Source organism: Collinsella intestinalis, assembly GCF_902364775.2.
Taxonomy (GTDB): domain Bacteria; phylum Actinomycetota; class Coriobacteriia; order Coriobacteriales; family Coriobacteriaceae; genus Collinsella.
This window is the reverse complement of the sequence record NZ_CABJEU020000001.1, coordinates 1-57,671: the sequence shown is the minus strand read 5'-3', so window position 1 is coordinate 57,671 and position 57,671 is coordinate 1. Positions and strand designations below refer to the sequence as shown.

The following is a 57,671-nucleotide window of genomic DNA, read 5'->3' as shown; positions in this document are numbered from 1 at the left end:
ACGGAGAGGGCAACGTTATCGAAAGTTGGACGAGCACAACGGAGGCCCATCGTATCGAACGGCTCGAACCGGGATCCTACACGCTGACAGAACTCAGGTCTCCTCACACGCACGATCCGGCCGCAGCGCTCACGTTCAACGTGAAACCAACGGCGGACGTCCAGATGGTCTCACTCCACGACAGGCCGATTAGCGTATCGGGCAAAATCGATAAACGTCAGGAGATTGCGAAGCCCGTTGCCCCTGACACGGCAGCGGATGGAGATGGTCTCAATCGCGCAAAGACACGGGAGAGCGAAGACGGTTCGTTCTCATACGCTCTCGACTATAGAAATGACAGTTCGAGCTGGGTGGATGAGTTCACCGTTGAAGACAATCTCGATGCGGCCAAGAACGGCATGGCCGAGCTGACGGGCATCACGACCGGGCGGGCGCACGGCGATTACGACGGCAAGCTGAACGTCTGGTATCGCACGAATCTCGACCGAGAAGCCGACACGGAGGAAAAGAACGCCAATGCAACGCTTGCAGATGGGCACGTGAATCCCTGGCTTGGCGACGCGGCAGTTGCGGACATCGTCGGCGCGGATGGTCGAGTGATGGACTATAAGGGCTGGAGACTGTGGAAGGAGGGGGTCTCAGCCACCGAGAGCACCTTCTTGCCCGTCTCCGACCTGTCCCTTGAATCGGACGAGGCCATCACCGACATCCGTCTCGAGTACGGGTGCGTGAACAAGGACTTTACGTCGAGACCGAGCCAATGGGATGACGCGGACATCAAACATCCGCATGACGATTGGAACCCCGTTCCCCCAGCCCATGGGAAAACGCAAGATGCAGACGGGGAGTCGGCGGACACACACGCGCCAACGCTGATCCATATGCGCGCGCTACCCGCGTACACCGGCGGCAGCTCGATAGACAACCGCGCGCATATTTCGCTCTATCGCAATGGAGGTGGTGAAGGACTTGAAGCCCACGACAGCGACGTCGTCCATCAAGAGGCGGCAAAGGCGCAGACACGTCCAATCATCAGCCTCGATCAGACAGGAGCCGCCCCTTCGCTCAGGACTGCAATCGGCCTCTCCATCGCAAGCATCGTCGCCGCAGGATACGCATGGCAACGAAAGCGCTGGCAAAGCAATCGAACGGCGAGTTCTGCTGGCTTGCGTCCTAAGCGCGATAGCGGGCGCGGGACTCTCAGCAGCCGAGTCACTCGCATCCGTTGAACGGAAGACGAAAGACCTGCGTGAAATGATTCGATTTCAGCCAAAGGCTGAGGAGAGAGGATGCACCGAGTTGGATTGGAGGGCCCTTGCTCAGGTCAACCCCGAAATCGTGGGTTGGATCACGGTTTCCGGCACAAGCATCGACTTGCCCGTTGCCCTGCCGTCGAGGAATAGGCCGCGCGATTGGTACCTCGATCACGACGCATGGGGGAAGCGCAGCGAACTCGGCTGCCCCTACCTCGACGTGAGATGCGAGGAACGAGGGGCGCACCTGCTCGTGTTCGGACACAGACTTGGACGATCGCATCACATGTTCACCGAGCTCGCAAGAGCTCACGAGCAATCCGCCTTCGATGCAATCGGAAACGCAACCTGGAATAGCCGCGCGGGAAGCGAGGTATTCGAACCGGTTCTCTCACTTGTTGTCGACAAAGACGACGCCCTCATACAACGGTTCGAATTCGATTCGCCTTCGGAGCTGCGAAACTGGTTGACCGATTTGCTGGCCCGCTCTGCCGCACATACAGGAAACGTGTCCGACATCGCTCTGGAAGCTCGGCGCGTCCTCACACTTGTGACATGTGCGGAAGCACGGCGCGGCGGGCGGCAACGGACCCTCGTTGTGTTTGCCACTCGATAAGGAATTGCGAACGGCCCCCGATGCAACGAACCCCGGGGTTTCCCCGGGGTTCGTCCTTCGATGATTCGATGTCAGTCCCTTGACGCGGCTCGCGTCTCGAAATCGATTTCGCCCAGCTCTTCGCCCTTCTGCTGTTCAGCCTCGACGCGCTCGGCACGGATGCTCTCGGGCGTCGACCATATGCTGCCCAAGAAGAACGAGAGACCCAGACCGAGTAGAACGGCAACGGTGGCCCCTATGAGATATTGGACCCAATGCTCCTTGATGAACTGAATCACACGTCCCCCTCAGGCATAAACCGTTACGAACGACGGATGACTTCGGTCACCACGTCAGACACGACGGCGACGTTCTCAAGGTCGACGTTATAGGGCTGGTCCTCCTCGGTGCGAGCAAGGGCGAAGCCGGTACCCTCCACACCGCCGATGGTCAGCGAGCGGAGACTCATGTTCATTGCAACCTGAGCATCGGTGGTGACATACGGCATGTCGACCGTGGGGTACTCGTGATGGAAATCGGAGCTCACGCGCTGGACGAGCTTGGTGATGCGCTTATCCCCCTTGAGAACTCGCTCCTCGCCCTCGGTGGAGAGCATCGCAACCTGACCGGCACCGACGCTCTCGAGGTTGATGAGGAACACGCCGCGAAGCTTATCGCGATGGGCATCAAGGAAGGCCTGCATGCCGGCGTTCCCGTTTTCGGAAGCGCCGGTCGCGACGAACCAGATGTCGTGACCGAGCAGCTCGTCGTCACCCATGTCCGCAATGGCCTCGCGCAGCTCATCCTCAGACGCATCGCCGAACGGGGCGGCGCCGCCCTTCCAGTCATCGTCGTCGAAGTTGTCCCAAGAGCCGATATCATGACCGCTACGCTTGGCGTCGAAGGAATCGTCAACACCGAGCCAGTCACTCATGCTGTCCTCGTCCTTCTTTTTGCGACCGAAAAGACGGGACAGGCCTCGGCGCGGCTTCTCGGGCTCGGGAGCCGGAGCACTGATGGTCTCGAATGCGCCCTCGGGAGCGTAGCCCTGCTCGAGCGGAGCGGGGGAGCTGATAACCGTGAACGCGCTGCGGGCCTCAGCGGCCTGCTCGTCGAGAACGGGGGCCGTCACAGAAGGAGCGGCGGGAGCGGGAGCGGCCATGGGAGCGGCGAAAGGATCCACCGGGGTCGCCGACGGATCGGGAAGGTCGAACAGGGATGCGCGGTTGGCGGTCTCGGGCGTGCGGGGCTTGGGCGCCGATGCAGTGCTGGGGACGTTGATCACACGCTGGGGACGGGCGGGGACGGCACGGTTGACCTCGGCCATAAGCGAGTCGACCGTCTCGACCGGCTGCGCGGGCATGGCGACGGTACCGGAAAGGTCGACCGAGCCCTCCTCCGCGGGCATGGCGAACATCTGCGTCGCGCCGTCGGCAGGAGCCTTCTCGGCCGAGCCGTTCGGGGAGGGGGCGACAAAGGTATCTTCGATTGCAGAAGCGTCGCCATCGGAAGCGGAAGCGGCATCGGGGTCAGCAGCATCCTCCATGTCGACACCGGGATCGACGGAGTCACTCTGGGAGCCATCGTCCTCAGCCTCAGGCTGCTCGACCTCGGACTGGTCAACCTCAACCTCGGGCTCGGACTCAGCCTCAGCATTCTCCGCGGCGGGCTCCTCCTCGATGACCTCATACTCGGCCTCGAGGATATAGTCATCTTCCTCGACGGGCGCGAACGCCTCGGCGAAAGCGGCATCGTCCTCAACCTCATCGGCGGACTCGAAAACGTCCTCCTCGACAAACGCCTCCTCGACGTCGTCGATGAGCTCTTCCGCGACTTCCTCGATTACGACGGGCGCCGCCTCTTCAGCCTCGATGGGCTCATGCTCGGTGAATTCAGGAGCCGGGACCACGACGGAGGCAGCCGGGGCATCGCTCTCATACACGAAGGAGCAGGACTCGGGCATCATCCCCAGGGCGCGAATGACATCGGCACCGAAACGGATGTTGCCCTCGGAGTTCACACGGAACGGCGGCTCATCCTCAGCAGCGACGTCCAAATCGAGCTCGACCTGGCCCATCTCGTCTTCGGGGAGCTCATTTGCCACGACCTGCTCGGCGGCGGGCTCGTCGACAGGAGCCTCCTCGGCGCTTTCGACATTCACGACGGCAGTGTGGTCGGGCTCGACGATCTCGAAGACCGCCGTCCCCTGCTCGACGGGCTCCTCCTCGACGACAATCCCCTCGACATCCACGTCTTCGTCGGCGGGATCGGCCTCGGCCAGGTTGACAGCCGTCATCCCGGCCTCGAGCTCGGCGGCGTCCATTGTGGACGTAGAGCCAAAATCGACCGCCTCGGCGGCGTCCTCACCCTCGGGCTGCTCGGTCTGCTCGACCTCCGCGCCTTCGACGATCAGCTCATCCTCGGCGCCCTCCTCCATCTCATGCGGATAGGAAGCCTGGGCAGCGGCAGCGGCCTCTGCAGCGGCGATGGCCTCTTCGAGGATGCGCTGCTGCTCGGCAAAGTACTCGTCGGCCGGCTGATCGGAAGGGAACTCCTCGCCCATCTCGTACGGGGCGACGGCGTCCATGACGCCGAACATGGCCGCGACGGAGGACTTGTTGCACACGGCGCCCGTGGTGTAGGGCAGGAAGAAGCGATTGGCGATGATGGCGATGCCGTTCGCAAGCGGAATCAGGGCGGCCACGATGGCGAGCACCCACAGGACGACCTTTGCCGGATCGGGCAGCGGAAGCATGCGCACGATGGCAAAGATAGCGGGAGCGATCATGCAAGCGGGAAGGAGCTTCACGATGAGCGGACGGTACGCGGCGAAGGGCTCGGAGCTCAGCAGGTCGGCGCGCGGAGAGTCGTAGTGCGCCACGACGACCACCGGACGGTTGCGGGGAGATGCGAGCGGGCCCGTGGCCTTGTGGTAGGCGATGACGTTCTGGCTCAGACCGCCGGAACCGAGGTTGGAAAGAACAGGGCGACCGGAGCGCTCGAGGACGAAGAGAACCGCAGCGGCGACAGCGAGCAGCAGGCCCACAATGCCGGCAGGCCCGCCGATGCCGGCGAGCACGGCGCCGACGAACACCGCGATGCCGAGGCCGGCCTGGACGACCTTCGCCGAACCGCTCGCGCTGAACTCCTGTACCTCGGGCGCGAAACCATGGTCGGAAAAGATCTTCGCGATCACATCCGCGGCGGCGCGCTCCTCCTCGCTGCAAGCAGGGGTGATACCGGTGTTCTGAAGCAGGTGGCTCAGGTATTTCTTCGTATTCGCCATGTGGACTCCACATCGAACTCGTATGCGTGCAAACGCGCTGTAAGGACAACGCGCATGTATAGTCGCAAGTATACCCTTACTTGCGCCCTACCTGCCGAATTTTGGCTTGGCAAGGCCTCTCGAACGGGCGCGTCGCGGACCCTCCACACCAGCTGCCGGCCATTTGTCTTGCACTAAAATGGGTGGGTGGATACATAATTGTGCCCAAAGCAGTATCAAGCTGAAAGGGAAGTACCGCCGTGCACAGCACAACCGCGCACACAAGCGAAACACATCCTGACATGCCGAAGCCGTCCAGGCGGGTCGAGGGCGCGCGCAGGATGCTCAACCTCCTATTCTCATTGCACGTCTCCCCGCGCCCGCTCACGACGAGCGAGATCGTCGATGACCCCGAAATCGGATACCTTGGAAAAAAATCGGCGACGCGCGACAGCCGTTGTAAGGCGTTTAGACGCGACCGAGAGACCCTCGCCGAGCACGGGGTTCACATCCGCGAGGTCCTGCCACGGTCTGCGGGCGGCATCGCGGTAAACGAGGAAAGCGCTTGGGCGATCGACCGCGAGCGAACACATGCCACCCAAGGAGTTCTCTCACCCTATAACGCCGAGGAGATCGTCTGCGCCATCGACCAGATCTTCGAACTCCATGCGGACGACCCGACCCTATGGCCGCTGCAGACGGCGCGCACCAAGCTGTGCGAACTCGCTGGTAGAGACCCGTCGTCACCCGAGCGGGCGGCTGAAGGCAGGACCGACCTGAAATCCATCTGGAACGCGTTCGACCGACTCAAGCCCGTCGAGTTCACCTATCGCGACGCTCGCGGCATCGAGAAGAAGCGCATGGTGGAGACCTACGGCATGTTCACGCATGGAACGCACTCCTACCTTGTCGGATTCGACCACGATGCCGAGGACCTGCGCACCTTCCGCACTGACCGCATCCTCTCCGCGAAGCACGCCCCCGACACGCGCGCTTCCTATGCAATCCCCGCCGAATTCGATGTCACGGGTCACCAATTCCTACCGTTCGACTTCTCTCGAGCGACCCCGAGGCCCTGCACCTTCACGTTCCCTGCGGGGATCGCGGGGGAGGAACTCGCGCTCATCACCCAGGGCAGGGGCGAACTGGCACAAAGCGACGACGCATGGACCTGGGGGATCGCGGTGCGAGACCTCGACGCCGCGGCATCCTTCACCCTCGAGCACGCCAACCTGGGCATGCGGGCGCAGGGCCCCAGCGAGCTCGTCGGGCTGGTTCGCGACCACATTGAAAAGGCGGTGAGCGCACATGAGTAGCGTCAACAAGCGCGCCCTCTCATCCGAAGACCTGATGCAGACCGCGCTCAATCTCATGGAGCGCCTGACGACTGCCTCAAACGCCAGCGTCGACGCCGCGTCATTCGCGCGCGACGCATCCATTTCCCTCGAGCAGACAAATGAGGTTGTCGAACTGCTGCAAGGCGTTGCCGATGAACGTAGCGGATCGCATATAGCCCTCGACTACCAGGATGGGGCGATAACCCTCTCGGGCGACGCAGGCCGTCTGGACCCCGTGCGGCTCACCCCGGCGGAGTCGCTGGCCCTGCGCCGCGTGCTCACGACCTGCAGCATCGGCGACGACGTGCGCGGGCGCGTCGAGACGGCACTGTGTGCCGATCCCGAGACGGACGACGAGACCACGGTCGACAAAACCATGGGTGGCGACCGGCTGCTCGGCGGTTTCTACCCCGTTATATCTGAGGCCATCGCCATCGGCGCGCGTCTCGCCATCTCCTACCGCGCCGGCGACGAATGCGGTCCGAACACGCGCCTGGTCGACCCCAAGCTCATCGAGGTTTCCGGCGACGCCGCGTATCTCGTGGCCTGGAACGTCGAGAAGGACGCCCAGCGCAGTTACCGCCTCGATCGCATCGCGCATGCCGAGCTCACCGACGATTCCGTTGAGCGCCACGATTTCTCCCCGTATTCTGCCGCAGAGAGCCTGCGCGCCCATGGTGCAGACGCGACCTTGCACTTCGTGAACAGCGGCGAGCTCGCATCTCGTGATTGGGAGGGCATCCACCGAGACACCGCGGACGAGCAAGAGGACGGCAGCGTACTGGTCCACATCAGCTACACGTCCGTGCCCTGGCTTTTCTCACAAATCGCGGCCGCGGCGGGAGCCATCGTCATCGAAGGGCCCGAGAGCCTGAAAAACGACTTCAGAACGTGGGCGAAATCACTGCTATAAGCAAATGGGGCGCTCATGTGAACTGCGCCCCAAAACTTGGACGCGTTTAATAGTAACTGCTAGGCGGCGCCCCGGAGGGCCCGCTCCCGGAACTCCACCGGGGTCAGGCCCTTCAACCTGACCTGGCGCCTCACGTGGTTCCAGTGGTGGATGTAGGCCTCGAGGTCGCGCTTGAACTCCTCGAAGTCGTCCCAGTCGCGCCCGCGGAAGAACTCGTCCTTCATGTGGCCGAACAGGCCCTCCGTGCAGGCGTTGTCGAGGCAGTTGCCCTTGCGGGACATGCTCTGGGCGACGCCGAGCCCCCGGAGCCTCCCGGTGAAGGCCCGGTGCTGGTACTGCCAGCCCATGTCCATCTGCATGACGGGCTCCGCGCCCTCCGGCATGGCCTTCGCGAGCCCGTCGAGCATCTCCCTCTGCTGCTCCATGTCCGGCCTCTTCGAGATCGACCACGCCACGATCTCTCGGCTCCCGAAGTCGTAGGCCGGCGCGAGGTACGCCTTCCCGAACGAGCACCTGAACTCCGTGACGTCGGTGCCCATCTTCCGCCAGGGGCCGTCCGCCGCGAAGTCGCGGCCGAGCACGTTCTCGAAGGTCTCGCCGACGACGCCCCTGTAGGAGCTGTACCTGTGGCAGTCGGTCTCGCGGCGGATCCCGCACCTGAGCCCCATCTCGCGCATCATCTTGAGGACCGTCTTGTCGGCTATCCGCTCGCCGTCGACGGCCCTCAGCTCCATCGCTATCTGCCTGTGGCCGACCCCGTTGGGGAGCCTGCCGAAGATCTCGGCGGCCCTGGGGCGCAGTTCGGGCCTGGTGGGCCCCTTGGGGTGCGACAGCGCGTAGTAGTAGGTCGACCCGGGCAGCGACGCCGCCGCCAGCAGGTCGGCCAGGGTGAAGCGCCCCGAAAGCGCGGCTACGGCCGCCGCCCGGTCCCGAGCGGCAAGCCGAGCTCCGCCTTCAGGGCTATCGATTTTTTTTAGGTACGCCACCTGCGCCTCGAGCCTGCGGACCTCGCGCTCGAGCTCCTGCTCGCGGGTCGCCGGCGCGGCCTTCGCGACCGAGCCCCTCGGCCTGCCCTTCGGCTTGGGCCGGAGCGCCTCCGCGCCGCCCTCGCGGTAGAGGCGGCACCAGGCGTCGAGCGGGCTCGAGCTGACGACGCCGAAGCGCGCCATCGCCTCCGCCCTCGCCATCCCGCCGTCGACCACCGCGCGCGCCGCGGCGACCTTGGTCTCGTGGTCGTACGACCTCTTCGTCTTGCCCATGGCCAGCAGACCGTCCCTTCCAACGGCTCGGTACGTCTGCTGCCATTTTCTCACGGCTTTGGGCGGGACGCCCAGTCGACGCGCCGCCGACTTGTAGCCGGCCCCGCGGTCGAAGAGCCCGCAGGCCGCCTCCCTCACGGACCTGTCGTAGACCGTCATGGAAAAGCCTCCCATCTCCAGGACTTTCATTTTCCAGTCCAAGAAATGGGAGGCAGTTCACATGGGCGCCCCATTTATTACGCAATTCCCAATGCGCCGCGCTCTTTAGCGACGCTCATGGCTCTCGCGCCACATCTCCAGATACCTGCCGACCTGACGCACCTCGATCCGCTGATGCGGGGCGGGCAGGGAATTCAGGAACTTCTTTCCGTACCCCTTGCTCACCAGACGCGAATCGGCCAGCACCAGCACGCCGGCGTCTGTCGACGTGCGAATAAGACGGCCGGCAGCCTGCTTCACCTCGAGCACCGCCTCCGGCAATGAGTAACGCGCCCATGCGCGATCCTCGCGGGCACCGCGCTCGCATGAGAGCGGGTCACTCGGGCTGGCGAATGGAAGCTTGGGAATAACAACGCAGCGCAGCGTGTCGCCGGCCGCATCAAACCCCTCCCAAAACGCCTTCAACGCAAACAGCGAGCTCTTCTCATTCGAGAGGAAGCGGTCGCGCAGAATCTTTGCGGAGGTCGTGCGGCGCTGGCAGTCGAGCGCTAGACCACGCTGCGCGAGCCGGGGCTCTACGCGGTCGTACAGTTCCTCCATGTCGCGTCGGTTGGTGAACAGCGTGAGCGTGCTACCGCCCATGGCGATGTGAACATCGACGAGCAAGGTTTCGAGCGCCGAGAGGTACGCGTCGCGGCTGCGCGGGTCGGGCATATCCGATGCCACCACAACCGCCATGTTGCGCTCGAAGTCGTAACTCGAATCGAGATGGACGGAACGAGAGCTCGACGACAAAATACGGTCCAGACCCACGGCGTGTTGGAAATGATCGAAGCTGTCCGAAACCGTCATGGTCGCGGAGGCAAAAATCGCGGTGTGAACCTCCGGCAACCACTCCTCCGCAAGAGCCTCGCCCACATCAAGTCGCTCGGCGGTCAGACATTCGCCGCCCGCCTTGAGACGACGATTGACCTGGCAAGAATATACGTAGTGGTCGTCCGCCCCATCGAGGATGAGCCTAAGGCCATCGCGAAGCTCGCGCATGCGACGCTGCCCGTCCGCGACATCGGTCACCAGGTCGGGCTTCTCCTCGGCCACGGTCTCCACGAGCGACGCCAGGTTCTTGGTCGCCTCATCCAGGGCGTCGAGCGCGGTGCGACCCACCTCCTCAAACCCGGCCCACACCATGGAATCGCGCAAGTCATTGCCAATCCACATGTTCGCGTTGTCGTAGCCGCCCTCGGACCGAGCGGCGCGGGCGAGCTCGCGCACCGCGTCGAACAGCTCGGCCATGGCAAGAGAGGCGCGCTGCGTACTAGAGGACGCCTTCACAGTGAGGCCCATGAACAGTGTTGCCGCGTCGCTCAGCGCCAGGTCACGGGCGATCTTGCCAAGTGCCCCGGCGCGATCGCCTCCCAGACGCTCAAACACCGCACGGCTCTCGTCGGCAGACACTTTGATGGCCCATTGACGACGCGCTTCCGACTCGATGGAATGTGCCTCATCAACCACCCAGTGACGAATGGGAGGCAATATCTTGCCCTCAGCGGCAACGTTGCGGAAGAGCAGGGAGTGATTCGTCACAACCACATCGACACGAGCTGCACGACGGCGCGAGCCGTGGACCATGCATTTATCCGGGTAGAACGGGCACAGGCGGCGCGCGCACTCACGGGAAGACGTGGTGAGGTCGGCCTTGTTCACGCTGCGCCAGCGAATACCCAGCCCATCAAGGTCCCCCGTGGGAGACTGGCAGGCAAACGCATACAGAACGGCGATGGCGGTCAGGGTGTCCGCCGGGTCGCGGTTGGTCTTGATTTCCTGGGCGCGGGCAAGGCGGTCGAGCTTGCGCAGGCAAGGATAGTGATCGTAGCCCTTAAGGGCGCAATAGGTGAGGCCGCCGTCCATCTCACGAGCCAAACGCGGGAGCTCGTGGTAAATCAGCTGGTCGGCGAGGTTGTTCGACTTCGTCGCAATACCGACGGTCACCTTATTCCTTCGGGCGAGCTCCGCCATAGGCACGAGGTAGGCGATCGACTTGCCAACACCGGTACCGGCCTCGATCACGCGGTGCGTTGAGGTGGCGAGCGCATCGCGCACTTCGACGGCCATCTGCACCTGCTCTGAGCGCGGCTCGTATTCGGGATACATTCTGTTGACCAGGCCGCCAGGCGCAAAGCGCTCCTCAATCTCCTCGCGCGAGGGGACCGAAACGCCAACGAGCTCGTCTGCATCCACGCGGGCCGCGGAGCCGATCTCCGCTTCCTCGTAATCCTTGAGAAGCTCGTATCGAGAATCGACAAGGGAGAACACCGCATCGGGTTCCTCAGCGGCCAAGAAGCTGAAAATCGGACGGTACGACCACGGAACGTCCGGATGCATATCCGCCAAGCGGCGCATAAGGCCGGCGGGAAGGTCGGCCAGCCCGCACAGCAGAATGCGCCACACGCCGCACAGTGCCTCAACATCGGCATTTGCGCGATGTGACACGCTCTCGCAGCCAAAGAGCTCAGCCATGACGGCGAGCTTATGCGATGCCAGACGCGGCAGCGCGATGCGGGAGAGTGCGAGCGAGTCGATCCAGATATCGGAAACATCGGCTCCACCTGGAACCTGCTCGATGAACCCGCGGTCGAATGCCGCGTTGTGCGCAACCACGGGACACCCGCCAACGAACTCCGCCAGGGACGCCACAGCGTCAATTGCCGAGGGCGCATGTGCCACATCGGCATTCGTGATGCTCGTCAGCTTGGTGATCTCCTCGGGTATCAACCCACTCGGCTTCACGAAGGTGTCGAAGCGATCCACAATCTCGCGGCCGCGCAAACGGGCGGCCGCGATTTCGATCAACTCGCTATCGCGGTGCGACAATCCCGTGGTCTCCGTGTCAAGCACGATGACGTCGTCCTCAATCAGGCCAAACGAACGCGTTTCAGCGCGCTGGGCGAGTGTCGCATAACGCTCCACAATCGCCGCCGGCGTGCCGGGCAATACCGCGGCAGCCATCTCGAGCGGCGTAGCCGCCGCGGCGACGCTCATCGAGCGGCTCGCTCGAGGGCCAGCTCGACCAGCTCGGCGCACAGGTCGCTGAAGGCGATGCCGGCGTGACGAGCCTCATCGGGAACGAGGGACTCGGATGTCATGCCGGGAATGTTGTTCGTCTCGAGAATAATCGGGCCGTCCTCGGTCACGATAACGTCGGTGCGAGAGATGCCGAACAGGCCAAGCGCCTCGTGCGCACGGCAGGCAATGTCCTGGACCTGGGCGTACACATCTTCGGGCAATTGAGCCGGAATACGATGGATGTCGGTGGGGTCGGCGTACTTAACCTCGAGGTCGTAGAACTCCGACTGCTGCGGCATCATGATCTCCACCACGGGAAGCGCGCGCAGGGTCTCACCATCGCCCAACGCGGCGACGGAACACTCAACACCAAAGACGCGATGCTCGACCATGACCTTGTCGCCGTGCTCAAAAGCAAGCTCGATGGCGGCAGCGAGCTCCGAGGGGTCCTTCACCAGGGAGATGCCATAGCTCGAGCCGTTCACAACCGGCTTGACGAAGCTCTGGGGGCCCACGATCTCGACGATCTCGTCAATTGACGGCATATCGGCGCGGGTTAAGGTGACGCTCGGCGCAACGGGCAGACCTGCGCGACGATACAGCAGCTTGGACAGGTCTTTGTCCATTGCGATACCGCTTGCCAGGGAGTTTGACCCGGTGTAGGGGATGCCGAGGAACTCCAGGATGTGCTGGGGCATGCCGTCCTCGCCGCCAAAGCCGTGCAAGGCGATAAAAGCGACGTCGTAATTGCCGTTTTCCAAACGAGAGAGGAAGCCCTGCTCGCCAGGGTCGACCATTTCAACCGTACCGTAGCCAGCCTCAGTGAGGGCGGCAGCGGCGTTCTTGCCCGACGCAAGCGAGATCTCCCGCTCATCCGAGATGCCGCCTGCCAGAACCGCCACCTTCATCTCATGACGCTCTTTGCCAGCCATGTCGCCGCCTTTCACCGTTTTCCCCACGCGACCTGCGACGCGAGGTGTCTATTTCACGCAATAACCGTGCGCTTCGCTATGAAGAGCACGACAATACCCTATTGTATAGGGTAACTATGCACCTGGGGGCCGATCACCCCATCACCCGAAAGGCGACAAATGGAACGTACCAACCGTTCGCGCGATATTCGTCAATTCGATCTCGATGACCTCAAGGAGCTCATGAAGGAGCTGAGGCAGCCCGCGTTTCGCGCCAAGCAGCTTTACGAGTGGGTTCACGAGAAGAACGTCTGTTCGTTTGACGAGATGACCAACCTGCCCGCCGGCCTGCGGCAATCTCTCACCGAAACCTTCGCTTTTAAGGTCCCTACCGAGCTTGTTAAGCAGGTCTCCAAGGACGGCTCCCGTAAGTACCTGCTTGAATTCTCCGACGGCGTCTCTGTTGAGACGGTTGGCATGCCCAATCGCAACAAGCTTGCCGTCTGCATCTCCTCGCAGGCTGGATGCGCCATGGGCTGCGCCTTCTGCGCCACTGGGCTCGCAGGTCTCTCCCGCTCGCTCACCGCTCAAGAGATGGTCGACCAGGTCCTCCACGTCTCTCGTGACTTCGGCGAGCGCGTGACGAGTGTCGTCTTCATGGGACAGGGTGAGCCCTTCGCGAATTTCGACAACACCGTTGAGGCACTTCGCATGCTGAACGACCCCGAGGGGCTCGCGATCGGTGCACGTCACCTCACGGTCTCTACCTGCGGCGTCATCCCCGGTATCCGTCGTTTTGCCGAGCTGCCGGAGCAGTTCACGCTCGCTATTTCACTCCACTCCGCAATCCAGACCACGCGCAACCAGCTTATGCCCGGCGTTAAGAAATTCACCCTTCTGCGCCTGCATGAGGCCATTCAGGAGTACGTCGAGAAGACCGGGCGTCGCCCGACATACGAATTCGCAATGATCGACGGCATCAACGACACCAACCCTGAGATGCAGGCCCTTGTCGACTTCTGCGCCGGCACGCTATGCCATGTGAATCTTATCCAGCTGAACGACATTCCCGACAGCCCGTTCCGCCCGTCGCCGATCGAGAAGGTCGAGGCGCTCCAGCGTCGTCTGACCATGCACGGCGTCGAGACAACCATCCGCAACTCCCGTGGCGGCGACATCGATGCAGCGTGCGGCCAGCTCAAGCAACGCCGCTTCCGCGCTCGATAGGGAAGGGCAAGATCAATCACACCGTTTCATGTGAAACCGTGAGATTTGCCTTCCACTCTCACCAGTCATTCAGGTATGAAAAAGACCACCCATGTTTTGGGTGGTCTTTTTCATGACGAAGTACTGCATGTGAAGTCCGGTCAAATCCATGGACTCATACACGTGGCATGGAATCTTATTTAGGTACCTTAGTATCCTACTTCCTCCCACTGTCGCTCTACCCAAGCCTGATTGATCTTCGGATTATGAGTGGCTTGGGCTGTTCGCATTGCAACCTCTTCACTCATAGCTTGCATCGCATCACGCGAAATCGGATTGAGTTGCTCAAGCTTCCCCTTAATAACTGATCCCAGCTCAGTTTTATTAACGAGATACAATCCCATTCCCAAACCGGCAACTATCGAGGTCGCAAAGATTAATGCCTGATGAGAGCGTTTCACAACAATCGCCCCACCTTACTCAGACTCAACTATAGAGGCGAGAATACGCTGCAGATCGTCCTCGTCTTTAAACTCGATTTCAATTTTGTTCTTGCCACGAGTCGAACGGACCTTCACGTTCGTGTTAAACACCTGGCGCAAGACGCGTGCAGCCTTCTTGTACGACTGCGGAGTCACAGGACGAGGCGCACGAGGCGCATCTCCGACAGAAAACAGTGGAGCAAGGTTCTCAGTCGCTCGAACCGACAAACCCTCCACTACGACCTTCTCAGCCAACTTGATCCGAGCATCTTCAAACGGGACGGCAAGAATCGCGCGGGCATGGCCGGCAGTTAACTTCCCCTCATACATCATCTGCTGAACAGCCTCTGGCAGATCGAGGAGCCTCAGAGAATTCGTGATGGCAGATCGAGACTTTGACACTGCCTTCGACAAAGCCTCCTGCGTCATCCCACTGGCTTTGATCAGCTGACGATAACCCTTGGCTTCTTCGATCGGATTCAGATCTGAACGCTGAAGATTCTCAATGAGAGCAATCTCGAGCATCTTCTGATCATCGACGTCTTTGACAATAACCGGAACCTTATCAAGTCCAGCAATCTTTGACGCCTGATACCGTCGCTCACCGGCGATGATCTCGTACTTGTTTCCATTTTTGCGAACAAGCAGGGGCTGAAGAACACCATTTTCACGAATGGACTCGCTCAGCTCTTCCAGCTCCGACTCATTGAAGTGCGTACGTGGCTGATTCGGGTTCGGGAAAATATCCTCAATCGACATCTGTGTCTCAGCGGCGGTATAACCAGTCTCAGACTGGGCTTCACCCATCAAAGAACCAAGACCACGGCCAAGAGCCGGCTTCTTCTTCGGGCTAGGCACGGCGAATCACTTCCTTCGCTAGATCCATATACGCACGAGCCCCCTTGTTTGAAGGCGCATACTCAATCACGGGCATTCCATACGAAGGGGCCTCAGAGACCTTTACGGAACGAGGAATGCAAGTCTTAAACGCTATGTCACCAAAGTAGTTCTGAACTTCTTCAACAACCTGGTTTGAGAGCGACGTTCGCGAATCATACATCGTCATCAAGACGCCATACGTATCCAGATCCTTATTAATGCGGCCCTTAACCATGCGCATGGACTCAAGCAGCTTGGTAACACCTTCAAGCGCATAGTACTCGCATTGAATCGGGATCAAAACGCTGTCCGCTGCAGCGAGAGCGTTGATGGTAAGAAGGCCGAGCGACGGCGGGCAGTCGATAAAGATGAAGTCAAACTCATCTTTAACCGGTTCGAGGAGATCCTTCAGTCGAGTCTCACGCGCCATCGCGGACACAAGCTCGATTTCAGCACCTGCGAGTTGGATGGTTGCAGGAATAATAAATACACGCTCACTCACGGTATCGTGAATCAAGTTCTCAGCGGGAACATCATGAAGCAATGCGTCATAGATGCACTGAGACAGCCCCTCTTTATCAACGCCAATGCCGCTCGTGCTGTTTCCCTGCGGGTCAAAGTCAACAATAAGGACCTTGCGGCCTTGCTTGCCAAGTGCAGCAGCCAGATTGACAGTCGTGGTCGACTTACCCACGCCGCCCTTCTGATTGATAATTGCAATGGTATGAAGAGGTTTCGCGCTTTTCGAGCGCTTTACGTCGCGAAATCCCACATTACCTCCTGTTTTCTTCTGTTTGTTCTGCATTTCAGGTCTCTAGTAGGTGAAGTTTCACGTGAAACCTAAGGTTGTATTCCATTATGTTTCACGTGAAACCAGTATTCAAGCTCTACTTTATATGATGAAAACAAAACCGGCTTAATAGCCCGATATTAACAATGGCAATAATACGATCGATTGCATTTTAGAGCTGATAGAGACGGCGTGGGTACTAACAACTCCATCAATCAACTTACGCAGCGCGCAAATGTCATCCAAATGGACCCCATACACCTGATTGAAGCCGTCAAATGTTCGAAAACGCTGTTAGCAAATTTGAAAGTATTTCATTACGACAGTCAGCTTGACATCTTGTGGGGACGTGACGATCAGATTGGCATCTTCTACACGCTAACTTCGCTTGTCCATTAGCCCAAGCCTGATATTGGAAAACTCGGCGCAGTTGTCTCAGTTGTAAGATTTCGCCAATCACAAAGAATGACCGCGGTTCTTTGCACTCGTTGATTCAGATGCCATCAAGAACAGATTGTTTCGACATCCAAATCGTAATGATAAGCGAATAGGCCGATTGATAACTAAACAGCTGATACCCTGCCAGATAATACGTGATTTTGACTCATAAAGAGTCGATCAATGTGCGACACACGGCCACACTTGCACGTAACCACACATCATAAATTGAAACATGAATCCAATCGCGAGTACAACGATGCATATCCACCAGCTTGCAATTAGGCAACTGCCGGTCTGTTTGAAAAATAGCACTGCCAGCATAAAACAATGGCCGGAGGTTTCACGTGAAACGTCCGGCCCTAGAGCAACGCCAAATGGATAGATAACGCACTAGGAAGCCAGCGGCTGCTTCTTGGCGAGACCAACCGCACGAGGCAACTTTATCCGAGGTTCAGAGACCTTCTGATAGAGGAATACAGAGCGATGGCCAAGTCCGCGAGGCAAGTCGAATTCATCACAGCCAACAAGCTCCAAACCGCAAATGGCAGCAGTCTTCTCGGCAAGCTTCAACTCAGAGGCCTCAGGGTTTGCCTTTGCAACGACCAGATATCCATCATCCTCAAGGAACGGCGTACCGTACTCGATGATCATAGACATCTGACCAACAGCGCGGGCAAACACAGTGTCAAACCGGCCGCGCATCTTCATCGCATACGATTCACAGCGATCGTGAATGCCCTCAACATCTTCTATACCCAAAGCGTCAATAAAGGCATTCACGGCATCAATCTTCTTGCCAACAGAGTCAAGCAGAACACCAGAACATCCAGTATAAAGAGCAAAGGGGATGCCGGGGAATCCAGCGCCAGTTCCCATATCAAGGAAATGCTCAGGGTCAATAGGAAGGTCACGATACAGAGCAAGAGAATCGACAATATGCAGAATCAGGGCGTCATGAATATCCTTGATGCGAGTAAGGTTCATGACCTGGTTAACCTGGTTCACATATAGAAGGTGCTGCACACAGCGCTCGGCAGTCTCAGAATCAAGTTCGATGTCGAGCTCAGAGGCAAGGCCGACAACCTCGGTGACAAGAGCGGCGATCTCATCGACGGACTCGTCAAACGGACGCAGAGTAATGGTTCGGGACGTTTCATTAGCCATATGTATCAATCCAATCAATGACTGAAAACCACGGAACGTGAAGTTGAGTCAAAAAAGGGGCGCATAAGCGCCCCTTGCTGTCAGGTGTATATGAGCACCTTAGCGAACGGTAATCACAACGCGACGCTCAGGGTCAGTGCCCTCAGAGTGCGTGTCGATGCGGTCATCGTCACGCAGAGCGATGTGAACCAGACGACGTTCATATGCAGACATAGGCGGAAGGTTCACGGTGCGGCCCTGCGCAACGGCGCGGGAAGCTGCAGAGTGTGCCATGCTAACAACCTTGTCATGACGGCGGCTCTTGTAACCCTCGACATCAATGGAAACCGGATAACGGAAACCAAGCTTACGGCTCACCAGGAGAGAGACGATCGTCTGAAGGGACTCGAGCGTACGGCCATGGCGACCAATAAGAACAGCCAAGTCGGGAGCGGTGATGTCCAGAATCAGCTCGCCCTCGTCGCCCTCATACTCATCGATGGGAGAGTTGGCAGCATCGAAGAATCCAAGCAGGTCGCGCACAATGGAGATGGCCACGTCGGCAATAGTGTCGAGCTCCTCGTCAGTCAGCTCCTCGCCAGCCTTATAGCGACGAGCGATCTCGGGATACTCCCCGGCGATCTCCTCTACGGACTCCTCAGCCGGAATCTCTTCAATAAGCTCTTCAGACATGTCCAACTCCATCGTTAGGTACCTAATTGGTATATATACCAGGTGTGTGACTAGCGCTTCTTGTGCGGGCGCTTCTTGTGCTCGTGACGGACAACGTCAACCTCGATCGGGGCGTTGACCATGCGGGCCTCTTCCTCGGCCTTGGCCTTGTCGATGACCTTCTGGGTCACAAAGATCTGCTGAACGACCTGCCAGGCGGAAGAAACGTCGTAGTACAGCAGAACGCCGGCGGGCATACCCCAACCCATAACGAGCATCATGACAGTCATGACAACCATCATCATCTTGGTGCTCTGCACCTGAGCGCCCGTCTGGTTGCGGGTCATGTACATCTGGGGAATGAAGGTCAGGACGCCGAACAGAATCAGCGCGATGAGGTACGGCAGCGCTGCACCGAAACCGTCGGCAAAGGCCTGGGCAGGCGAAGTGACGAGGTTCGGCAGGATGTTGAAGAAGGAGAAGCCCTTCTCAGCCGCGTCCGGGAAATAATGACCAAGGTCGCGCAAAAGGTTGAACAGCGCGACCAGGATGGGCATCTGAATCAACAGGGGCAGGCAGCCGCCAAAGGGGTTGAACTTGTTCTCAGAGTAGAACTTCTGCAACTCCTCGGCCTGACGCTGCGGATCGGCAGCGTAACGCTCCTGAATCTCGAGAAGCTTGGGCTGTAGGACCTGCATGCGGGCGGTCGACTTGATGGACTTGAGCATCATCGGGGTCAGCAGCAGGCGAATGATCACCACCAGGATGATGATCGACAGGCCCCAGTCGCCTGCAAAGCGCTGAATGAGCTCGAGCGCCTGGAAGAGAATCTGAACAATCCAGTCCCACATACGAATAATCCTTACCGTAGAATTTGATAGTTATGGCACGGGATCATAGCCGCCAGCATGAGTGGGAACGCAGCGCAAAATGCGCCGCAGCCCGAGCCAGCAGCCTTTGACCACGCCATATGCCTGTATTGCCTCAACAGCATACTGTGAACAGGTGGGTATGTATATACACGCATCGGGCAAAAGGGGCGAGATGCACCGCTGGTACCAGCGGATGGCAGCGATGGCGACGCGCTTAAACACGCCCTTCACAACCATCCTTAAGCCCGGACGTGTTCACGTGCGCGCGGCGGAGCAGCGACTTCAATGCAGCCTGCATATCCTCGGGAGACGCCGTGCGCGTACGCGGGGTGGCGAACAAGATGATCTCGCGACCCTCGACCGGTAAGCAGCAGGCGCGCGCCGCCTCACGCAGCACGCGCTTGCTCCGATTGCGCACAACGGCATTTCCCAGCCGTTTGGCAGCAGCGAAGGCGACCCTCGCCGGATCGCCTTCGCTGACACAATCACATATAACCATGCGAATCAGAGGATGATTTAAGCGCTTCCCCTGAGTGAACACCCGCTCGAAGTCCTGATGGGACTTGATGGTCTGCATGAGAGCTTAGTTGTCGCTCACCGTGAGACGCTTGCGGCCCTTGGCGCGACGACGTGCGAGCACGGCGCGGCCGGCCTTGGTGGCCATACGGGCGCGGAAACCGTGGGTCTTGGCGCGCTTGCGCTTGTTCGGCTGGTAGGTACGCTTCATGGTAAACATCCTCCTGGTGCGTTTTGACTACTCGACTACTCGAAAAAATACGCGTGAGCTAGGAGATTGTAGGGAATACGGTGCGCGAATGTCAATCTCAGAACCATGAAATGCGCATAGTTTACTGAGGAGTCTGACGTGCTTTTCACAGCGCCTCTCGCCATCCGCCCATCCTTTCAGACTTTTTCATCGACTTTTACACAGGTTGTTCTTGGTCTGTTGATAACTTTTCCGAGATTTCCAACACTTTTCAACACGGAAGGAAAACTTGTTGAAAGTTTTGAATACGCGGGCTGTGAGCTGGTATCCTAGGCTCACGACAATCGTGGAAAGAATGCAGCATGTCAGAAGATTTCTATCCCTTTGTGGATTCCGGGGACCCCGCCCCCGACAACACGCACCTCGTTGGGGGATCCGCTGCCGCGACTGCGGCCGATACGGTGGAAAACGCGCCCAACCAGGTCTCCTACACCATCCGTATATCCGTGTACGACGACATGTTGTCCACCCCGCGTGTGATCGTGGTCGAGCAAAGCGACGTGAGAACCTACCTCGAGGACGTTACCAACACGGTCTACCGCACCATGAAAGAGCAGGGTGGAAAACTTTCACTCATGATCATTCGAGAGCTCGTGGAGAACTTCATCCACGCGCAGTTCTCAGAACCCGTCATCTCCATCCTGGATAACGGCAACACCATCCGCTTTGCCGACCAGGGACCGGGTATCGGAGATAAAGAGCGGGCATTCGAGTTCGGCGTCACAAGCGCCGACCGAGAGAAGAAGCGCTATATCCGAGGCACGGGCGCGGGGCTGCCCATGGTCCAGCAGTATGTTGAAAACGCCGGCGGCGCAATAGCCGTAGAGGACAACCTGGGTGCCGGGACAGTCGTGACTGTAAGCGTCGACCCCAAACGCTCGGCTGAGCTCGAGCACGCCGTTTCACGTGGAGCGGCCGTGCGCAGCGGCTGCGTGCACGAGGCGGAACCCGCAGCGGCGCCCATGCAAAACCCAACGGATCCCTGGGGCGCGGGGGCGTACCAGGCTGGAGCCTACCCGGCTCAATCCGGATATCCGCAACAACCCTACGGAGCCGGGTCGTACCCCGGTCAGATGCCCTACGGCATGATGGACGGCCAGATGCAGGGAGCCGGCCAGGCCCAACCCGCCGGTTTTCCCGGAACTCAGGTTCCGACGGGGACGGCGCCCGGTGCGCAATTCCCGGGCGCGATGATGCAAAATCCGCAGGCCCCCGCACCCGAGAACCAGCCCGCTGAAACTCAGGCCCCATATCCCCCACAAGCCCAGGCAACGCCCGGTTACCCCGGGGCTATGCCAGGCTACGGCCAGATGCCTGGAGCGGTCGGCACATTCCCGCAGCAGCCCGCCTACTACCCCGGATACCAGCAGGGATATCCCATGCAAGGTTTTCAACAGCACCAGAGATTCCCCCAGCCAGGGTTCCCGCAGGCGGGTGCACCGGGTCAGGGATACACGCAGGTTGCGCCCGCACCCGCGCAGCAGGGTCCATACGTAAGTGAGCGCGGCGCGGCGGCACTGCTGTTCATCTACCAGAACGGCAAGGGTGGACCAACCGACCTCACACGCGCGCTCGGGCGCTCGGACGCCACATGGTCACGCGAGCTCGACGCGTTGGCGAGCACGGGCCTCGTGCATAAGCCCCGTCAGAAGTATGTGCTCACCGACATGGGTAAGGCCTGGGTCGAGCAGAGCGCGGGGGCGCAGTAGCACCCAACGCACACCGCAGGATTCAACCGCGAGCAACCGCGACACGAGAAGGAATCGTGAGACATGGATAACGAAGCGCGCATCCTCTTGGACGACGTCATAGCGTTTTGCCGCCGCGATGGGCGCGAGACGCGCCTCATCAACATGCTCGAGCAGTGCGGGGCAACGGGATTTGACGACGAATCCCTGACCATCCAGGTCCCCAGCCGATTTGCCTATAACTACCTCGTCAAACAGCGCGAGCTGATCGAACGCTATCTCGAGGAGATCTCGTTCATGCCCATGGTCCTCAACGTAGTGGTAGCCGAAGGCGGAGCGCCGAGTGAGACGCAGGCGCCCACGGCGGCGGCCACACCGACGGCGCCGGTGACGGCGGCGGCCGCGTCTCTGGCGCCGGCGGGCGAGGGCCTGCCGCAGAGGGCCGCCGAGGTGCCGGCGAGCTTTGCCGAGGCTCCCGCGAGCCCGATTGCGCCGGCGGAGCCCGTCGTGACCAGCGAGCCCACGGCCGTCGCCCCCGCCAAGTCCGAACCCAGCTCCAAGTCCGGTGTCACGGTGCGCAACACCGTCTCGCCCGAAGCGTTCCGCAAGATGATGGACGAGATGCGCAGCCAGAACGCATCCGGCAAGCGCCAAAACGTCGCCGCGCCGCAACAGACTGCGACGGGCCACGCCGCCGTAGCAGCAGCGCCCGCCGCAACCCCGGAGCCCGACGCCGCGGCCCTGGATATCAACGCCAAGTACACGTTCGCGAGCTTTGTCGCAGGCGACGAGAACCGCCACGCCTTCAACAGCGCCATGCGTTTCGCCGCCTACGCCGAGGAGCCGCAGCAGTGCCCGAGCCTGTTCATCTACGGAAACTCGGGGCTGGGCAAGACACACCTGCTCTTCGCCATCCGCAACTACCTGGCAAAAGAAAAGCCCTACATCCGCGTGAAATACGCAAATTCCCAGGCCTACCTCGACGATTACATGAACGAGCTCGGCGCCCAACGCGGCCCTGGCAACCTCATCATGCGCGAATACCGCGATGCGGACATCCTCATCATCGACGACGTCCAGAACATCGTGGGCAAGCAGGCATCCGTCGAGTTCTTCTTCCAGCTCGTGGACAGCTTCATCCGCGAGGGCAAGAAAATCGCGCTGGCATCCGACCGCGCGCCCAAGGACCTCGCCATGGACGAGCGCCTCACCAGCCGCTTCAGCAGCGGCATGCTCTGCCTGGTGTCCGAGCCGGGCTTTGAGATGAAATACGTCATCCTCAAGCGCTACTACGAGAGCATCATCCAGCAGGACGAGGACCTTTCCTCCATGAACGTGGACACGTCGCTGCTCCAGGCCCTGCCATCTTCCGAGGGCAAGCTCACCGACGAGCACCTGCGCCACATGGCAGAGATTTCGGGCAACAACATCCGCTCGCTGGAGAGCTTCTGCGAGCGCTGCGCCAACCTCTCCTCGGAGCGCGAGGCCTCGGGCGCCGAGCTCACCGCCGAGGACATCGACCGCGTGGCCAAGATCTACTTCAACACCGCGCATAAGATCATCCACGTCGACACGGTTCAGCGCGTGGTGGAGGAGTTCTACCACGTGAGCCATGAGGAGCTCGTGGGCAAGCGCCGCACGGCCAACATCGCCTTTGCGCGCCACGTGGCGGTCTACCTCGCCAACAACCTCTGCGAGATGACCACCCCGGCCATCGGCGCCGAGTTCGGCGGGCGCGACCACTCCACGGTTCTCAACTCCCTCAAGGTGGTCGAGAACAAGATGCGCGAGGACCGCCGCATCGTAGAGGACATCCAGAACCTCAAGAACACCATCCTTTTGAAGTCGTGAAAACATGGGTGAAGCCTGTGGAAAACCTGGGTGGAAAACTCGTAAATCGGTGGAGGGAAAATAGGTGGATATCTCGCGGGGGAAAACAAGCGCGTTGTCTACAATGGATTGTTGAAAGAAAAACGGCCCAACACCTGGGCAAACGAGAGTAGTCCACACCATCCACTGCGTTATTACTGTTATTACCTATATATATTTAAGAGAGGAATAATAAAGAGATGAAGTTCACGGTCAGCCAGTCGGCCCTTTCCGATGCCATCGCCGTCGTGATGAAGGGAATCGCTCCCTCATCTACGCTCCCCATCCTCTCCGGCGTGCTTGTGCGCGCCGCCGACGGGGTCCTTGAGTTCCAAACGTCCAACTACACCATCTCGATCCGCCATCGCATCGCGGCTCGCGTGGACGAGGAGGGGCAGGTCGTCATTCCCTGCAAGATGCTCTCCAACATCGTCAAGACGCTGCCGGACGCCCCGGTGTCCTTCGAGTTGGCCGAGCGCCAGGTGACCATCACCTGCGAGCGCTCCACCTTCCGTCTGAACACGCTGGACGCCGGCGACTTCCCCGAGTTCCCCACGTTCGCACTCGAGCGCTCCGTCGAGCTGCCCGCCAACATCCTGACCGAGATGGTCGGCCGCGTCTGGCGCGTCACCTCGACGGACAAGAACCGCCCGGTCCTCAACGGCGTGTACATGACCGTCGAGAACAACACGATTCGCCTCGTCGCCACCGACTCCTATCGTCTGGCCGTGTGCGACACACAGGTCGAGACCTCCTCGCTGGAGGGTAGCTTCGAGCTGAACGTACCTGCCGATGCGTTCAACGACGCGCTCGCCATCACCGGCGGCCAGGGCTCCATTTTGATTGGCTCCACGGATACGCAGGTCGTGTTCGTGGCTGGCAACACCACCTACGTCGCCCGCCGTATCGAGGGCATGTACCCCAACTACAAGGCGCTCCTGCCCGCGTCCTGTGCCACCACGGTCAAGATCGACGTGGCTGCGCTGACCTCCGCGCTCAAGCGCGTTTCCACGGTCGCGCAGGCCAACTCCGCCGTTAAGTTCGACATCTCCGTCGAGACCGGTCAGATGATGCTCTCCGCGATTTCCAACGACCAGGACGCCGCCACGGCCACAGTCGAGGTCGAGGCCGAGGGCGCCAGCGGCGTCATCGCCTTCAACTACCACTACATCTTCGGCTGCCTGAACGTGCTCTCCCGTGAGAAGGAGATCACGCTCGAGCTGCAGAGCTACAACCAGGCGGGCGTGTTCAAGTCCTACGACAAGATCAACTACCTCTACCTGGTCATGCCGGTCCGCATCTAGTCCCCGCCGCCCATGTCCATCGCCGCGACGGAGCTTTCCGTTCTCCATTACCGCAGCTTCGATGACCGCAAAATCGAGCTGGACCCGGGCATCACGGTGCTCGTGGGTCGCAACGCCGTGGGGAAGACCAACCTCGTCGAGGCGTTGCAGCTGCTCACGGCCGGGGCCTCGTTCAGGAAGCCAACGGCCTCCGAATTGCTGCGCGAGGGCGCGGGCTCGGGCCGTATCCGCCTGATGCTCGAAGGGGAGGGACGCCTCATCGAGATGGGGCTCGATTTTTCCGAGGGCAAGCGCTCGTTTACGCGTAACGGGAAGAAGACCCGCGCTGCGGGCATCCGCGGCGTGTTGCCGAGCGTGCTGTTCTGCCCCGATCACCTCGACATGGTCAAGCGGTCCGCATCACGCCGCCGCGAGGCGCTCGATTCTTTTGGCGTACAGCTAAACGAGAACTACGCCAAGCTGCTGGCTGCTTACGAGCGTACGGTCGAGCAGCGCAACAACCTGCTCCGCGACGGCTACGCCCCCGGTTTGCTCGAGGTGTGGGACGAGTCGCTCGCCGCGACCGGCGCCCAACTCCTGCTTCATCGCACGGCCCTGCTCGAGCGCATCCGCGAGCATTTCATCGAGGTCTACCGCACCATCGCTCCGCACGAGGAGCCCGACGTCCGTTATGTGCCGAGCTTTGGGGATCTGGCCGACGGCCGCGAGGCGATCGCGGCCCAGTTCCTGGACGCGCTCGCCCAGCGCCGCGAGGATGAGCTCCGCCGCGGCTGCACGCTTGTGGGCCCGCACCGCGACGAAGTGCTGTTCACCATCGACGGCCGCTCCGCCCGCGACTTTGGAAGCCAGGGGCAGCAGCGCTCGATCGTGCTCGCATGGAAGATCGCCGAAGTCCAGGTGACGCGCGACATCCTCGGCAGGTATCCGCTCCTGTTGCTCGACGACGTGATGAGCGAGCTCGACGCCGCTCGCCGCGACGCCATCGTGGGTTTCATTGCCGACGAGATCCAGACGGTGATCACCACCACGAACCTCGGCTATTTCGCCGATGACATGCTCCAGCGCGCCCGCGTGATCCACATCGGCGATGTGTAATTGGGGACGTGGGGGAGAAGGGAAAACGACATGGGCAAAGTGACTGAGAAAGGCCGCCTCAAGGCCACGGCCGGTCTGGGCGAGTTCATCAACTCCGAGAAGATGCGCCTGTTCGACGGTGCCACCCCCGAGCGCCAGGCGCAGTTCCGTAAGGCCGAGCGCCGCCATGTCATCTTCCAGGCGTGGAACAAGGTGTGCGCCGGCACGCGCGAGGGCAAGCACGTCACGGGCCTGCACTACGTCGCCGAGCGCGATGAACTCATCGTTTATACGGACGGTGCCTCCTGGACCCAGGAGCTCACCATGATGCGCGAAATCATCCGCGCCCGCATGGACGCATGCGGCGGCGCTGTGGGCAACATCGTGGTCAAGACCACCCGCCCCGGCTTTGCCAAGGGTCCTCGGGAGTAGCGGGACCGTCCCCGATTACACATCAGAGCCAAAGTCCCCGTAAACGGGCTCTGAGGGGCTTGTAGAGGTATTCGGGACCTCGTTCATTGCGCGTTTTACCTTCGTTCCATGCGATAAACTGTAAAGGTTAGCCATACTTCACACTAAAAAGGGAGAACCACGTGGCGAATGAGAACGAATACGGCGGAAGCGAGATCAAGGTCCTCGAGGGCCTTGAGGCCGTTCGCGTCCGTCCTGGTATGTATATCGGTTCCACGAGCTCGACCGGCTTGCACCACCTCGTGTGGGAGATCGTCGACAACTCCGTCGACGAGGCCATGGCCGGCTTCTGCTCCAGCATCGAGGTCACGGTCCATCCCGACAACTCGATCACCGTCGTGGACAACGGCCGCGGCATCCCGGTCGATATGCACCCGGTCAAGAAGATCCCCACGCTCGAGGTCGTCATGACGATCCTCCACGCCGGCGGCAAGTTCGACAACTCGGCCTACAAGGTCTCCGGCGGCCTGCACGGCGTGGGCGTCTCCGTCGTTAACGCGCTCTCCAAGAAGATGAACGTCCAGGTCCGCCGCGACGGCAAGGTCTACGAGATGGAGTTCTCCCGCGGCAAAACCACCCGGAAGATGGAGGAGGTCGGCACCTCGAACACGACCGGTACCACCGTCACCTTCTGGCCGGATGACGAGATCTTCGAGACCACCGTCTACGACTTCGACACCCTGCACGACCGTCTGCAGCAGACGGCGTTCCTCAACAAGAATCTCAAGATCGTCCTGCGCGACGAGCGCTCGGTGGAGCCCCAGGTCGAGGAGTTCTGCTACGCCGGCGGCATCATCGACTTCGTCAAGTTCCTGAACGAGGGCAAGACTGTGCCCGATGACCTCAAGGATCCCATCTACCTGGCCGGCGCGTCCGAGGAGGGCGCCCCAATAGAGAAGACCGGCGAGGTCGAGGTGGCCATCCAGTGGAACACCTCCTACTCCGAGAGCGTGGTCTCCTTTGCCAACGACATCCGCACCATCGAGGGCGGCATGCACATGGAGGGCTTCCGCGGCGCCCTCACCAGCGTGATCAACGAGTACGCCCGCAAGAACGGCATCATCAAGGAGAAAGAGGGCAACCTCACGGGTGACGATATCCGCGAGGGCCTCACCGCCGTCGTCTCCGTCAAGCTCGCCGACCCGCAGTTCGAGGGTCAGACCAAGGCCAAGCTCGGCAGCTCCTTCATGCGCACGCTCACCCGCAAGGTCGTTTCCGAAGGCCTGGCCGACTACCTCGAGGAGCACCCCAAGCAGGCGCGCGAGATCATCAAGAAAGCCCAGCAGGCGAGCAAGGCCCGCAACGCCGCCCGCAAGGCGCGTGAGGCGACCCGCCGCAAGTCGCTGCTGGAGACCGCGAGCCTGCCCGGCAAGCTCGCCGACTGTTCGGAGCGCAATGCCGAATTGACCGAGCTCTTCATCGTAGAGGGCGACTCGGCAGGCGGTTCGGCCAAGGACGGCCGTCGCCGAGACATCCAAGCGATCCTGCCCCTGCGCGGCAAGATCCTGAACGTCGAGCGTGTGGGCGATCACCGCGCCTTCTCCTCCGAGACAATCCAGTCGCTCATCACCGCCATCGGCTGCGGCGTGACGACCGGCAACGGCGACGGTGGCGATTTCGACATCACCAAGGCCCGTTACCACAAGATCATCATCATGACGGATGCCGACGTCGACGGCGCCCACATCCGCATCTTGCTGCTGACCTTCTTCTACAAGTACATGCGCCCGCTCATCGACGCCGGCTACGTGTACGTGGCCTGCCCGCCGATCTTTGGTATCAAGGTCCGCAACAAGATCCACTACGTCTACCCCAACGGCCGTCAGGCGGAAGACGAAATCCTGCGCGACTCCATCGCCGCGCTTGGCCTCAACCCCGACGAGTCTGAGGACGAGCAGTCCAACGGCAAGGTCACCAAGAAGCGTAAGGGCTACACCGTCCAGCGCTACAAAGGTCTGGGCGAGATGGACCCCAAGCAGCTGGCCAGTACCACCATGGACCCCAAGACCCGCATCTTGCAGCGCGTGACCATCGAGGACGCCGTCGTGGCCGACCGCGCCGTCCGCGAGCTCATGGGTTCCGAGGTCGGATATCGCCGCGAGTACATCGAGAAGCACGCGCACGACGCCCGCTTCCTGGACGCCTAGCCGGCGCCGGCCGATGTGTAATTGGGGACGGGTGCAAATTACACATCGGCGAGTTCACGCACCCTGCGGCCCGCATCGGCCGCCCGGGATGTGTAATTTGCACCCGTCCCCAATTACACATCTGCGACCACGACCGATAAGGAGAACCCGTGGCTGACGATATGAACAACGACGAGCTCGAGCAGGGCGCCGCGTCCGAGGGTATGCCCGAGGACCTCAAGCGCCTGCTCGCTCGCGCCAACGAGGACGACGCCTCTGCGTACGATCCGGACGCCGAGTCCGACGAGGAAGAGGATGATGACGAGGAGCTCGAGGAGAGCTTTGGCGCCAACGACCGCGGCGAGGACGCCGGTACGGATGTGAATGGCGGCTCGCTGCAGATCAGCGAGTTCGGCAGGGAAATGAAGCAGTCCTTCATCGAGTACTCGATGTCGGTCATCACCGCCCGTGCCCTCCCGGATGTGCGCGACGGCCTCAAGCCGGTTCACCGCCGCATCCTGTACGCAATGAACGAGAGCGGCATCTTCCCCAACCGCCCGCACAAGAAGTCCGCCTGGACGGTCGGCGAAGTTATCGGTAAGTACCACCCACACGGCGACTCCGCGGTCTATGACACCATGGTCCGCCTTGCCCAGTGGTTCTCCATGCGCACCCCGCTCATCGATGGCCACGGCAACTTCGGCAACATCGACGGCGACGGCGCCGCCGCCATGCGTTACACCGAGTCCCGCCTGGCCAAGCCTGCCATGGAGCTCCTGCGCGACCTGCAGAAGGACACCGTCGACTGGCAGCCCAACTACGACGAGTCCCTCGCCGAGCCCACGGCGCTGCCCGCTCGCTTCCCCAACCTGCTGGTGAACGGCTCCCAGGGCATCGCGGTCGGCATGGCCACCAACATCGCCCCGCACAACATGGGCGAGGCCGTCGAGGCCACCTGCTATCTCATCGACCACCCCGACGCGACGGTCGACGATCTCATGCAGATCATGCCCGGCCCCGACTTCCCCACGGGCGCCCTCATCATGGGCACCGACGGCATCCGCCAGTCTTACGAGACCGGCCGCGGCTCCATCACCGTGCGCGCCAAGGCGCATGTCGAGTCCACCAAGACGGGCCGCAACCGCCTGGTGTTCACCGAGATCCCGTACATGGTGAATAAGGGCACCCTGCAGGAGAAGATCGCGAGCCTCGTGAACGAGAAGCGCATCGAGGGCATCTCCGACATGCGCGACGAGTCCACCCAAAAGGGCCTGCGCCTCGTGATCGAGCTCAAGAAGGGCGTCATCCCGCAGGTCGTGCTCAACAACCTGTATAAGTACACCTCGCTGCAGACCACCTTCGGCGCGAACAACCTCGCGCTGGTCAACGGCATTCCCAAGCGCCTGTCGCTGCGCGAGATGCTGCAGCACTACATCGACCATCAGGTCGACGTAGTGACCCGCCGCACCCGCTTCGACCTCAAGAAGGCCCAGGCTCGTGCGCACATCCTTGAGGGCTATCTCAAGGCCCTCGACCATATCGACGAGGTCATCTCCATCATCCGCTCCTCGCAGACGGACGCCGAGGCCAGCAGCCGCCTCATCGAGCGCTTTGGGTTCAGTCCCGAGCAGACCACGGCCATCCTCGAGATGAAGCTCCGCCGCCTCACCGGCCTGGAGCGCGACAAGATCGAGGAGGAGCTCGAGGGCCTGCGCCGCGCGATCGCGTACTACGAGGACCTGCTTGCGCACGAGGAGAAGATCCTCGGCGTGATCAAGGAGGAAATGCGCGAGATCGCCCGCAAGTTCGGCGACAAGCGTCGCACCCAGATCACCGGCGCCGAGAAGGACCTCAACGTCGAGGACCTCATTGCCGACGAGGACATGGTCGTCACCATCACCCACACCGGCTACGTCAAGCGCATCCCGGTCGAGTCGTATCGCGCCCAGAAGCGCGGCGGCAAGGGCGTTTCCGGCGTCAACCTCAAGGAAGACGACGTCATCGACGAGATGTTCATCGCCAGCACCCATGAGTACGTGCTGTTCTTCTCCACCAAGGGCAAGGTCTACCGCCTCAAGGTGCATGAGCTGCCCGAGGGCACGCGCCAGGCCCGCGGCACCGCGATCGTGAACCTGCTGCCGTTCGAGGACGGCGAGAAGATCGCGTCCGTGATTTCCTGCCGTGAGTTCCCCGAGGACGAGTACCTCATGTTCGCCACCGCGCACGGCATGGTGAAGAAGACGGCCATGGCCGCCTACGACCGTTCCCGCCGCGATGGTATCATCGCCATCAACATCAAGGACGGCGACCGTCTGCTCGGCGTGCGCCGCGTGAAGCCGGGTGACAAGATCATCATGGCGACCACCGCCGGCAAGGCCATCATGTTTAGCGAGGACCAGGTGCGCGCTACCGGCCGTGACACGAGTGGTGTTCGCGGTATCGGCATGAAGGCCGACGCCGAGGTCCTGGGCATGGAGATCACCAACGGCAGTGGCGAACTCTTTGTGATTACCGAGCGCGGTTATGGCAAGCGCACGCCGGTTGCCGACTACCCCGAGCAGAACCGCGGCGGTCAGGGTGTGTACACGATCCAGATGACCGAGCGCAAGGGCGCGCTGGCTGCCATGAAGGTGGTAGGCCCGCAGCACGAGCTGCTCATCATCACCGAGGGCGCAACCGTCCTCCGCGTGAAGACCGCCGAGATCTCCCAGACCGGCCGCGCCACCCAGGGCGTGAAGATGATGAGCGTGGATGAGGGCGACCGTGTCACCGCCGTGGCTCGTATGACCGCGGCCAAGAAGAAGGATGGGGATTCTGCCGAGGACGAGGAGTCCGTTGAGGCCGAGGGCCCCGCCGAGGCCGAGGGCCAGGAGCCGACTGACCTGCCGGACGGCGCCGCCCCGCAGGTCCCTGGTGATGAGGACCACGTGGACATCGGTTCCGGCGACGAGGCCCTGGAGGACCTGCTCGAGGAGTAGGGCATTTCGCGGGAGCGTATTCGCTGACAAGGCGGCTTCGACCAAATGGTCGGGGCCGCCTTTTTGCCTTCGACTGGGGCGCCATGGGCCTTCCGGTCTCCATGCGGGTATAAGGCTGGGGACCGGGCCGCATATCGCGGCCAGCAGTTTTAGGTCTGCGTGGCGTCATCGAGTCGCGATGTTCGCCTGATGAGTAGCCTCGCCCGCCGTTTTCACGCCAAAAAAACCGGGGCTGGCAACCCAGCCCCGGTAAAACGTCTCAATTTGTACCTGTCCCCAATTGAGACCTAGAAGTCGTCAGGGGATAGGCCCTGAACGAACTCGTCGAAGCGTTCGAGCTCCTCTTTTGCAGAGTCCGGGTCGGCGTCGGACTGGAGCGAGATGCTTCCCGCGCGGTTCATGACCTCGTCCTCAACGTAAATGGGGGCGTTGGAGCGCGCCGCCAGGGCGAGCGCGTCGCTCGGGCGCGCGTCGATCTTGATCTCACGGCTGCGGGTTTCAGCCGTATTGCCATCGCCATAGCGGCCCTCGCCGTCCGTACCGTTCTCGCCGCGGCAACCACCGTCGCCCCCGCGGTCCAACACCACATCGGCGTAGAACACAGGCGCCTCCCAGCGGTTGATCTCAACGCGCTCGATTTTGGCGCCCAGCTCCTGCACCGTGCGCAACATCACGTCGTGCGCGATGGGTCTCGGCGCGGCCTTGTCGGAGTCCATCCCACCGCCAATGGCGGCTGCCTCGTACGCGCCGGTCTGGATGGACAGTGCACGCAGCGGCGCGCCAGACCCAGCTTCGCCCTTGCGCTCGCGCAGCACAACAACGGAGGGTACGGGCCCGGCGGCCATGACGATGCTTTCGATATCAACGCGAATCACAGTGCTACTCCGCCGCCTCGGGCTGGGGGTCCGCCTCGTTGGCTCCCCAACCGGCAACAACCTGCGCCGTGGGCGTGGTGCGAACCATGAGGGGTTGCTCGGCTTCGGCGGAGACGGTCACGTCGTAGGAGATCGTGATGGTCTCGCCGCCCGCCAGAACGGGGCTCGCGGTGAAGAAGGTCCACTGGTTGTACGGCATCTCGGTGAAGGGCTGTGGCGAGAAGTCGCCCCCCTCGGTGGTGATGTTCGAGATGGTGCCGCCTGCGGGCGCCACCAGGTACACGTGCATGAACATGCCCGCACGGTTCTTCTTGTTGGGGTGGTAACCCGTGATGTAGTCGACCTGATTGGCAGCCTCGGCAAGCGTGAGGTTATTCGTCATGGTGGTGGTCACGCGGTAGGAGGTGGTGCCGTCGCCGTTCTTAACACCCTCGTCCACGTGCGTGTTGCTGGAGAAGTACCAGCTGATCTTGGACCAGGTCTCGTCGGCAAAGTACACGCCCAGCTCGGGCTCGGCAGGGTCGTCCCTGAGGGCGCCGGAGCACCCCATGAGGGTCATGAGCTCCTCCTCCTCGGGGTTTTCCATCCAAGCGAGGAAACGGTGCTCGGCAATGCCACGGCCGAGCGTCTTGAAGAGGTCGGAGAACCCGACTTCACCCAGGTTGCCCATGATCTGCTTGAACGCCAGCCCCGCCACGCCGGAGAAGAACTGGTCGGTTTGCTCGACGCTGAGCATGTTGTAGGCGTCGTGCAGCATGAGCGCTGCGGCGTTGTCGCCGTTTACGTTGATGCCCGCAGCGTCCACGCCGCCGGCGAGCGCGAGCAAGTACTGCAGGAACACCGGGTCGATGGCAATCACGCCGTCGACCTTTTGACCGGTACCTGCCTCGTACAGGCCCTTGGCAAAGTGTGCGACGCGAGGGAAATCGGGGTTGAAGTTGGTGTCAGTGATGCGGGTCGCCATGCGGTCGGAGAACAGGGCGTTCTCCTCAGCGGTGACATCACCGTGCATGTTGGCCTCGGTGGAGAAGTTGGTGCTGCCCGCAACAAACTCGCCGACAGTAATCTTGCCGTTTTCAACAATGAGCGGGCCGATGGACCCGGGCAGGCCGCCCGTGGCGCGCAACTCGGCATTTTGCTGCGCCATGAGGAGGTACGTGCGCGAGCCGCCGTCGCCTAGCATCTGAGGGAGGACGGGTGCGATCTCGTTGATGTTGGAGAGGACCGTCTTGAGGGAAGCCATGGGTTCGGTCACCTTGCTCATGAGCTCCTGGATTTTTCCGATGTGGGGCTCGGGCAGGGCGTCGATGGCGTCGATGCTCGAGGAGACGACAGGCTCCACATCCTGGATGGTGGTAATGAGTCCCTGGAGCATATCGATGTTCACGGCGCCATCGGTGAGAAGATTGCCAAGCTTGAAGTCCTCGAGCTGGGTGCATGCCGGCAGCATGGCATCTTGAGCCAGGATGTCGGCCTGCTCCATCATCCCACGCACGAGCTTGATGTCGTCGCCGTACACGGGGATAAAGCTCGCGATGGTCCATGCGGGGCCATTCACCGTGTCGCGCATGGAGGCGATCTGTTCGGCAACGGTGCCGGCGGTGGCGTTGAGCTGCTCGCCCTCGCCATTCTTGAGGTAGTCCTTCATGGACGAGACCTCAGACATGAGCGTGCCTGCCTGCGCCTGAAGATTCTTCGCGTCCTTATAAAGGAAGAAGCCCGTGGTGCCTCCAAACGCCACGACGGCGAGGATGACGATTCCCACGACCAAGCCGATGATCTTGCCCTTGCCCCTTTTGGGCTCGGGGCCACCGTTGGCAGAGTAGGCGCTTCTGGCCGAGCTTGCCTGCGCCGCGCCGTACGCGGAGCCGCCACGTCCCGCGCTCGTGTATGTGCGGCCTTGCTGCTGGTGCAAATTGCCCTGCTGATAGGCATCCTGCCCGCCCATGCTCGCCCCCGCGCCGGGGTTGGCTACGGGTTGCGCTGGAGCCGGTTTGGCGGTCCTACCGCTACGGCTCGCCATCATAAAAGCCTCGGTGGTATCCGGAGCGGGCGTATGGCGATTGCCGTTAGCGCTTGATCCCGCGCTGCCCGGACGCGGTCCATTCGAGGCAAAGTGGTTGCCGTGAGGCATGTTGTTGTCAACAGGCATAAGTCCTCCACACTGATATATAGGTGTCAGACATTGTACTCGCTCATGTAGCTGCGCTTTCGCACGATATGTGTAGACGCGCGGTTACATATTTCCCCTCGGATGGAAAAAAGAGAAATACTGCCCTATGAGTTACACTATTTCTCACACATATCCCGATTGCCGGTAATCGTCGCTGAGAGCGCGTTGCTGCGAGTGGTTGGGGGTTTGAATATGTATCGCTGCAGTATGGCAGTTCAGGCTTGTGGTTTCACGGGCTCGGGCGTGGCCGTACGGAAATGGTGTTGCTGCAATGGGTGTATTTGTAGTTCAGGTGGTCGGTGGCCAGGAGGACAGGGCCGCGGCGCTGATAGCAAAGATCGCGCAGGGGGCGGTTGAGGACTGCTTTGTCCCCAAGCGCGAGATCATGCATCGAAAGGCTGGCCAGTGGCACCGCATATTGGAAAAGCTGTATCCAGGCTACGTGTTTGTGCAGACGAGCATGCCGGAGCAGGTTCGCGAGGCCCTCGGGCGTGTGCCCGCATTTACCCGCATGCTCACATCTGCAGGCGATACGTGTTTGCCCCTTACCGCCGATGAGGTCGCCTGGATTAACGCCACCACAAACGTGGACACCCATGTGATGGAGATGAGCGAGGGCGTCATCGAGGGAGATCGCGTGATGGTGATTCGTGGGCCGCTCAAGGGTCACGAGGCGCGGATTACGCGGATAGACCGGCACAAGCGCCTGGCATGGGTGGATATGGACATGTTTGGACGACATAAAGCGATTCGAGTCGGGCTGGAGATTGTATCCAAGAAATGAGGCTTGAATTGATCAAAGGGGGAAGGGTCAGTGGCCGAATCGAGAGATCTGGCGAGGGGTGAGGGCATGAGTGAAGAACAAGCCACTCGCTTCCGCGTGGCAAAGCGGGGAGATTTCTGCGTCCCGCCGCCGGACGATACGGTCCCCGCGCCCAAACCCGGCGGCGCGGGATATCGTTTTGTAAAGCGCTTGTTCGACATTGTGTTCAGTGCTGTGGTCTGCGCGGTTCTCGTCCTGCCCGTCGCGGTTCTGTGCTTGTTCGTGGTGCTCGATTCCCCGGGTGCTCCGTTCTTCCGCCAGGAGCGTATAGGTCTGAATGGCAAGAAGATTCGCATTTGGAAGATCCGCACCATGGTGACGGACGCGCATACAAACCCCCAGCGTTATATGACTCCCGAGCAGTTGGAGCAGTGGGAGCGCGAGCAGAAGGTCGATGACGATCCGCGCATCACGCGCATCGGCAGGTTCCTGCGCAACACGAGCTTGGATGAGCTGCCCCAGTTTCTCAACGTGCTAACCGGCGATTTATCTGTGATTGGGCCCAGACCGGTGACGATTGAGGAAACGTACGAGTTTGGTAGCGCTCGCGACGAGTTTTTGTCGGTGAAGCCCGGTATCACTGGTTGGTGGCAGGTGACCGAGCGCAATAACGCAACATGGGAGAACGGCGACAGGCAGATGCTGGAGCTGTTCTACGTGAGGCATGCGAGCTTCGCGCTTGACTTGCGCATTTTTGTCAGGACCTTCAAAGCGATGGGAAGCGGCCAGTGAAAATGAGTGATTCCGTTTCCGTGGTAATTCCGACTCTTAATGCCGAGCCGGAAATTGAAGACTTGTTAGCTCTTTTGGAGGCGCAGACTTTTGCTCCGCGAGAGATAATCGTTATCGATTCTTCTTCTGACGACCATACGGTTGAGATTGCGAAAACGCACCCCCTCGTTCGCGTGATTGAAATCCAGAGAAAAGATTTTGATCACGGTGGAACCAGAAACCTGGGATTTAATGAGTCGGTGGGCGATTTCGTACTTTTTATGACGCAGGATGCCGTTCCAGTTGATGAATTCCTGCTTGAGAAGCTGCTGCGTCCTTTTGAGGACGGGGATGTTGCCATTGTGTCTGCGCGTCAACTTCCGAAAGAGGATGCGCGACCCTTTGAGAGATTGGTTAGGGAATTCAACTACCCAGACGAATCCAATAAACGATCCGAGAAAGACATTAAGAGGCTTGGAATTAAAGCTTTTTTCTCGTCTGATGTTTGCTGCATGTACCGCCGCTCATCCCTCAGCTTAATAGGAGGGGTTCCCACCCCATGCTCCACTAATGAAGATATGCTCGCCGCCGCCCGCTGCCTGAAAGCGGATATGAGTGTCTGCTACGTTGCGGATGCGTGTGTTTATCATTCACATAACCTATCAATCAATCGACAATTCCAGCGAAATAAAGAAATAGGTATGTTTCTTTCTCGACACGATAATGAGTTGGGAGTTTCCTCGGAAAGCAGCGAGGGTAAGAAGCTCGTTGAATTTGTGGTGAGAGGGTTGTGGGACGAGAGAAACGTCGTTGAAATATTGGCGTTCACCTTTGATTGCCTGGCGCGGCTATTGGGGAACAAGGTCGGTAGAAGATTGGGTGCAAAGTGATTTCCATCATCGTTCCCATATACAACAAGGAAGATGTTTTACCAAGATGCGTAACGTCAGTTAAGAGTCAAACATACACTGATTTTGAGTGCATCCTGGTTGATGACGGCTCTGTGGACGGGTCACCAGGGATTTGTGATGAGGTCGCGCGGGCCGACAGTAGATTCAGGGTTATTCACAAACCAAACGGAGGGCTTTCTTCTGCTAGGAATGCGGGTACATCTGCTGCGAGAGGCGACTTTATTACATATGTTGACTCTGATGACAGCATCTCTGAGGACTATCTTGAGAAAATGGTCAACATTCAGGAGCGCACGTCTGCTGACATGGTTTGCTCACAGATGAAGATTGTGAAGGACTATTCTGAGCCTAATTTGAACGAAAAAGATGGATCGACTTGGTGTCTTGAGAGTAAGGAAGCATTGCTCTCCCTTTTATACGGTGAAAAAGTCGGAATTTCGGCGTGTGCCAAGCTGTATAAGGCGAGAATGCTTGAAGAAGTGCGGTTCCCCGAGGGGCGCCTTTACGAAGATGTCAAGTATAGCTGTGAGACGTTATTGAGGGCGAGGAAAGTTGCCGTAACGGATGAGCAGTTGTATTCATACTACATGAATGGTGATTCAATAACGCACAATGTTGATGCTCGAGTATTTGATAGGTATGAGCTCGCGTGCAGTGCGAAGGAAATGATTGACGAACTTGCCGATGATGACCTTAGCCGAGCTGCAAGTAGATATTGCGTTTACCACTCCTTGAGTGTGCTGAGGACGCAATATCCCCGCGATGAAAGAACCATTTCATTGGAATGTGATGCTTTGGATACGGTGGAGAGGCTGAAAGGCGACTTGATTGGGAATGATCGGGTGCCACGGCTTGATAAGGTGGCACTATCGGTGTTAACCCTTGGTCTTGATGCCTATCGATTAGCGTGGAAGATGTACAGTAAATTGACGGGTCGATAGGACAACTTGCAATGGTGTATCTCGTATCCTTTGCCTTGGCTTTTGTATTTGCGTTAATCGCCGATATGCTGCGTGAGAGAGGTAATAAAAAGCTTGCTGCGTGTTTTGTTGGACTAAGTGGAATCGTGCTGTTTCTGGTCCAAGCACTTAGAGAGGGCGTGGGTGCAGATTACACCGACATATATGTCGGGGAGTACGAACGCTATTTGAAAACAGGAGAGAGCAGATTCGAAATCGGATTCACTCTTCTAATGAAAATGGGATCAGTGCTGAGCTTCGACTATCATTTTATATTGGGTATCTGTTCTGCGGTAATCGTTGCGGGCGTATACATAGCAATATTTAGGTCCGGTCTGCGCTGCTCGACTGGTGTCTCCCTGTTTATCCTTAGCGGATTCTTCTTTTTCTCGATGAACGGAGTGCGTCAATCTGTCGCAATTGCGCTCTTACTTAATGCTGTGCTCAGCTTGGAGGATGGCGATAAGAAGAGTTTTGCCGCCATTACGATGCTGGCAGCTACATTTCACATGTATTCCCTGATTGTTTTGTTGGTGCCGCTGTTGTCGAGAGCTGGGATGACCTACCGTTCTCTAATCATATTGTTTGTTGCCATTTTCGGGTTATCCCCATGGCTTGGTGCGGTCATAGTAAAAATGGGATCCCTGGTTTCTAAGCAAATTGCAACATATGCGAGCAATGAATATTTAAGGGGAATCTATCTGTCAGGTGACTTCGATTTTTCGGACTTCCTGCTGTGTTCGATGACTATTGCTGCGGCATATATGGTTAAGCCAATTGCAAATCGGCAAATTGCTGCCAGAATTTCCTCGCCAACAACTCTGATGTTGTGCCTTGGCGTGATGGCGACGGCGGTGTCGCCCGCCATGGCCATCTTCTCACGGGTTGCGGCGTACTGTACCCCATTTCTGATCATAGATGCGGGGAGGCTCATCGAAGGCGACGCATCCAGGAGCAAAGGGGGGAGAGCGGTGATTGCTGCATATATTTCTATGCTCGTTGTCCTGTTTGTCGTTTTATATCTATATCGGAATTTTAGCCTTGTATTTCCGTACGTAAGCATATTTGATTAGGTGATTTCATGAAACGCGGGTACTCTTTGGAAGAGATGGAGCATAGTATCGCTGATGTCTTGATTATATGCAGCACATACAATCAAGAAAAGTACATCGGGGACGCTTTGAGAGGGTTTATATCTCAGAAGACTGATTTCCCGTTTCAAGTTCTCGTGCATGATGATGCGTCAACGGACGCCACTCCTCAGATTATCAGGGATTTTGAGTCAAAATATCCGGAAATAATTAAAGGTGTTTATGAGGAGCAAAACCAGTACAGCTTAGGTAATTTTCACTGGTACAACGAATATCTTGAGAGGAGCGCCGCTCGATATATCGCTTTATGCGAAGGTGATGACTATTGGGTGGACCCATGTAAGCTCCAGAAGCAATTTGATGCCATGTCAAAATGCAGTGAGTGTAATTTTTGCATAACGAATGCGCTGTTAATGGATGCGGATTCCGGAGAGCTGATTGGCAAGATGATGCCAAGGAATAAGCGGGACGAATCAATTCTATCCCGAGGCCCACTGCTTGATCCCGAAGACATGATGAGTTTGGAGTTTATCCCAACCGCAACCTTCTTCGCTGACAGGCGGACATGGCTTAAGGAGCCGAAGTGTCCGAGCGGTGCGTTTTCCGGCGATCGAGCTCATCAATTATACCTGGCTAGTAGTGGAACCTCTATATATCTCGAAGACTGCACTGCTGTCTATAGGGTGAATGCACAGGGTTCGGCAATGGCATCGTGGAATGTTGATAGAAGCGCGAGAATAGCATCCATTGAGAAATATGTGAAGCTGTATGACCACTTCAATAGATACACCGATGATAAATTCGCGGATGTCGTACGAAGCTTCCGCGATGATAGAGTATTGAGCCTGATGTACGCGCAGGGGTCAAAGAGGTTGCTTCCTTTTGATCGTGCTTGGGCTGCAGCTTCTAGACGAGGTTCCAGATATTGCCTCTTACTTATACTGCTGCATATCGCTCCTGGCTTGGTGACGAGGCTGTGGGAGAGACAGGTAGGGTGAAGATGGGACGCCTTCCGTTTCTATCGTGAAATATATTCAATGGGGTTCAGCTGGCACGGAATCGAATGAGGCAGAACGCAGTTATCAAATTGTAGGGTTGAAGCTGGTAAGACGTCGTTGGTTTTGAGACGAATGAGGGAGAAATGAACGATAAAATTCTGGTCACGCAGTCTTCGATGCCGCAGATGGCGGAGTACTTTGAAGAGATAGCCCCGCTCTGGGAAAGCCATTGGTTGACCAATATGGGCGCAGAACATAAAAAGCTCGAAAACGGGTTGATTGATTATCTTGGAATCGATAGTGTAGCGCTCTTTTGCAACGGACACCTTGCCTTAGAATGTGCGCTCGAGGCCATGGGCCTTCCGAAGGGGTCCGAGGTAATAACCACTCCTTTTACGTTTGCTTCAACGGTTCACGCCATTGCTCGCGTCGGGCTCGTCCCTGTTTTCGCTGATGTTAAACCTGATGACTACACAATAGATCCCGCTAGCATCAAGAGCCTGGTGACTCCGCGTACCTCCGCTATTGTCCCCGTGCATGTTTACGGCAATCTCTGCGATGTGGATGCGATTCAGGAGATTGCAGACGAGAACGGGCTTAAGGTTGTCTACGACGCGGCTCATGCTTTCGGTGTTCGAAGAGGGAATCAATCCGTTGCATCGTTTGGTGATGCATCGATGTTTAGCTTTCATGCGACCAAGGTGTTTAATACTATCGAGGGCGGTGCCGTGTGTTTTCGGGACCCGACTCTCTATCCCCTGCTGAATCAGTGGAAGAATTTTGGAATAACGGGTCCTGAGGACGTTGAATACGTTGGCGGCAATGCAAAGATGAATGAATTCTGTGCCGCGATGGGAGTATGCAACCTCCGCCACGTTGATGGGGAAATTGCCAAGCGTGCTCAGGTTGAGGACGCATATCGCGAGAGCCTTGCAGGGATTCCTGGAATCAGGATGGTCGATCCGCAGGAGGGCGTAAAGCCCAACCATGCGTACATGCCAGTGGTATTCGATGAGCTGGTATTCGGTGCTACACGCGATGGGGTATTCCAGGCGCTTGCGGATAACGGAATCGGCGCCCGTAAGTACTTCTACCCCTTGATCCCCGATTTTGCATGCTACAAGGCGGTGTATTCCAGCGAGCGAGTTCCCGTTGCCAGGTGGGTATCTGATCGCGTGCTGACACTGCCTATGTATGCTGGCCTCTCGCTCTCTGATGTGGAGCGGATTTGTAACGTAATCAAGGGATGTGTGCGATGAGGCAGTTTTCAATTACAAGGTTGGAGGCTTCGGCGGGCGAAACAGTAAGAGCCTACCTCTCCTCCGTTAACAATGACTTTCCGATACCACTAACCCAAAAGGTTGATTTGGCGGAATATGCGGCAAAAGTTCTATCTCGAGGAATAGCGCTTGCCATATACGACGGGCGCGAGATTGTTGGTTTGGCGGCTGGTTATGTTAACGACGCGATTGGCCTCTCGGCCTACTTGAGCGTCCTTTCAGTTTCCAAAGAGCACCGTGGGCGTGGGCTTGGATCGGCCTTGGTTCGAGCGTTCGAAAGAGAGGCCGTTTCATCGGGCATGGAACGTCTTATGTTGAACACTCACGAAAGCAATGTTGCGGCCTGTTCACTTTATGAGGGAATGGGCTACAAGACAGATGGAGCAAGGGATGAGATCGGCAATCTTGAATACTCAAAGAGGCTGGTTTGGCTAACGCCGGACAAACCGAATATCCTCCTCTCCTCTGCTGGCAGGAGGACCTATCTAGTTGATTGGCTTCGCGATGCCCTGGGCGGAATCGGTGAGGTGCACGCGTCAAATAGCGATTCCTCTGGAGCGGCTTTGGTAGCTGCCGATAAGGGTGTCGTGTCCCCTCTTATCTACTCCGACGAGTACATCCCGTTCATGCTCGACTACTGTTCGCGTGAGCGAATCGGCGCAGTCGTCCCCTTATTCGATGTGGATATTCCGGTTCTTGCGGCGCATAGGGCGGAATTTGAGGCGATAGGGTGTTTCCCTGTTGTTGCGCCCGACGATTTTGCCAAATCATGCTCGGACAAGTTGGCGACCTCGAAACTCCTTGCTGCTGCGGGAATTCCCTGCCCTGAAACCTATGTCGGTGCACAGGGCTTCCTAGATGCGGTTGAGTGCGGGGAGACCTCCTTCCCTGCGTTTATAAAGCCAAGGTGGGGGATGGGGTCGATTGGCTTGGCTGAGGCGTCGAATGAGAAGGAGCTTGACGTTCTGTGCGGGATTGTCGAGCGCAAAGTGAGGAAGTCCTATCTTCGTTACGAGTCATCCTCTGATGCGCCGAGTCGCGGCGTTGTCGTTCAGCCCAGACTTGATGCAACTGAGTATGGAATGGACGTGTATTGCGATCTTTCGGGTCGATACAGAGGCTGCGCTGTTCGCAAGAAAGTTGCCATGCGCGCCGGCGAGACCGATATCGCCGAGGTTGTAGATGCTGACCCTCGATTCGAGAGGCTTGCTCGAACCATTGCTCGACTTTCCCGTCATCCGGGTTGCATGGATGTTGATATTTTTGATGTTGATGGCGAGCTCATGGTTCTTGAGATGAATGCTCGTTTTGGAGGCGGCTATCCGTTTTCGCATGCCGCGGGCGTTGACATGCCTCGCGCTCTGGTCTCGTGGCTGCGCGGTGAGGAGTGCGATCCGGACGCACTCACCGTGAAGTGGCCTGGAACCTACATGAAGGACATGGCGATAGTAAAAAGCGGAAACTAGACAAGGAGCCTATCCTATGAAAGGAATTATCCTGGCCGGCGGGTCCGGCACCCGCCTGTACCCGCTGACCACCGTCACCAGCAAGCAGCTGCTGCCGGTCTACGACAAGCCGATGATCTACTACCCGCTGTCCGTCCTCATGATGGCCGGCATCCGCGACATCCTGATCATCTCGACCCCGGCGGACCTTCCGAACTTCGAGCACCTCCTGCGCGACGGGTCGGACTACGGCGTGAACCTGTCCTACGCCGTCCAGCCCAGCCCCGACGGCCTCGCGCAGGCCTTCGTCATCGGCGAGGAGTTCGCGGGAGGGGAGCCCTGCGCCCTGGTGCTCGGCGACAACATCTTCTACGGCAACGGCCTGGGCCGGCATCTCCGCCGCGCCGTGGAGAACGCCGAGACGAGGGGCCTCGCCACCGTGTTCGGCTACCACGTCGACGACCCCGAGCGCTTCGGCGTCGTGGAGTTCGACGAGTCCTTCAACGCCGTCTCCATCGAGGAGAAGCCCGAGCGCCCGAAGTCGAGCTACGCCGTCACCGGCCTGTACTTCTACCCGGGCGACGTGTGCGGGCGGGCCAAGGAGGTCGTCCCCTCCGCCCGCGGCGAGCTCGAGATCACCGACCTCAACCGCATGTACCTGGAGGACGGCCTGCTGTCCGTGGTGACCCTCGGCCGCGGCTACGCGTGGCTCGACACCGGCACCATGGAGTCCCTCCACGAGGCCGGCGAGTTCGTCCGCGCCGTCGAGCGCTCCCAGGACATGCCCGTGTCCGTGCTCGAGGAGATCGCCTACGAGAACGGCTGGATCGACCGCGAGACGCTTGTCGCCTGCGCCGAGCGCTACGGCAAGTCCGAGTACGGGAAGCACCTCAAGCGCGTCGCCGCCGGCGAGTTCGTCAACCGGAACCTCGACTACTAGGGGAGGCACCATGCCCGACACCACCTTCGAGCCGAAGCGCATCGTCGTCACCGGCGGCTGCGGCTTCATCGGCTCCAACTTCGTCCACCACGTCGTGCGCGAGCACCCCGGCGTCCACGTCACCGTGCTCGACAAGCTGACCTACGCCGGCAACCCCGACAACATCGACGGGCTCCCCGCGGACCGCGTCGAGCTCGTCGTGGGCGACATCTGCGACGCCGCGCTGGTCGACCGCCTCGTGTCGGAGACGGACGCCGTGGTCCACTACGCCGCCGAGTCCCACAACGACAACTCCATCGCCGACCCGTCCCCGTTCCTCAGGACCAACGTCGAGGGCACCTACACCCTCATCGAGGCGTGCCGCAAATACGGCGTACGCTACCACCACGTCTCCACCGACGAGGTCTACGGCGACCTGGCGCTCGACGACCCGGCCCGCTTCACCGAGGAGACGCCCTACCGCCCGAGCTCGCCCTACAGCTCCACCAAGGCGTCCTCGGACCTGCTGGTGCGCGCCTGGGCCCGCACCTTCGGACTTGCGGCCACCATCTCCAACTGCTCCAACAACTACGGCCCCTACCAGCACGTGGAGAAGTTCATCCCCAGGCAGGTCACGAACCTCATCGACGGCGTGAGGCCCAAGCTCTACGGCGACGGCAGGAACGTCCGCGACTGGATCCACACCGAGGACCACAGCTCCGCGGTGTGGACCATCCTGACCCGCGGCCGCATCGGCGAGACCTACCTGATCGGCGCCGACGGCGAGCTGGACAACATCACCGTGCTGCGCGAGATCCTCAGGGCCTTCGACCGCGACGAGGACGACTTCGACTGGGTGCGCGACCGCCCCGGCCACGACCGCCGCTACGCGATCGACGCGACCAAGCTGAGGACCGAGCTCGGCTGGGAGCCCAGGCACACCGACTTCGCCGCCGGCCTCGCGGAGACGATCGCCTGGTACCGCGACAACGAGGCCTGGTGGCGCCCTGCCAAGGAGGCCACCGAGGCCAGGTACAGGGCGCAGGGCCAGTAGACGCACCGCAAGCACGGCCGCGCGCCCCGGCTCGCCCCGCCCGCGCGGCGGGGGAGGGGCCGGTGCGCGCCCGCCCAGAGGAGAAAGGCGTCCGCATGGCGCTCGAATTCGAGAAGGAACTGACCGCCCAGTCCACGAACATCCCCGGGATGCTCGTGTTCGACCTGCCCGTGCACGGGGACTCCCGCGGCTGGTTCAAGGAGAACTGGCAGCGCGAGAAGATGCGCGCGCTGGGCCTGCCCGACATGGGCCCGGTCCAGAACAACATCTCCTTCAACGACGGCGCGGGCGTGACCCGCGGCATCCACGCCGAGCCGTGGGACAAGTTCATCTCCGTGGCCTGCGGCCGCGTGTTCGGCGCGTGGGTCGACCTGCGCCCCGGGGGGAGCTTCGGCCAGGTCTACACCTGCGAGCTCGACCCGTCGCGGGCCATCTACGTGCCCCGCGGCGTGGGCAACTCCTACCAGGCCCTCGAGGACGGCACCGCCTACACCTACCTGGTGAACGCCCACTGGTCGGCGGAGCTGAAGTCCACCTACACCTTCGTGAACCTCGCCGACCCGGAGCTCGGCATCGAGTGGCCCATCCCGCTCGACCAGTGCGAGCTCTCCGAGGCCGATGAGAACCACCCCATGCTCGCGGACGCCCTGCCCATGGCGCCGAGGCGCACGCTGGTGACGGGCTGCAACGGCCAGCTCGGCCGCGCCGCGCGCGCCGCCGCCGAGGCGCGGGGCCTGCCCGGCTTCGACTACTGCGACATCGACACCTTCGACCTCTCCAAGCCGGAGGACTACGCTAAGTACGACTGGTCCCTCTACGGAGCCGTGATCAACTGCGGCGCCTACACCGCCGTCGACGCCGCCGAGACGCCCGAGGGCCGCAAGGCCTGCTGGGCCGCCAACGCGGCCGGCCCCGCCCTCATGGCGCGCACCTGCGCCGAGCACGGCATCGCCCTGGTGCACGTCTCCTCCGACTACGTCTTCGACGGGACCGCCGGCAACCACCCCGAGGGCGAGCCCCTGTCGCCCCTCTCCGTCTACGGCCAGTCCAAGGCCGCCGGCGACCTGGCCGTGGCCGGCTGCCCCAGGCACTACATCGTGCGCTCCAGCTGGGTGATCGGCGACGGCCGCAACTTCGTCAAGACGATCGCGGCGCTCTCCGACCGCGTGGCCGACGCGTCCGACGCCCTCGACCGCGTCACCGTGGTCGATGACCAGCTCGGCCGCCTCACCTTCACCGACCAGATGGCGGAGGGGATCCTGCACCTGCTCGGCTACCGCGACGGCGACGTGGAGCCCAGCTCGCCCTGCGAGTACGGCACCTACAACCTCACGGGCTCCGGCCCGGTGGAGTCCTGGGCCGCCATCGCCGCCCGCGTGTTCGACATCGCCAACGGCAACGGCGCCGCCGTGGAGCCCGTCTCGACGGCCGGCTACTACGCCGCCGCCGAGGGTCCCATCGCCCCGCGCCCCGAGCACTCCGACCTCGACCTCTCCAAGATCTCTGCGGCCGGCTTCTCGCCCCGCGACTGGACCGAGGAGCTCGCGGAGTACATGGCAGCGCTGTAAGAATTTGTAATTGCAACCTGGAGCCGTACTCGTGGATAACAATGAGTTAAAAACCGCTACAGTTTCGTCTCTTCTTTGGAAGCTGATGGAACGAGGCGGGAATGCCGTCATTCAGCTGATCGTTCAAATTGTTATGGCGCGCCTCTTGGCGCCCGAGCAGTTTGGTGCGTTGGCCATCATGTTGGTGTTCGTTAACGTTGGCAACGTAATTGTCCAATCCGGGCTTAACACCGCGCTTGTCCAGGCGAAAGATGTATCGGATCGGGACTACTCCACGGTCTTTTGGATGTGCGCGAGCATATCCGTCATCATCTATCTGGCTATCTTTTTCTCTGCGCCTGCAATTGCCTCGTTCTATGCCCTCCCTTATCTTGTTTGGCCCTTGCGTGGTATTGGCCTCATCGTTGTCATTAATGCCTACAACTCCATCCAGATCGCCAAGGTGACTAGGGACCTGCAATTTAGAAAGATTTTTATCGCAACCATATCCAGTGTCATTCTCTCTGCGTTCTGTGGCATCGCTGCTGCTGTGTTTGGTTTCGGATTGTGGGCTCTTGTTGTCCAGCAGCTGATGTACCAGCTCGTGAACTGCATTGTTTTGGCGTTTGAGGTCGACTGGAAACCTCGACTCTGTTTTGAATTGGAGCGTGCTAAGGCGTTCTTTTCGTTTGGTTGGAGGTTGCTTGTTTCGGGCCTTCTCGCCACGGTGTACCAGAGCCTGGGAAATCTGGTAATCGGAAAGCAGTTCTCTTCCGCTCAGCTCGGCCTCGTCTCGCAGGGAGAGAAGTACCCGCAGGCAGTTGGAAGTATGCTCGACGGCGCCATTCAGCCCGTTATGCTTTCTGCTGTGGCGCACGTTCAAGATGACTTGAGCGCCGTGAAAAGGCTTGTGCGCCGAGCTCTTAAGACTTCTACTTATCTGATTTTCCCGTCCATGACGCTCTTTGCGGTTATTGCTCCGGTTTTGGTACCTGCGCTGCTTGGTGACCAGTGGGTCAGCAGCGTGCCGTTTCTGCAGATCTACTGCTTTGTGTATGCGCTTCTTCCTATTCACACCACAAATTTGCAGGCCTTGAACGGCATGGGGCGAAGCGACCTGTTTCTCAGACTGGAAATAATAAAAAAGAGCTATGGACTTGCTAACCTGCTTTTTTGCGCATTCGTTTTGAGGGACGTCAAGCTGCTGGTATTGAGCTATATGCTCACCGGTCTTATATCCACCTTTGTGAATGCGTTTCCCAACAAGAAGGTAATCGGGTACTCATATGCCGAGCAGGTGCGGGATATTCTTCCCGCTTGCGTCCTGTCGCTCGCATCGGCTGCCCTCGCTCTTTCCGTGACTTTCTTCGCAACTGGCGCTCTCATTACGGTGCTTGGACAAATCGCTGTTTTCGCCGTTGCCTACCTTGGGCTCTCCGCTCTTTTTAAGGTCGAGTCCTTTACCTACATTATGTCGATGCTGAAGAAGGCGCTTGGGCGATAGGCCACGTGGGTGCGGAATGTGGAGCCTCGCATACGGCCGGCCATTTCATTTGATCGTAAGGTCTTGATAGCCGCCAGGTAAATAAAATGTAATATAGCAAGCACTATATTGGCGTTGCGTGGACCCCGTTGAACTGAGGGTGGAAGCGGGGTCGTAGATGAAGTATGTGCAGATAAATGCTCGTTCGTATGACTGGGCATATTCCATTATGTTCGCACGCCACCGCGAGTTGACGCAGTCGGGCCATGAGTCTTGGGTTTTCTGGGCGCGAGGCGCCCACGAGCAAGACGATCATATGGTAAAAATCGCCGCCATCCCCGAGGTCTGTCTCGATGCGCTCGAGACTCGTCTGGATGGAAAGCCGGGGTTTCACTCACAAGGCATAACAAGAAGGTTGCTGCATCAGCTTAATCAGATTGATCCCGACGTTGTGCACATGTACTCTCTCCTGGGTTATTACATTAACGTGGAAATGCTCTTTGCTTGGTTGTTGCAGCATCGTTGCAAGGTGATCTGGACCCTTCACGATTGTTGGGCAATAACGGGGCACTGTATTCATTTTCATGATGCAGGTTGTGGTCAATGGGAGGACGGGTGCGGGTTCACGGCGCCCTGCCCCATACAGGACGCGTATCCGGAGACGTTTCGCAAGGGAATGGAAAAGTGGAATTACGAGCAAAAGAAGAGGATCTTTACCTCGTTGCCAGCTGACCGCATGACGTTGGTTGTGCCTTCGGAATGGCTCAAGCGTTACGTCGACCGGAGCTTTCTTTCCAAATACGAGACAATTGTCGTGCCCCATGTTGCCGACTCAACTGTGTTCAAACCAACGCAGAGCGGATTTAGAGAGGCGCACAAGGTAGGCGATCGGTTCATGGTGCTAGGCGTTGCCTCAAAATGGGCTGAGAGGAAGGGTCTGCCCATCTTTTTAAAGTTGGCGGATATTCTCGATCGCGACAAATACGTTGTGGTCCTGGTTGGCCTCAGGCGTGGGCAGTTAAGAGAAGCGAGGGGTCGTGTTGTCGGCCTGCCTCGAATTAACGACCAGCGCGAACTTGCGAAAATCTATTCCGCTGCAGACGTTTTGGTTAACCCCAGCACTGAGGAGACATTCGGCATGAATGTTGCCGAGGCGATAGCATGCGGGACGAGGGCAATCGTCATGAGGGGCTCTGCCTGCGCGGAAGTGGCGGACAATCTCATAGAGACAATTCCGGATGCACGTGCGATTGCCCGAGAGATCGAGAAATTGCGGATTGAGCGGGATTCCAGCTGTTCTGATGCTTCGATTCAGCCCGGCACGTCTGCATAAGGGGGATCCAATGCCTCGATTTTCAATCTTTGTTCCGGTCTACAATGCGCTGCCTCATCTAAATGACGCGTTGGCGTCAATTCTCAACCAGACTCTATCGGATTATGAGGTGGTGCTGGTTGATGATGGCTCGACCGACGGATCTGCTGAGGTTTGCGATGCCTTTGCGACTACTTGCGACAACGTTGCGGTGGTTCACCAGGAAAACTCCGGCCTTCTGCTCTCGCGTCGCGTAGCGCTGGGCCACGCATTGGGGGATTACATCGTGACGCTCGATGCGGATGATGTCCTGCGGTCTGATGCTCTGGAGAGGCTGGCAGACGTTATTGATAGCTGCGAGCCGGATATCATCGGATTCTCGTTTGCCCGCACTCCGGATTATGCGGCTGCTCCGGAAAGTCGGCTTCCTTTGGCCGAAGGCCTGTACGATGGACGTGATTACGGTCAATTTGAGCGCATGGTGTGTGAGGGCTTCCTGATCAGCGTGTGGAGCAAATGTTGTAAGCGTGAGGTTGTCGATATCAATGCGGACTATTCGGCGTACCGCGGGTTGACCTATGCGGAGGACTTGCTACAGCTCATGCCGCTCGCAAGCACTGCACATAGCTTTTACTATCTTGACGCTCCGCTTTACTTTTACCGTCCTAACCCGCGGGGTTGTACGGCGCATTATGAGGGCCGGTACGTGGATGATTTGATGGTGGCGTTGGGGGCGTTTTTGCAATATGCGGCGCATTTAGGCTCCGATTGCCTTGCGCTCGCGCATCAAAGCGCGCTTTTGCAGGTGACTAGCCTGGTGCACATATTGGTAAAGTCTGGTTTGCCGTGCGAGCAGGAAGTGCGTGAGCTTGCGACCATTCAGTCTCGCGTGGAGTCTATTGGTTTATGGGGTTCCTGGAGCAAGGAGCTCCGGGTTGATAAGCGCTGGGAGATGCTTGCGCTCAAGAGAGGTTGGTTTGGCCTTCTGCGTGTGGGCGTCTTGGCCGTTGAGGCCGCTAAGCGCTTGCGTAATCGCGTGCGTGCAAAGTAGGCTGCCGTGAAAACTCGATTCGTAACCCATAACGCAATAATGAATACGCTGCTCACGGCATCGAATCTGATCGTGGCGCTCATCACCATTCCGTATGTTTCCCGCGTACTCTCCGTGGAGCGCTTGGGTGACGTTTCGTTTGCGCAGAGCGTGTCAACGTGGGCGTCTGCTTTGTGCCTCCTGGGTGTCAACGTGTATGGCATGCGCGAATGCGCGCGCGTGCGGGACGATGCCCGTGAGTTGGCGCGCGTGGTAAAAGAGCTTCTCATTATCATTACGGCTACGACCTCTGTAGTGGTGATTGGGTTCGCGGTCGCCATCTTTGTTGTGCCGAGCTTTGCGTCCGTTGCTCCGCTCATGTGGATGTTCCTGCTGGGAACCCTGATGCTCTCGTATGGGGTTGAGTGGTTCTATCAGGGGATCGAGCAGTACTCATACATTACGGTTCGCAGCCTTGCGTTCAAGATGCTGGCGTTTGCCGCGACGTTGCTGTTCGTCCGCCGTCCAGGTGACTATCTGGTATACGGTGCGATCCTTGCGCTCGTTACCTGCGGAAACAACCTGTTCAACCTTATTCGTCTCCATAAGCTGCTCGATTTTAAGAGTGTTGGCAAGCTGGATGTCCGTCGACACATCAGGCCGCTCATGGTGTTTGGCGCGCAGGCAATCGCGCAGTCGGTGTACCTCTCGTTCAACAGCACGATGCTTGGCGTGCTATCGCATGGAAATTACCAGGTGGGGCTGCATCAGCTCGCCGTGAAGATCGAACATGTTCAATGCAGCGTGGTCGGTGCGGTGACGGGGGTGTTCGTGCCCCGGATAGCGCACGACCAAATGGCTGACGACGTTGCGGGGTTTTGCAGGTTGGTGCGCACGGGCTTTGGTTTCACGATGAACATCTGCCTGGCGGTGATGTGCTACCTGCTGGCGTTCGCCGAGCCCGTGGTCCTGTTCGTGTCCGGCGAGGCGTTTGCCGGCGCGGTTGCGCCGGTGCGGATCATTGGCGCGGTGAGCCTCATGTCGTGCGTCAGCTACTTTGTGGCGATGTGCATCCTGTCCCCGCTGGGCCGCGAGAGGCAGATGGCCATGTCGAGCATCGCGGCAGCCCCGGTGAGCGTGGCGCTCAACCTGCTGTTGGACGGCCCGTTCGGGGCGGTGGGCGCGGGCGTTGCGCTTTTGGCCACCGAGGCGACCGTCCTGTGCATCGAGCTCTGGTGCGCCCGCGACGTGCTTTCGTCCTTCGTGCGCCTGCGCGACTTGGCGCGCATGGCGGCGTCCAACGCGGTCGCCGTAGCGGTGTCCGCGGGTTGCGCATGGTTGCTCGCGACCGCGTTCTCCGCCGGTCCCGGAGCGATCGCGATCGCGGGCCTGTTGGCCTACAGCGCCGTGGACATCGCCGTCGCAGTGGCCCTGCGAGACGACACGGCCCTCATGCTGGTCGGGAAGGCCCGCGCGGCCTTGCAGCGCGGGTGAGTGTGGGTTTTGGTCAGGGCCTACCCAAGGATTCCTGGACATGAAATAGTCGATTCGCGATGCTCGGCGCCGGTGCTTTTCAGATTGTCTGCACCTCCATTTCAGTTGCAGAATCAGGATTGGGTGCCAATTCGGAAAGGCGGATGAGACCCAGTTATCACGGCTACGGCCTAGTGTTTCTCTCCATCTAATTATCAATGACAACAACACTCATAATGATGGCCGATCGGACTGCCTCTTAGTGCATATCGGGGGCACGACGAAATATGAGAGGCACAAGATATAGATATTTGGAATCGAGATCTCGATTAAACATGATTCCCAAAGTGCTTTTTGTGTAGGTCCGGTGAACGAGGTGAAGCATTTTACTGCAATTATCCTTCGCCTAAGGGACAGGAGATTTGCTTTCGAAAATAAACTGAAGCTCGCTGAACTGCTGAAACACAATATATAGTGGTGAGCATAGTAATACTATCTAAATGTTGACCTGTTCCATGAGGTATTATCAGAAAAACGAACGTTCGTTTGTGTTTGATATCAAGTGGAAAGGAATGATTGTGGGCAACAAAACGCTGCATAAACCGGGGGAAGACAATCGCTCTTCTGGGCGTTACATCGAGGTGGGGCCCAGGGGTGGGTCTATCCCCAATCCGCGCTACGCAACAATACAGCAGGGCGACCGTCTGCCTCCAACCCAAAAGGCTGGACGCAGGTGGAAAAAGACATGTTAAGGATTCGGGTGGAAGCTAAGCCGCTCAAGACGCGCCCCGCTGATGGCAATTATCGCGCCTGATAGGCTCTCATGATTTGAGAAAAGGACAAACTGGATGAGCGAGGAGCAGGTGTGAGGGTTTTATTTGATTGCAGAACCTACGAAATGGGGTTATGTGATTGGGTTTCATTTCTTTTCAAGAAGATGTGGTTCCCCTGCCGCCGATCTCTTCGATTTCTCAAGAGGAGCATTGCCGCCTTGGCCGACTGGTGGATAATCATCCCATTCGCCTTCCTATCGTATGGCGTCTACCTGGCATTCGACCCGATTACCGAGTTGGGAACCAGTGGAATCGTCGCAGAATTGATCGGAATGGTTTTGGGCTCCTTTACCCTGCTGTTTCTCAAAGAGCGAGTGGATTTTGAAGGCAAAAGGCATGCCACATTGGATCTTCAATACAGGTTTTATGTAGATAAATCATGGGAGCTATACGATGCGTTTTCTACGTTGTCGCGTGCAGCTGGACTTGAACCCCATTCCTTTGATGACTTTTACGATATGAAAAGATGCCGTTGCTTCTATCCTGGTGGGCTTGTTCGCATTGAAGAGGCCGACAGGACCTCCTATCATCGGGCGTTGGTCAAGCTGGATAGTGAAATTACGGCCCTTAAAGAGACCTGTTACCTACAGCCGTTCGTTGATTGCAGTGTAGATGAGATCAATCGGCTCGTTTTCTCGGTCCGTGAAAAATTATTGGGCCTGGAAGACGACGGTGAGGTTTCCTGGGCAGTCGTATGCTCTCTAGAGGCCGAGCTAATTAATTTAATGACGATAATCGGTAGGCCTTGGCATTATGCAAATGATGAAGCTAGGAAGAGGTTGCTACGAAAATATATCGTCCAGCATGCTGAAGAGCTTCTGTAGGTGGGAGTTTTGGGCATTAACGGGTTACGCAGACGCGGCACGGGTAAGTGACCTGGCTTGGCGTGCTTGTGATGCGTTCTCGTTCTTCGTATATGATCGCATCCACTGCGATCACCGCCACGGCGGATGCGGTTTACACACGGTTTATTGCAACCCCGGTCTCTGCTGCTCCCAAAATGATGGCGCCTGTTGATCTGAACGATGCGCCGTCCGCCAAGGTTCCGGGCAACGAAGCTGTGGCGCATAGTCTATTCAAGAGACACGAGCAGGGATGGTGCGAACATGAGGAAGCCGTGGTTGTCTCCCGTCGAGCAGGTGCAATGCTTGAAGGAAAAAGGCATAACCTTCGACTTGATGGCGGAGGGTGAGGCGGAGCGGTATCTCGCTGCGAACAGCAACTATTTTCGTGTTGCATCCTACAGGCATGGGTTTCCCCGCGTGGTTGGCGGGGAGAACGACGGCAAGTACATCAATTTGGATTTTGCCATGTTAAAGGATCTCTCGATCATAGACTACCTTCTAAGGCAGACGCTGCTGCCGATGACGATAGATGTCGAGCATTTTGCGAAAATGGATCTGCTCTCGTGGATAGAAGAGCATTCTGGGGATGGATACGAGCTCGTTCATTCTTTCTTGGAAGCAAAGACACATATAAACCCCCAGGGAGAGCCTGTCTGTCGCATTCTTGACGAGATCAATCGTGGAAGTGCTGGCGTCTATACGGATAAAATGATCGAACGCTATCGTGATGACGAAATACCGGTGTGGGTGTTTTTGGAGCTAATACCTTTTGGAACTTTTTGCCATTTCTGGAAGCATTGTTCTTGGGAAGGCGGCGACAAGAGCATGGAGGGCCGGTATTACTTGCTCCAGGATGTTAAAAACTTGCGGAATGCATGTGGCCATAACAACTGTATCCTCAACGGTCTAGAGTCGGGCACAGCCAAACACCGGGCTAGCCGCGAAGTCGTTAATGCCGTGCGGGATGCTGGGGTTGCGGAAGCGATGCGCAAATCCAAGTTGAGCAACGGCAGAATCCAGCACATCACCTCGGCGCTATACCTTCATCATATGATGGCATCCGATGGGGTGTGCAGCCACACGGGGGAGAGATTGAATCTTCTCCTCGAACGCATGGACAAACACAAAGACTATTACTTGAAATGCGATCAAATTAGGACAATGTTTGAATACATGCGCATTTTGGCAAACGCGTGGTACGGGACATCGACGAATGGTGATTGACCTGCCCGTGGAGGCCTTGCGATTTGAGAGTTGGCGGATTGACTCGAATACGGCGCTGCAAGATAATAATGGAGCTTGACAAAACGGTGAGGCGTAATCTAAGCCTCCCGTTTAAAGGGGAGGCTTTCTGTAGGGAGAGTCTCCCCGGTTTTTATACAGCGTGTAGATCTAAAGTTGCGTACGCGCGCGCCGATTCGCGGTAGAGGCGTCTATATTGGTTAACGACCTGGCGCGGATGGATCCAGCATCCTCATTGTCACTCATGTTGTTACTGATGTTGTGACTGATGTGACTGATATTGCGAGTGACACCATGAGTGGCTATCACCGATTGTGACTGATATAAAGGGCGGTCATATTCGCTTAAACGGGTATTTGCCTATCGAGCTGCACCAAGATAGTGCCTCTGATTCCCCTGAGGACGAACAACGCATCAGGCATGATGAGAATGACGTCTTGAAGTGTTTTGAATCGACCGGGGCAGAGTTCGGCGTCGGCGATGTGATGATGATGCTACCAGGCATTTCGAAAAGAACCGCCCAGAAGAGACTTAAGATACTATTTGAGAAAGGGGAGGTCGCCCGCCGTAAAGAGGGTAGCGCTTTCGTGTACTTCAAGGAGTAGTTGTCGGCCTGACGCCCCGTTCGCGAATCGTTCGCGCCTTACCGCGCCCGTTCGCGAATCGTTCGCGCCCTACCGCGCCCGTTCGCGAACCGTTCGCGATTTCGTCACGTGCAAGGCCGGTCGCCATGGATTCGGTTTGCGGGCGCACGGGCGAGAGACGGTTGGGGCCGGCAAGCTAGGGGTGGCCGTTTTCTGGGATTACTCCAAGGGGTGGTGGGCCCCAGCTGAAATGGGCGTGGAAAGAAAACCGGGTTTCTTTCAGATAAGTCGAAGTAAAGCCCTTTAAAAGAAGGAATTCGTTGTTTCTTTCATTTAGGGGTGTTGCAAGGTGCCAGATGTGCTGTGGCGAGCAATCTGTTCCGATGCGCGCAGCGCACCGCCCCCCGCTCATGCCCATTCCGTTCAGTTTCCGCGTTCGGCATAAAAGCGTAGGAAAATGATGGCAATTGGAAGGGGGTCAACATGCCTAACGACGATTACCCGTTTGACTATGGAAGCGCACCGGCTAATGGCCAACTGCCCGCTTCGCCGGGGAGTACCGCTCCACAGCCTCGTATCGTGCAGGATACCCCAACGGTGCAGATGCGCCGCCCCACTGCCCCGCAGCAGAATCCCTCCACGGAGCCTGTGGCGTATCCGCAGCGCGGGCAGCAGCCGTACGCGTATTCCGTATCGCCGTACGACCCCGATACCTACGACCCCTCGCCGGCAAAACCCGATCGCCAAGCTCGTCAATCATCCCGACGGGATGCATCTCAGCAGCCTGCGACCGCGCAATCTCGTCGCGGTGCATCCGCGTTCCGCTGGATCGCACGCCTTCTTTGCCTGGGCCTTCTCGTCTTTGGCGCGATGACCATCTACTATCTCACGGAGCAATCGGCGTCAGACAGCCTGGCGCTGTCTTCCAGCGCCGGCTCGTTTGCCGAATACGGTGCCTATCTGGTCCAATCCGGCCAGCTTCCCACCTTTGAGGAGAATCCGATCAAGTGGACGGCCGCCCACATCCTGTTGCTCTCGGTTAAGTTCTCCAATCACGGCCTCTCGGTCCGACAGCAGGCGCACGTGGTGGAGTTCGCGTTGATGGGCGGTGTTGTTGCGCTCAACGTGCTGGCGTGGATGTCGGGCTGGGCCCATCGTCGTAGCCCACGCGGACACATCCGCATCTGGCGGACGTGGCTCATGTACGTTCTTGGCGTGATGGCTTGCGCGGCCGTTTCCTTTGCGGATCAGTATCACAAGCTATTTGTGCCCGCGAGACACTTCGACAAGCTCGATTTGTTTCTTGACGCATCCGGCTACATACCAGCTATTACCTGCGTGTTCATTGCTTGGAGTGTGGGATCGGCCGTCTATCGCCTCATCTTTCGAAAGTAATTTGAAAAAAGTTGTTGACGAGGCTTCCCCCTGTGGGCTATATTAATCCCCGCGTTGGACCTGTAGCTCAGTTGGTCAGAGCGTCCGGCTGATAACCGGGAGGTCACAAGTTCGAACCTTGTCAGGTCCACCATTCTTTCGCAATAAACACCCCAGCGAGAGCCGAGTCGCCGCTGGGGTGTTTATTACTACGTGGGGGTTTAGCTCAGCTGGGAGAGCGCGGGCTTTGCAAGCCTGAGGTCAGGGGTTCGATCCCCCTAACCTCCACCACATAGACCTAGAGAGCCGGGGCATATGCTCCGGCTTTTTTGTTATCCTCGCGCCCTCAAGGTTAGCCATTGCAAAGGGCGATTACGCCGCGGATGCGTACTCGGCGAGAAATGTTGCAGTGGGTGAGTGCATCGACATATATATGTATGCACCCGGCCAAGAAAAGCCCGAGGTAAACGAGATGCCCCCAAAGAACCAAGCGTCAGGCAACAGGCACCCACTGCAACAAATCAAACGAAGCTATATATAAGTAGCTAGATAAGAATGAAGAAGCTTGGTAAGAATGGCCAATGGGACTCGTTGGATGGATGCGCGCGAATCGCATTGTGCTGCCCCGAATCTCAACTCGCTGCCGCTGATCGTCGTGTGCTGCCGCGGAATGACCTGCATTGCCGCAGATCGCTTTGTGCCGCCATGGGTCGGCTCACGCTGCGTTAAAGAGAGCATTCACGACAAAGCCCCCGAAGTGACCGCAAACGCACGGATAACGCCTGTCAGCCGCGAGGTGGGCTATAGCCCCTTTATTGCAAGAGAAATAACCATTGCCATAGATCGCAGCCCTGCGCGCATCAACATATATAGATGGGCGCGGTAGATTCACAGGCGGAAGAAACACATATATAGGTGGATGCGTCTATGGGAATGGAGATCTGGCCGCATGTAGCGTTGCAGTGCGACTAGAAGAACAGGAGCAGATCCAAATCGATAAGACTCAGCGCGGAATACGGCGCCGAGATGCCCTGCTTTAAATAGTTCAAAAGCGCTTTCAAAGATATCCAGCATCGGCAATCGGTATCTATAGGGCGGTGAGCGTCTGAAGAACACTATATGTAGTGTAAAAGGACGGTCGGTGCGTGTAAGATATGTGCAAAATATGGAGACGCAAATAACGCTTTGCGCGG

Annotated in this window: 47 protein-coding genes and 2 tRNA genes (1 of these 49 running past the window's edge); 33 read left to right on the top strand and 16 right to left on the bottom strand. The window is 58.8% G+C overall.

The window, feature by feature from the left end; genetic code table 11:
• On the top strand, positions 1 to 1,229 hold the end of the coding sequence (locus FY258_RS00245) for an MSCRAMM family protein (protein ID WP_182279347.1). Its footprint begins 2,797 nt before the window's first position; only the last 1,229 of its 4,026 coding nucleotides appear in the window; its start codon lies beyond the left edge, outside the window; it ends in the stop codon at positions 1,227 to 1,229.
• Positions 1,230 to 1,940: 711 nt separating this feature from the next.
• Here the strand turns inward: FY258_RS00245 and FY258_RS00240 are convergent.
• Both FY258_RS00240 and FY258_RS00235 read right to left on the bottom strand, forming a co-directional pair.
• Positions 1,941 to 2,147 carry a hypothetical protein gene (locus tag FY258_RS00240; RefSeq protein WP_118102339.1) on the bottom strand — a complete coding sequence of 69 codons (207 nt, stop codon included), beginning with the start codon at positions 2,145 to 2,147 and terminating at the stop codon, positions 1,941 to 1,943.
• 23 nt (positions 2,148 to 2,170) lie between these two features.
• On the bottom strand, positions 2,171 to 5,134 hold the full coding sequence (locus FY258_RS00235; RefSeq protein WP_118102338.1) for a M28 family peptidase: 2,964 nt from the start codon (positions 5,132 to 5,134) through the stop codon (positions 2,171 to 2,173).
• 320 nt (positions 5,135 to 5,454) lie between these two features.
• On the opposite strand from FY258_RS00235, the gene FY258_RS00230 reads away from it, so the two are divergent.
• Entirely contained in the window at positions 5,455 to 6,429 is a 975-nt protein-coding gene (locus tag FY258_RS00230) for a helix-turn-helix transcriptional regulator (protein WP_259324370.1), read from the top strand.
• Positions 6,422 to 7,363, top strand: a complete 942-nt coding sequence (locus FY258_RS00225; RefSeq protein ID WP_118102337.1) for a WYL domain-containing protein — start codon at positions 6,422 to 6,424, stop codon at positions 7,361 to 7,363. Before FY258_RS00230 ends, FY258_RS00225 begins: the two co-directional genes overlap by 8 nt.
• A 59-nt stretch (positions 7,364 to 7,422) precedes the next feature.
• Here the strand turns inward: FY258_RS00225 and FY258_RS00220 are convergent, their stop codons facing one another.
• From FY258_RS00220 to FY258_RS00210, 3 genes are all read right to left on the bottom strand, one after another.
• Positions 7,423 to 8,811 (bottom strand): IS3 family transposase, encoded by a 1,389-nt coding sequence (locus FY258_RS00220; protein ID WP_118102336.1) that lies wholly within the window; start codon positions 8,809 to 8,811, stop codon positions 7,423 to 7,425.
• 75 nt (positions 8,812 to 8,886) lie between these two features.
• On the bottom strand, positions 8,887 to 11,820 hold the full coding sequence (locus tag FY258_RS00215) for a helicase C-terminal domain-containing protein (RefSeq protein WP_118102335.1): 2,934 nt from the start codon (positions 11,818 to 11,820) through the stop codon (positions 8,887 to 8,889).
• Positions 11,817 to 12,776 (bottom strand): D-alanine--D-alanine ligase family protein, encoded by a 960-nt coding sequence (locus FY258_RS00210; RefSeq protein WP_118102334.1) that lies wholly within the window; start codon positions 12,774 to 12,776, stop codon positions 11,817 to 11,819. Before FY258_RS00210 ends, FY258_RS00215 begins: the two co-directional genes overlap by 4 nt.
• A 159-nt stretch (positions 12,777 to 12,935) precedes the next feature.
• Here FY258_RS00210 and rlmN point away from each other — a divergent pair, with 159 nt between their 5' ends.
• On the top strand, positions 12,936 to 13,982 hold the full coding sequence (gene rlmN, locus FY258_RS00205; protein WP_118102333.1) for a dual-specificity RNA methyltransferase RlmN: 1,047 nt from the start codon (positions 12,936 to 12,938) through the stop codon (positions 13,980 to 13,982).
• A gap of 188 nt (positions 13,983 to 14,170) precedes the next feature.
• On the opposite strand, the gene FY258_RS00200 is transcribed toward rlmN, so the two are convergent.
• From FY258_RS00200 to rpmH, 9 genes are all read right to left on the bottom strand, one after another.
• Entirely contained in the window at positions 14,171 to 14,422 is a 252-nt protein-coding gene (locus FY258_RS00200; RefSeq protein ID WP_118102332.1) for a hypothetical protein, read from the bottom strand.
• Positions 14,423 to 14,437: 15 nt separating this feature from the next.
• Positions 14,438 to 15,250, bottom strand: a complete 813-nt coding sequence (locus FY258_RS00195) for a ParB/RepB/Spo0J family partition protein (RefSeq protein ID WP_118103899.1) — start codon at positions 15,248 to 15,250, stop codon at positions 14,438 to 14,440.
• Between the two features lie 43 nt (positions 15,251 to 15,293).
• Positions 15,294 to 16,094 carry a ParA family protein gene (locus FY258_RS00190; RefSeq protein WP_006723484.1) on the bottom strand — a complete coding sequence of 267 codons (801 nt, stop codon included), beginning with the start codon at positions 16,092 to 16,094 and terminating at the stop codon, positions 15,294 to 15,296.
• A gap of 849 nt (positions 16,095 to 16,943) precedes the next feature.
• A complete protein-coding gene (gene rsmG, locus FY258_RS00185) occupies positions 16,944 to 17,717 on the bottom strand; it encodes a 16S rRNA (guanine(527)-N(7))-methyltransferase RsmG (protein WP_118102330.1) in 774 nt (257 codons plus the stop codon).
• Positions 17,718 to 17,816: 99 nt separating this feature from the next.
• Positions 17,817 to 18,389: a Jag family protein gene (locus FY258_RS00180; RefSeq protein WP_118102329.1), complete on the bottom strand. Its 573-nt coding sequence runs from the start codon at positions 18,387 to 18,389 to the stop codon at positions 17,817 to 17,819.
• A gap of 50 nt (positions 18,390 to 18,439) precedes the next feature.
• Entirely contained in the window at positions 18,440 to 19,219 is a 780-nt protein-coding gene (locus FY258_RS00175; protein WP_039910400.1) for a YidC/Oxa1 family membrane protein insertase, read from the bottom strand.
• Between the two features lie 30 nt (positions 19,220 to 19,249).
• The gene (gene yidD / locus FY258_RS00170) at positions 19,250 to 19,477 is read right to left on the bottom strand and encodes a membrane protein insertion efficiency factor YidD (RefSeq protein ID WP_118102328.1); all 228 of its coding nucleotides are present in this window, start codon (positions 19,475 to 19,477) and stop codon (positions 19,250 to 19,252) included.
• Positions 19,455 to 19,817 (bottom strand): ribonuclease P protein component, encoded by a 363-nt coding sequence (gene rnpA, locus FY258_RS00165; protein WP_118102327.1) that lies wholly within the window; start codon positions 19,815 to 19,817, stop codon positions 19,455 to 19,457. The genes yidD and rnpA overlap by 23 nt, the downstream gene beginning before the upstream one ends.
• A gap of 6 nt (positions 19,818 to 19,823) precedes the next feature.
• Positions 19,824 to 19,967: a 50S ribosomal protein L34 gene (gene rpmH, locus FY258_RS00160; RefSeq protein WP_039910401.1), complete on the bottom strand. Its 144-nt coding sequence runs from the start codon at positions 19,965 to 19,967 to the stop codon at positions 19,824 to 19,826.
• Between the two features lie 341 nt (positions 19,968 to 20,308).
• On the opposite strand from rpmH, the gene FY258_RS00155 reads away from it, so the two are divergent.
• From FY258_RS00155 to gyrA, 7 genes are all read left to right on the top strand, one after another.
• Positions 20,309 to 21,715: an ATP-binding protein gene (locus tag FY258_RS00155; protein WP_118102326.1), complete on the top strand. Its 1,407-nt coding sequence runs from the start codon at positions 20,309 to 20,311 to the stop codon at positions 21,713 to 21,715.
• 63 nt (positions 21,716 to 21,778) lie between these two features.
• Positions 21,779 to 23,545, top strand: a complete 1,767-nt coding sequence (locus FY258_RS00150) for a DnaA ATPase domain-containing protein (RefSeq protein ID WP_118102325.1) — start codon at positions 21,779 to 21,781, stop codon at positions 23,543 to 23,545.
• Positions 23,546 to 23,763: 218 nt separating this feature from the next.
• Positions 23,764 to 24,867, top strand: coding sequence for a DNA polymerase III subunit beta (gene dnaN / locus FY258_RS00145; protein WP_006723493.1), 1,104 nt, complete (start codon positions 23,764 to 23,766; stop codon positions 24,865 to 24,867).
• Positions 24,868 to 24,879: 12 nt separating this feature from the next.
• Positions 24,880 to 25,962, top strand: a complete 1,083-nt coding sequence (recF, locus tag FY258_RS00140) for a DNA replication/repair protein RecF (protein WP_118102324.1) — start codon at positions 24,880 to 24,882, stop codon at positions 25,960 to 25,962.
• 30 nt (positions 25,963 to 25,992) lie between these two features.
• Complete coding sequence (locus FY258_RS00135) at positions 25,993 to 26,373, top strand: DciA family protein (protein ID WP_118102323.1); 381 nt, start codon at positions 25,993 to 25,995, stop codon at positions 26,371 to 26,373.
• Positions 26,374 to 26,534: 161 nt separating this feature from the next.
• Positions 26,535 to 28,559 (top strand): DNA topoisomerase (ATP-hydrolyzing) subunit B, encoded by a 2,025-nt coding sequence (gyrB, locus tag FY258_RS00130; RefSeq protein WP_118102322.1) that lies wholly within the window; start codon positions 26,535 to 26,537, stop codon positions 28,557 to 28,559.
• Between the two features lie 161 nt (positions 28,560 to 28,720).
• On the top strand, positions 28,721 to 31,516 hold the full coding sequence (gyrA, locus tag FY258_RS00125) for a DNA gyrase subunit A (protein ID WP_118103897.1): 2,796 nt from the start codon (positions 28,721 to 28,723) through the stop codon (positions 31,514 to 31,516).
• Positions 31,517 to 31,803: 287 nt separating this feature from the next.
• On the opposite strand, the gene FY258_RS00120 is transcribed toward gyrA, so the two are convergent.
• Together FY258_RS00120 and FY258_RS00115 are read right to left on the bottom strand one after the other, a co-directional pair.
• A complete protein-coding gene (locus FY258_RS00120) occupies positions 31,804 to 32,391 on the bottom strand; it encodes a bifunctional nuclease family protein (RefSeq protein ID WP_118102321.1) in 588 nt (195 codons plus the stop codon).
• Between the two features lie 4 nt (positions 32,392 to 32,395).
• A complete protein-coding gene (locus FY258_RS00115; protein ID WP_118102320.1) occupies positions 32,396 to 34,543 on the bottom strand; it encodes a DUF4012 domain-containing protein in 2,148 nt (715 codons plus the stop codon).
• A gap of 292 nt (positions 34,544 to 34,835) precedes the next feature.
• Between FY258_RS00115 and loaP the strand changes: the two genes are divergently transcribed.
• The 22 genes from loaP to FY258_RS00005 all read left to right on the top strand — a co-directional run bounded on the left by loaP (position 34,836) and on the right by FY258_RS00005 (position 57,364).
• On the top strand, positions 34,836 to 35,348 hold the full coding sequence (loaP, locus tag FY258_RS00110) for an antiterminator LoaP (RefSeq protein ID WP_118102319.1): 513 nt from the start codon (positions 34,836 to 34,838) through the stop codon (positions 35,346 to 35,348).
• A 66-nt stretch (positions 35,349 to 35,414) separates the two neighbouring features.
• Positions 35,415 to 36,119 carry a sugar transferase gene (locus FY258_RS00105; RefSeq protein WP_118103895.1) on the top strand — a complete coding sequence of 235 codons (705 nt, stop codon included), beginning with the start codon at positions 35,415 to 35,417 and terminating at the stop codon, positions 36,117 to 36,119.
• Positions 36,120 to 36,121: 2 nt separating this feature from the next.
• Positions 36,122 to 36,988, top strand: a complete 867-nt coding sequence (locus tag FY258_RS00100) for a glycosyltransferase family 2 protein (protein WP_118102318.1) — start codon at positions 36,122 to 36,124, stop codon at positions 36,986 to 36,988.
• A complete protein-coding gene (locus FY258_RS00095; protein WP_182279346.1) occupies positions 36,985 to 37,950 on the top strand; it encodes a glycosyltransferase family 2 protein in 966 nt (321 codons plus the stop codon). The genes FY258_RS00100 and FY258_RS00095 overlap by 4 nt, the downstream gene beginning before the upstream one ends.
• A gap of 11 nt (positions 37,951 to 37,961) precedes the next feature.
• Positions 37,962 to 39,041 (top strand): EpsG family protein, encoded by a 1,080-nt coding sequence (locus FY258_RS00090; protein ID WP_118102316.1) that lies wholly within the window; start codon positions 37,962 to 37,964, stop codon positions 39,039 to 39,041.
• A gap of 8 nt (positions 39,042 to 39,049) precedes the next feature.
• Positions 39,050 to 40,057 carry a glycosyltransferase gene (locus tag FY258_RS00085; RefSeq protein ID WP_118102315.1) on the top strand — a complete coding sequence of 336 codons (1,008 nt, stop codon included), beginning with the start codon at positions 39,050 to 39,052 and terminating at the stop codon, positions 40,055 to 40,057.
• Positions 40,058 to 40,200: 143 nt separating this feature from the next.
• A complete protein-coding gene (locus tag FY258_RS00080; RefSeq protein WP_118102314.1) occupies positions 40,201 to 41,316 on the top strand; it encodes a DegT/DnrJ/EryC1/StrS family aminotransferase in 1,116 nt (371 codons plus the stop codon).
• Entirely contained in the window at positions 41,313 to 42,803 is a 1,491-nt protein-coding gene (locus FY258_RS00075) for a GNAT family N-acetyltransferase (protein ID WP_182279345.1), read from the top strand. The genes FY258_RS00080 and FY258_RS00075 overlap by 4 nt, the downstream gene beginning before the upstream one ends.
• 16 nt (positions 42,804 to 42,819) lie before the next feature.
• A complete protein-coding gene (gene rfbA / locus FY258_RS00070; protein WP_118102312.1) occupies positions 42,820 to 43,722 on the top strand; it encodes a glucose-1-phosphate thymidylyltransferase RfbA in 903 nt (300 codons plus the stop codon).
• Positions 43,723 to 43,732: 10 nt separating this feature from the next.
• Positions 43,733 to 44,755 (top strand): dTDP-glucose 4,6-dehydratase, encoded by a 1,023-nt coding sequence (rfbB, locus tag FY258_RS00065; RefSeq protein ID WP_118102311.1) that lies wholly within the window; start codon positions 43,733 to 43,735, stop codon positions 44,753 to 44,755.
• 95 nt (positions 44,756 to 44,850) lie between these two features.
• Positions 44,851 to 46,323 carry a sugar nucleotide-binding protein gene (locus FY258_RS00060; RefSeq protein WP_118102310.1) on the top strand — a complete coding sequence of 491 codons (1,473 nt, stop codon included), beginning with the start codon at positions 44,851 to 44,853 and terminating at the stop codon, positions 46,321 to 46,323.
• Positions 46,324 to 46,354: 31 nt separating this feature from the next.
• Positions 46,355 to 47,806 carry a lipopolysaccharide biosynthesis protein gene (locus tag FY258_RS00055; protein ID WP_147350700.1) on the top strand — a complete coding sequence of 484 codons (1,452 nt, stop codon included), beginning with the start codon at positions 46,355 to 46,357 and terminating at the stop codon, positions 47,804 to 47,806.
• Positions 47,807 to 47,963: 157 nt separating this feature from the next.
• On the top strand, positions 47,964 to 49,118 hold the full coding sequence (locus FY258_RS00050) for a glycosyltransferase (protein WP_118102308.1): 1,155 nt from the start codon (positions 47,964 to 47,966) through the stop codon (positions 49,116 to 49,118).
• A gap of 10 nt (positions 49,119 to 49,128) precedes the next feature.
• Complete coding sequence (locus FY258_RS00045; RefSeq protein ID WP_182279344.1) at positions 49,129 to 50,148, top strand: glycosyltransferase family 2 protein; 1,020 nt, start codon at positions 49,129 to 49,131, stop codon at positions 50,146 to 50,148.
• A gap of 6 nt (positions 50,149 to 50,154) precedes the next feature.
• Positions 50,155 to 51,621, top strand: a complete 1,467-nt coding sequence (locus FY258_RS00040) for an oligosaccharide flippase family protein (RefSeq protein WP_259324369.1) — start codon at positions 50,155 to 50,157, stop codon at positions 51,619 to 51,621.
• Between the two features lie 479 nt (positions 51,622 to 52,100).
• Complete coding sequence (locus FY258_RS00035; RefSeq protein ID WP_310592046.1) at positions 52,101 to 52,352, top strand: YjzC family protein; 252 nt, start codon at positions 52,101 to 52,103, stop codon at positions 52,350 to 52,352.
• A 113-nt stretch (positions 52,353 to 52,465) separates the two neighbouring features.
• Positions 52,466 to 53,257 carry a hypothetical protein gene (locus FY258_RS00030; protein WP_118102305.1) on the top strand — a complete coding sequence of 264 codons (792 nt, stop codon included), beginning with the start codon at positions 52,466 to 52,468 and terminating at the stop codon, positions 53,255 to 53,257.
• Positions 53,258 to 53,539: 282 nt separating this feature from the next.
• Complete coding sequence (locus tag FY258_RS00025; protein WP_182279343.1) at positions 53,540 to 54,502, top strand: Abi family protein; 963 nt, start codon at positions 53,540 to 53,542, stop codon at positions 54,500 to 54,502.
• A 1,085-nt stretch (positions 54,503 to 55,587) separates the two neighbouring features.
• Positions 55,588 to 56,499: a VanZ family protein gene (locus tag FY258_RS00020; RefSeq protein WP_259324368.1), complete on the top strand. Its 912-nt coding sequence runs from the start codon at positions 55,588 to 55,590 to the stop codon at positions 56,497 to 56,499.
• 56 nt (positions 56,500 to 56,555) lie between these two features.
• Positions 56,556 to 56,632, top strand: a tRNA-Ile gene (locus FY258_RS00015).
• Between the two features lie 61 nt (positions 56,633 to 56,693).
• A tRNA-Ala gene (locus FY258_RS00010) sits at positions 56,694 to 56,769 on the top strand.
• A 283-nt stretch (positions 56,770 to 57,052) separates the two neighbouring features.
• Positions 57,053 to 57,364 (top strand): hypothetical protein, encoded by a 312-nt coding sequence (locus FY258_RS00005; RefSeq protein ID WP_182279342.1) that lies wholly within the window; start codon positions 57,053 to 57,055, stop codon positions 57,362 to 57,364.
• Positions 57,365 to 57,671: the final 307 nt, after the last annotated feature.

Bases quoted from the DNA above. Each gene is read 5' to 3' on its own strand.
- FY258_RS00235 (WP_118102338.1), bottom strand. From the start codon at position 5,134: ATGGCGAATACGAAGAAATACCTGAGCCACCTGCTTCAGAACACCGGT.
- FY258_RS00230 (WP_259324370.1), top strand. From the start codon at position 5,455: ATGCTCAACCTCCTATTCTCATTGCACGTCTCCCCGCGCCCGCTCACG.
- FY258_RS00225 (WP_118102337.1), top strand. From the start codon at position 6,422: ATGAGTAGCGTCAACAAGCGCGCCCTCTCATCCGAAGACCTGATGCAG.
- FY258_RS00220 (WP_118102336.1), bottom strand. From the start codon at position 8,811: ATGAAAGTCCTGGAGATGGGAGGCTTTTCCATGACGGTCTACGACAGG.
- FY258_RS00215 (WP_118102335.1), bottom strand. From the start codon at position 11,820: ATGAGCGTCGCCGCGGCGGCTACGCCGCTCGAGATGGCTGCCGCGGTA.
- FY258_RS00210 (WP_118102334.1), bottom strand. From the start codon at position 12,776: ATGGCTGGCAAAGAGCGTCATGAGATGAAGGTGGCGGTTCTGGCAGGC.
- rlmN (WP_118102333.1), top strand. From the start codon at position 12,936: ATGGAACGTACCAACCGTTCGCGCGATATTCGTCAATTCGATCTCGAT.
- FY258_RS00195 (WP_118103899.1), bottom strand. From the start codon at position 15,250: ATGGGTGAAGCCCAGTCTGAGACTGGTTATACCGCCGCTGAGACACAG.
- rsmG (WP_118102330.1), bottom strand. From the start codon at position 17,717: ATGGCTAATGAAACGTCCCGAACCATTACTCTGCGTCCGTTTGACGAG.
- FY258_RS00180 (WP_118102329.1), bottom strand. From the start codon at position 18,389: ATGTCTGAAGAGCTTATTGAAGAGATTCCGGCTGAGGAGTCCGTAGAG.
- FY258_RS00175 (WP_039910400.1), bottom strand. From the start codon at position 19,219: ATGTGGGACTGGATTGTTCAGATTCTCTTCCAGGCGCTCGAGCTCATT.
- yidD (WP_118102328.1), bottom strand. From the start codon at position 19,477: ATGGTTGTGAAGGGCGTGTTTAAGCGCGTCGCCATCGCTGCCATCCGC.
- rnpA (WP_118102327.1), bottom strand. From the start codon at position 19,817: ATGCAGACCATCAAGTCCCATCAGGACTTCGAGCGGGTGTTCACTCAG.
- rpmH (WP_039910401.1), bottom strand. From the start codon at position 19,967: ATGAAGCGTACCTACCAGCCGAACAAGCGCAAGCGCGCCAAGACCCAC.
- FY258_RS00155 (WP_118102326.1), top strand. From the start codon at position 20,309: ATGTCAGAAGATTTCTATCCCTTTGTGGATTCCGGGGACCCCGCCCCC.
- FY258_RS00150 (WP_118102325.1), top strand. From the start codon at position 21,779: ATGGATAACGAAGCGCGCATCCTCTTGGACGACGTCATAGCGTTTTGC.
- dnaN (WP_006723493.1), top strand. From the start codon at position 23,764: ATGAAGTTCACGGTCAGCCAGTCGGCCCTTTCCGATGCCATCGCCGTC.
- recF (WP_118102324.1), top strand. From the start codon at position 24,880: ATGTCCATCGCCGCGACGGAGCTTTCCGTTCTCCATTACCGCAGCTTC.
- FY258_RS00135 (WP_118102323.1), top strand. From the start codon at position 25,993: ATGGGCAAAGTGACTGAGAAAGGCCGCCTCAAGGCCACGGCCGGTCTG.
- gyrA (WP_118103897.1), top strand. From the start codon at position 28,721: ATGAACAACGACGAGCTCGAGCAGGGCGCCGCGTCCGAGGGTATGCCC.
- FY258_RS00115 (WP_118102320.1), bottom strand. From the start codon at position 34,543: ATGCCTGTTGACAACAACATGCCTCACGGCAACCACTTTGCCTCGAAT.
- loaP (WP_118102319.1), top strand. From the start codon at position 34,836: ATGGGTGTATTTGTAGTTCAGGTGGTCGGTGGCCAGGAGGACAGGGCC.
- FY258_RS00105 (WP_118103895.1), top strand. From the start codon at position 35,415: ATGAGTGAAGAACAAGCCACTCGCTTCCGCGTGGCAAAGCGGGGAGAT.
- FY258_RS00100 (WP_118102318.1), top strand. From the start codon at position 36,122: ATGAGTGATTCCGTTTCCGTGGTAATTCCGACTCTTAATGCCGAGCCG.
- FY258_RS00090 (WP_118102316.1), top strand. From the start codon at position 37,962: ATGGTGTATCTCGTATCCTTTGCCTTGGCTTTTGTATTTGCGTTAATC.
- FY258_RS00085 (WP_118102315.1), top strand. From the start codon at position 39,050: ATGAAACGCGGGTACTCTTTGGAAGAGATGGAGCATAGTATCGCTGAT.
- FY258_RS00080 (WP_118102314.1), top strand. From the start codon at position 40,201: ATGAACGATAAAATTCTGGTCACGCAGTCTTCGATGCCGCAGATGGCG.
- FY258_RS00075 (WP_182279345.1), top strand. From the start codon at position 41,313: ATGAGGCAGTTTTCAATTACAAGGTTGGAGGCTTCGGCGGGCGAAACA.
- rfbA (WP_118102312.1), top strand. From the start codon at position 42,820: ATGAAAGGAATTATCCTGGCCGGCGGGTCCGGCACCCGCCTGTACCCG.
- rfbB (WP_118102311.1), top strand. From the start codon at position 43,733: ATGCCCGACACCACCTTCGAGCCGAAGCGCATCGTCGTCACCGGCGGC.
- FY258_RS00060 (WP_118102310.1), top strand. From the start codon at position 44,851: ATGGCGCTCGAATTCGAGAAGGAACTGACCGCCCAGTCCACGAACATC.
- FY258_RS00050 (WP_118102308.1), top strand. From the start codon at position 47,964: ATGAAGTATGTGCAGATAAATGCTCGTTCGTATGACTGGGCATATTCC.
- FY258_RS00045 (WP_182279344.1), top strand. From the start codon at position 49,129: ATGCCTCGATTTTCAATCTTTGTTCCGGTCTACAATGCGCTGCCTCAT.
- FY258_RS00035 (WP_310592046.1), top strand. From the start codon at position 52,101: ATGTTGACCTGTTCCATGAGGTATTATCAGAAAAACGAACGTTCGTTT.
- FY258_RS00025 (WP_182279343.1), top strand. From the start codon at position 53,540: ATGAGGAAGCCGTGGTTGTCTCCCGTCGAGCAGGTGCAATGCTTGAAG.
- FY258_RS00020 (WP_259324368.1), top strand. From the start codon at position 55,588: ATGCCTAACGACGATTACCCGTTTGACTATGGAAGCGCACCGGCTAAT.
- FY258_RS00005 (WP_182279342.1), top strand. From the start codon at position 57,053: ATGGCCAATGGGACTCGTTGGATGGATGCGCGCGAATCGCATTGTGCT.